Source organism: Stenotrophomonas sp. 116085_Sma, assembly GCF_056479585.1.
Window position 1 is genome coordinate 3,148,140 of the sequence record NZ_CM151057.1, and the last position, 53,687, is coordinate 3,201,826.

Genomic DNA, 53,687 nt, shown 5'->3' on the forward strand with positions numbered 1-53,687 from the left:
TGGAGCGCCACGAGCTGGTCAAGGTGAAAGTCGCTGCCGAGGATCGCGACGCCCGTGACGTGATGATCGGCGAGATCGTCGAGGCCACCGAGAGCGCGCTGGTGCAGCGCATCGGCCACGTCGCCGTGCTGTACCGCCCGAGCAAGGAACAGCGCCAGATCGTGCTTCCGCGCGGCTGATCGCCCGACTGCCATGCAGCTGAACCACGAACCGCCGGATTACGCCTACAGCCTGCGCGCCGCCGATGGCCGCTCGGCCAGGGTCAACGAGCTGGTGCTGGGCAGCAGCTTCTTCCTGACTCCGGACCAGCTGGTCGAGCGCTGGCCGGTGAAGCAGGCCGCCGAACTGCAGCTGGCCGACCTGGAGCCGATCCTGGCGCTGAACCCGGCACTGATCGTGCTTGGCACCGGTGACCGCCAGGTGTTCCCGCCGGCGGTGGTGATGGCAGCCTGCCTGTCGCGCGGGATCGGCCTGGAAGTGATGAACAATCCGGCCGCCGCGCGCACCTTCAACATCCTTGCAGGCGAAGGCCGCAAGGTCGCCGCCGCCTTCATTCTCGAAGGCTGACGTGGTGCCGCCGGGCATGGCCCGGAGCTACCCTGGATCACACTCGACTCTGTAGCGCCCGAGCCCACGCTCGGGCGGCGCCGCATCGCAGCGAAGAGCAGCCGAGCATGGCTCGGCTCTACATGTGGCGCTGCCCGTCTCTGCCTGCGTCAGCGCGCCGGCAGATACTGCTGCGGGTCGACCGGCTTGCCGTTGTAGCGGATCTCGAAGTGGACCATGTCGCGGTTCGCACCGGTACGGCCCATTTCGGCGATCTGCTCGCCGGCCTTCACGCTCTGGCCTTCGTTCACCAGGCGCTTGCGGTTGTGGCCATAGGCCGACAGCCACTGGTCACTGTGCTTGATGATGATCAGCTCGCCATAACCGACCAGGCCGGCACCGGAGTACACCACCACGCCATTGGCGGTGGCCTTCACCGCCTGGCCGCTGGTACCGGCGATGTCCACGCCCTGCTTGGTTGCGTCACCGGCCACGTAGCGCCCGACGATCGCGCCATCTGCCGGCCAGCGCCAGGCGATGTTGCTCTTCACCGGGCCCACCGGGGCGGTGGTCGGCGCGGTGCTGCCCGTGCTGCCACCGCCGGAACGCGACGGCGTCACCACCGTGGTCGGCGCGCGGCCACCGCTGGCACCGGCCGGATACAGCCGGATCACCTGGCCCGGATGAATGGTCGACGGGTTGTCCAGGCTGTTCCAGGCGATCAGGTCGGCCGGGGTGATGTCGTGGATGCGGGCCAGCGCATAGATGGTATCGCCCTTGCGCACGACCACCGTCTGCCCGGGCTTGGGCACCGAAGTCTTCGGCGTGGTCACGCCACCACCGGTGCTGCCGCCGCCCGGACGGACCACGGTGGCGGTGCCGCAGGCGGCCAGGGTGGAAACCAGCAACGCAAGCGCGCCGATGCGCACTCCCTTGCTCAGACGATCAGGACTCATGCGAACTTCGACCTCCATACAAGCCAGGCGATCAGCACCACCACCAACGCGGTGGCGATCCAGCCCAGCGGTTCAATCCAGCGACGCAGTGCCGCTTCAGCACGCGCACCACCGATACGGATGACCGCAGCCAGCACGAACACGCGCTTGCCACGACCGATCAGCATGCTCAACAGGTACTGCGGCATCGGTACACCGACGATACCCGATGCCCACGTGAAGACCTTCATCGGGATGGGCATGAAGCCGCCCAGCACCAGGAAGGTGAACACCGCCCAGGGCGACTCGGCCATCTTCGCCTGCACGGTGGTGATGCCCTGCTCGATGGCCGGCAGCATGCCCAGCGCCTCGAACAGCGGCTTGATCGCCTCGAAGGCGTAATGACCCAGTGCATAGCCGACCAGCGCGCCGACCATCGAGCCGGCCAGGCTGAGCGTGGCGAACCACCAGCCGCGCTTTGGCTGGGCCACGCACATCGGCGCCAGCATTACTTCCGGCATCACCGGGAAGATGATCGCCTCGAAGAAGCTCAACACCGTCAGGTAGGTCGGCGCGCGTTCGTGCGCCGCCCACTTCATCGCCCGCTCGTACAGCGGCCCGAAAATCTTCATGCAACCCTGCTCCGTGGATTAGTCGAGCATGCCGGACAGCAGCGGCACGAAGGTGACCGGCGCCAGCACGCGTTGTTCGATGCTGCCGTCAGCCTTGCGGTCCAGCTGCACCAGCGACTGCCCGCCCGGCCCACCGACCGGCGCCACCAGGCGGCCGCCCTCGGCCAGCTGCCCGACCAGTTCATCGACCAGTGCGGGCGCTGCAGCGGTGACCACGATGGCATCGAACGGGCCATGCTCGGCCCAGCCGGCGCGGCCGTCGTCATGCTTGGTGCGGATGTTCATGCCCAGCGCACGGAAGCGCTTGCGCGCCTGCCGCAGCAGGTCGCCGATGCGCTCGACGGTGTAGATTTCCAGGCCCAGCGCGCCGAGCACGGCGGCCTGGTAGCCGGAACCGGTACCGACTTCCAGCACTTTCTTCGGCGAGACTTGCAGCACGGCTTCGGTCATGCGCGCCACCACCCACGGCTGGGAAATGGTCTGGCCGTGGCCGATCGGCAGGGCGGTGTCTTCGTAGGCGCGTGACGCAAGCGCTTCGTCGATGAACAGATGACGTGGCACCACCCGGATCGCATTCAAGGTCGACTCGTCGACGATGCCGGCCTCGCGCAGGCGATCGACCAGGCGGTCACGCACGCGCTGCGAGGTCATGCCGATACCAACGGCTTCCGGTTGCAGGCGAAGGCGTGGACTCATGCCGGCTGGTCCAGCGCGGCGCTGAGGCCGCCGACCCAGCTGGCCACCTTCTCCAGGGCCTGGTAGCGGGTCAGGTCGACCTGGATGGGGGTGATCGAGATGTGGCCGGTGCGTACCGCGTGGAAATCGGTACCAAGGCCGGAGTCCTGCTCACGACCGGCCGGGCCGATCCAGTAGACCTCGTTGCCGCGCGGGTCCTTCTGCGCGATGCAGCCTTCGGCGCGATGGCGGTTGCCCAGGCGCGTGACCTCGAAGCCCTTGACCTCGTTCCACGGCAGGTCCGGCACGTTGACGTTGAGGATGGTGTCGGCGGGCAGCGGATCGGCCTTGAGCCGGGCAACGATCTCGACCGCGGCGCGCGCTGCGGTCTCGAAATGCTTCGGGTCGTGATTGCGGCTGACCAGTGAAACAGCAACCGCCGGCAAGCCGAGGAAACGACCTTCCATCGCCGCCGAGACGGTGCCGGAATAGATCACGTCATCGCCGAGGTTGGCAGCATTGTTGATGCCGGACACGACAATGTCGGGCTCGAATTCAAGCAGGCCGGTCAGCGCCAGGTGCACGCAGTCGGTGGGCGTACCTGCCACCGAGACGGTGTAATGGTCGATGCGCTTGAGGCGGATCGGCAGGTCCAGGGTCAGCGAGTTGCTGGCACCGGAGCGATCGCGGTCGGGTGCGACCACCGTGACTTCGTGTCCAGCCTCGCGCAGCACCGAGGCCAGCATCCGGATGCCTGCGGCGTCGACACCGTCGTCGTTACTCACCAGGATTCGCATCTTCGATTTAACCGCTTGATTTTCCAAGAATTCGATTCCGTCACCGTGCAGTGTGGGCGGGACCGTCGTGCTCCCTGCGGAAGCCGTCGACCCTGCAAGGGCATCATCTATTGTGCCGCATGCGAGCCGCCGGTCCTACCCTGCCGGCGGTCACGACCGACATTGAACCGTCATAGGCAGACCTGCGCCGGCGGTTTACCCTGTGCGCATGTCGCACCCTGAAGACGAAGATCCGGCCGCATTGTTCCGTGCGGCCATCGGCGAAGTGACGCCGCTGCGCAAGGATGCCGAGCCGGCCCCCGCCGCGCCCCGGCCGAAGCCGCGCGCGCGCATGGCCGAACGCGACGAGGCCGAAGCGGCCGGCGAGTTCGCTCGGCTGCTGCGCGACAGCTCCCCGCTGGAAGCCGGCGACGTGGCCAGCTATCGCCGCGACAACCTGCCGCCGCGCCTGTTCCAGCGCCTGAAGCGTGGCCAGTATTCGGTGCAGGACGAACTGGACCTGCATGGTGCCACTGCCGCGCAGGCACAGACGCTGCTGCGCCAGTTCCTGCTGGAGGCGCATGCACACGAGTACGGCTGCGTGCGCATCATCCATGGCAAGGGATTGCAGTCCGATGGTGGCGCGCCGGTGCTGAAGAACCTGGTCGATCGCCTGCTGCGGCTGCGCAACGACGTGCTGGCCTTCCATTCGGCGCCGACCGGACAAGGCGGCACCGGCGCGGTGCTGGTGCTGCTGGCGCGACGATGAAAAAAGGGGACGCCATGCATCCAGGTAGAGTCGACTGTCAGTCGACTGCTCTTCCAGCGGCACGCGAATACCCCGCGCTGCGCGCGCAAGTCGACTAACAGTCGACTCTACCGCGCGCCCTGCTCAGGCCGAACCGAGTTCGTGCAGCACAGCGGTGTAGAGTCGACCGTCAGTCGACTGCTCTTCCAGCGGCACGCGAAAACCGCGCACTCTGCTCAGACCAGACCGAGCTCGTGCAGCACAGCGGTGTAGAGTCGACTGTCAGTCGACTGCTCTTCCAGCGGCGCGCGAAAACCGCGCGCCCTGGTCAGGCCTGCGAAGCGTCTTCGACGGGGCCGAGCTCGTGCAGCACGGCCGTCGCGTAGCAGCCGGGCGGCAATGCGAACGACAGCTCCAGCACGTCATCGGCCAGCCACTGGTGCTGCAGCAGCGCCGGGCGCAGGCGCAGCGCGCGGCGCTCCTGCTTCAGGCGCGCGTCTTCCAGGCCGGCCCGCAGCGCCTTCGATTCCTCGTCGTCCAGCGCGGCCAGCTCCAGCTCGCGTGCCGCATCGGTGCTGCGCAGCTCGCCTTCGCCCCACAGCGGCGCGCTGGGATGGATGTCGAAACGCGCCAGGCGCTCGGCCAGCACGTCGGTGTACGGCTCGGGGCCGAACACGCTGCGGCTGCCATCGAGCATCCACACTTCGCCGTCCAGCGGCTGATCCCAGCTGCCCTGCTCCACGCGTGCGGCCAGCACGCGGTTGAACAGCGCCGAACGCGCGGCCGAGAGCAGCAGCGAACGCTGATCCTTGCGCATGCGGCGGCCACCGAACATCGCCAGTGCCGCCGGCACGTTGCCGCCGTCGCGGCCAAAGCGCTGTTCGCCGAACCAGTTCGGCAGGCCGCGTCCGGCAATCTGCTGCAGGCGTTCGCTGATCGCTGCGGCATCGCCCTGCACTTCACGCAGCACCAGCTTGAAGCGATTGCCAGCCAGTGCGCCACGCTGCAGTTTGCGGTTGTGCCAGGTGGACTCGATCACTTCGATCTCGTGACCGGCCAACTCGGCCAGGTCCGGCGCAACGCGCTTGGGCAGGTGCACGCTGAAACGCTGGGTAGTGACCGCGTGGCGATCCTTCATGCCCGCGTAGCTCACCGCCATTTCCGGCAGGCCAGCCCACTTGGCCAGCAACTTGGCCACATGCACGGTGTTGGCACCACGCTTGCGGATGTGCAGCAACAGGTGCTCGCCTTCGCCGGTGGCCTCGAAGGCAGGTAGCTCATCGACCTGGAAATCTTCCGGCGTGGTGCGGATGCGCGCCGTCAACAACGGCGCACCGAACGCGAGCGGCAGCGGGATCATGCCGCCACCAGCAACACGACCGCCTGTGCGGCAATGCCTTCACCGCGCCCGGTGAAACCCAGCTTCTCCGACGTGGTTGCCTTCACGCTGACCGTATCCAGCGGCAACTGCAGCAGCTCGCCGATGCGCTCACGCATGGCCAGGGCATGCGGGCCGACCTTGGGCCGCTCGCAGATCACGGTGATGTCGGTGTTGCCGACACGCCAGCCGCGCTCGCGCAGCAGGCTGTCGCAATGGCGGACGAAATCGCTGCTGTCGGCGCCCTTCCAGCGGTCGTCACTGGGCGGGAAATGCTGGCCGATGTCACCCAGCGCCAGCGCACCGAGCATCGCATCGCACAAGGCGTGCAGGATCACGTCGCCGTCGCTGTGCGCAAGCACGCCACAGCTGTGTGGAACGTTCACGCCGCCAAGCATGATGTGATCGCCTTCGCCGAAGGCATGGACGTCATAGCCCTGGCCGATGCGGACGGGCGGGAACGGTGCGGTGCTCATGGATGCAACCCTTGCAGCAGGGCCGCGCGGGCAATCAGCTGGCGCGGCGGGAAAGTACGAATTCGAACCGGTCCAGATCGGCCGGGGTGGTGACCTTGAAGTTGTCCTCGCTGCCTTCCACCAGCAGCGGGCGCTGGCCCTGGCGCTCCATGGCCATCGCCTCGTCGGTGACGTCGACACCGGCGGCCGCGGCTTCGGACAACGCGCGGCTGAGTTGATGGCGACGGAACAACTGCGGGGTCAGCGCGCGCCACAGGCGCTCGCGCGGCTCGGTGCCATCGATGCCGCCGTCGTCACCCGCACGCTTGAGCGTGTCGCGCACCGGGGCAGCCAGGATCGCGCCGACCGGGTCGGCACGGCCGACCTCAAGCAGGCGGCCGAGATCGGCCGGCGACAGGTTCGGCCGCGCGGCATCGTGGACCAGTACGAACTCATCCGCGCGCACCGTTTCCGGCAGCGCCTGCAGGCCTGCCAGCACCGAAGCGGCGCGGGTCGCGCCACCAATGCAGGTCAACACCGGCTTGCCCACCCATTCGTTCCAGCCGGGCCAGTCGGCATCGTCCTGGCCGATCACCACCATCGCCCCGGCCACGGCCGGGTGCGCCAGCAGGGCGTCCAGGGTATGGGCAAGCAGGATCTGCCCACCTGCCTGCAGGTACTGCTTGGGCAACGGCGCGCCGAAGCGGGTGCCACGGCCGGCAGCCGGAACCACGACCCAGATCGCCGCACTCATGGCACGTCCGCCGGGTGTTCGCTGACCTGCGCACTGACACCTGCCGCAGGTTGCGGCGGTTGGACCGGCGCATCCTCGACCACGCGGTAGAACTTTTCGCCAGGCTTGATCATGCCCAGCTCGCTGCGCGCGCGTTCCTCGATGGCGGACTGGCCTTCCTTGAGGTCCTTCACTTCCGCAGCCAGCGCATCATTGCGCTGCTGCAGGCCCTCATTGTCCCGCTCCTGGTTGGCGACCTGGGCTTCGAGCATCATCACTTCGCCCGAATTGCCCGGACCGAACCAGAAGCGGTACTGCAGCCAGCCCAGCAGCAGGGCCAGCACCAGCAGCATCCAGCGCCAGTCGCGCATGGGTTCAGCGCTTCAGCGAAACGAACGCGTCACGACCGGCGTAACGCGCGCCAGCACCGAGGGCTTCCTCGATGCGCAGCAGCTGGTTGTACTTGGCCACGCGATCGCTGCGGCACAGCGAGCCGGTCTTGATCTGGGTGGCGGTGGTGGCCACGGCGATGTCGGCGATGGTGGTGTCTTCGGTTTCGCCCGAACGGTGCGAGACCACGGCAGCATAGCCGGCGCTGTCGGCCATGGCGATCGCTTCCAGGGTTTCGCTCAGGGTGCCGATCTGGTTGACCTTGATCAGGATCGCGTTGGCGGTGCCCGAGTCGATGCCTTCCTGGAAGATCTTCGGGTTGGTCACGAACAGGTCGTCACCGACCAGCTGCACCTTCTTGCCGATGCGGTCGGTCAGCAGCTTCCAGCCGCCCCAGTCGTTCTCGGCCAGACCGTCTTCGATCGTGATGATCGGGTACTGCGCGGCCCAGTCGGCGAGGAAGTCGACGAACTGCTCGGAGGTCAGGCGCTTGTTCTCGCCGACCAGGTTGTACTTGCCGTTCTCGAAGAACTCGCTGGACGCCACGTCCAGGCCCAGCAGCACGTCTTCACCCGCGGTGTAGCCGGCCTTGCCGATCGCTTCGAGGATGGTGTCCAGCGCTTCGACGTTGCTGCGGAAGTCCGGCGCGAAGCCGCCTTCGTCGCCGACCGCCGTGCTCAGGCCGTGGCCCTTCAGCACCGACTTCAGCGAATGGAAGATTTCGGTACCGGCGCGCAGCGCTTCGGAGAACGAGGTGAAGCCGACCGGCAGCACCATGAACTCCTGGAAGTCGACGTTGTTGTCGGCATGCGCACCGCCGTTGATGATGTTCATCATCGGCACCGGCAGCGACGGGGTCACGCCGGTCTTGGCGGCCAGGTACTGCCACAGTGCCTGCTTGCTCGATGCGGCGGCGGCATGCGCGGCGGCCATCGAAACACCCAGCAGTGCGTTGGCGCCCAGGCGGCCCTTGTTCTCGGTGCCGTCGAGGTCGATCAGGCGACGGTCGAGGCCGGCCTGGTCGGTGGCCTCGAAGCCCTTCAGCGCGGCGGCAATGGTGGTGTTGACGTTGTCGACGGCCTTGCGCACGCCCTTGCCCAGGTAACGGGTCTTGTCGCCGTCACGCAGCTCGACCGCTTCCTTGGTGCCGGTCGAGGCGCCGGAGGGAACCGCGGCACGACCGAACGAACCGTCCTCCAGGATGACTTCGGCTTCCAGCGTGGGGTTGCCACGGCTGTCGAGGATTTCACGGGCGTGGATGCTGCGGATCGTACTCATGGTCGGGCCGGTTACCTGTCTGGAGAGGGGGCGACAAAACGAATGCCGCGTGATTATCCCCGGCTGCCCGCCACTTGCCAAATGGCGCAGGCCGCTTCAGCCCCAGCTGGACCCGATCACGATCAGGACCATCGATACCAGCATCACCAGCAATGCACCGGCAATCGCCGCCAGGATGGGGCCACGCTGCCGACGCCAGGCCAGCACCATCGCCACCGGGCAGCCCAGGAAGGACAGCACCATCGTGACCAACGCGCCCAGCATCCACCATTGCGTGGCCTGCACGCCGTTGTTTCCGTCCCCCGGCGGCCGGAAGCCGGCCGTGAAGGCCAGCACGCCCACCACAAGGGCCATCCAGGTCAACAAGGCCAAGCCCAGAGCGATCAGCCCCCAGGGCCAGCCGCGCGCCGACGTGGTCGTATTCATCAAAGCACTCCGTAGAACAGGGCGCCGAACCACAGCGACAGCAGGATGATCGCCAGGCCGGCGGCCACCTTGCCACGGTTCAGGCGCCAGGCCAGTACGGCCGCAGCGGCGCAGCCCATGGCCGCTACCAACTCTGCGACCATCAGCCCGATGAAGTACGCGCGCAGATTGAGCGCGCTGCCACCATCACCCGGCGGCCGCACGGACGCTGCGCCGATCAGCACCAGGCCGAACATGCCGACGGTGAACAGCACGGCAAGGCCCAGTGCAATCAGGCCCCAGGGCCACTGCTTCCAGTGCCGGCGGCGGCGCTGGGCTTCCAGCGCCAGCCACGGGTCGCGACTCACGCGAAGCGCGAGAAGCCGTGCTTCTTGGTCACCGCATCGAGTTCCATCAGGGTCTCGAGCAGCGCTTCCATCTGGTCCAGCGGCCACGCATTGGGGCCATCGGACAGTGCCTTGGACGGATCCGGATGGGTCTCGGCGAACAGGCCGGAGATGCCCACCGCCACGGCGGCACGGGCCAGCACCGGCACGTGCTCGCGCTGGCCGCCGGAACTGGTGCCCTGCCCGCCCGGCAGCTGCACCGAATGGGTGGCGTCGAACACCACCGGGCAACCGGTATCGCGCATCACCGCCAACGAACGCATGTCGCTGACCAGGTTGTTGTAGCCAAAGCTGGCACCCCGCTCGCAGACCATGATCTGCTCATTACCGGTGGCCTTGGCCTTCTCAACGACCGGCTTCATGTCCCACGGCGCCAGGAACTGGCCCTTCTTGATGTTGACCGGCTTGCCGGCCGAGCACACCTTGCGGATGAAGTCGGTCTGGCGGACCAGGAACGCGGGGGTCTGCAGCACATCTACCACCGAGGCCACTTCGTCCATCGGGGTGTATTCGTGGACGTCGGTCAGCACCGGCACGCCGATCTGCTTCTTGACCTCGGCCAGGACCTTCAGGCCCTCTTCCATGCCCGGGCCGCGGAAGGCGGTGCCCGAGGTGCGGTTGGCCTTGTCGAAGCTGGACTTGAAGATGAAGTTGACGCCGAGCTTGTCGGTGACCTCCTTCAGCTTGCCGGCGGTATCGAGCTGCAGCTGCATCGACTCGATCACGCAGGGGCCAGCGATCAGGAACAGGGGCTGGTCCAGCCCGACCTCGAATCCACACAGTTTCATGGCGTTTCCTTGTTGTCCGCAGCACCGGACGGGCCGGTGCGCTGGGGGTTGAAGCATGCAGGATGGGGGCCGAAGCCCCCATTCACAAGTCAGGCACGCGCTTCGGAAAGCAGCTTGCCACCGGCCTTGCGCTCGCGCGCGGCACGGATGAAACCGATGAACAGCGGGTGGCCGTCACGCGGCGTGGACAGGAATTCCGGGTGCGCCTGGCAGGCCAGGAACCACGGGTGCGCATCGCGCGGCAGCTCGACCACTTCCACCAGGGTGTCATCCATCGACTTGCCGGCGATCACCAGGCCGGCATCTTCCAGCTGGGTGCGGTAGCGGTTGTTGAACTCGTAGCGGTGCCGATGACGCTCGGCGACCACGTCCTTGCCGTACAGCTCGCGGGCCAGCGTGCCCGGCTTCAGGCGCTGTTCCTGCAGGCCCAGGCGCATGGTGCCGCCAAGGTCGCTCTTGTCGTCGCGCTTCTCGACATCGCCGGTGGCGGTGCGCCACTCGGTGATCAGGCCGATCACAGGGTTCGGCGACTGGCGATCGTTCTCGGTGCTGTTGGCGCCTTCCAGGCCGACCACGTTGCGGGCGTAGTCCACCACCGCCGCCTGCATGCCGTAGCAGATGCCGAAGTACGGCACCTGCTGCTCGCGGGCGAACTTCGAGGTCAGCACCTTGCCTTCAAAGCCGCGGTCACCGAAGCCACCGGGCACCAGGATGCCGTCGACATCGGCCAGTGCGGCCATGTCGGTGCCTTCCAGATCCTGCGCTTCCAGCCACTTCAGGTTGACCTTGGTGCGCTGGCGCAGGCCGCCGTGCTTGAGGGCTTCGCCGACCGACTTGTAGGCGTCCTGGTGGTCGACGTACTTGCCGACCACGGCGATGGTCACTTCGTCCAGCGGGTGCAGGGTCGCATCGACCGCGTCTTCCCACATCGACAGGTCGACCGGACCGGCCTTGTCAGCCAGCTTCAGCTGGTTGACCACGATCTCGTCCAGGCCCTGCGCATGCAGGCCCGACGGAATGCGGTACAGCACGTCCACGTCCGGCACGCTGATGACGGCACGCTCGGAAACGTTGGTGAACTGGGCGATCTTGCGTCGCTCAGAATCCGGCACCGCCTGCTCGGAGCGGCACAGCAGCACGTCCGGCTGGATGCCGATCGAGCGCAGCTCCTTCACCGAATGCTGGGTCGGCTTGGTCTTCAGCTCACCGGCGGCGCCAATGTACGGCACCAGGGTGAGGTGCATGAACAGCGCCTTCTCCGGGCCACGCTCGGTGCGCACCTGGCGGATCGCTTCCAGGAACGGCAGCGACTCGATGTCGCCGACAGTACCGCCGATCTCGACCAGGGCCACGTCGTAGCCTTCGGTGGCTTCATCGATGCAGCGGCGGATCTCGTCGGTGATGTGCGGAATGACCTGCACGGTCGCGCCCAGATAATCGCCGCGGCGTTCCTTCCGGATCACGTTCTCGTAGATGCGGCCGGTGGTGACCGAGTTCTTGCGGCTCAGGCGAGTGCGCACGAAGCGCTCGTAGTGGCCTAGGTCGAGGTCGGTCTCGGCACCGTCGTCGGTGACGTAGACCTCACCGTGCTGGAACGGGCTCATGGTACCCGGGTCGACGTTGATGTACGGGTCGAGCTTCATCATCGTGACCTTCAGGCCACGGGCTTCGAGAATGGCGGCCAGTGACGCAGCGGCAATGCCTTTGCCGAGCGAGGACACCACGCCGCCGGTTACGAAAATCAAGGGAGTCATGGCTGCAAGCATCCTGTCTGGAAATGGAAAACGGCAGCACCACGCGCACCCGGAGGGCGGGCATGGAGCTTGAAGGGGGTTTTCCGGTTCGCTGGGGCAGCGAGGGAGGTGCTGGGCCGAGCGGCGGCAGGTGCCGGACGGGGACCACCCTGCGAGGTCGGGGCGGCCGTGCCGGTCATATCGACCGTCACCTGCGACCCGCATTGCTGGCGACCACGCATGGTCGTGCCAGCCCATTCGCAAAGGGTGGACACGCACTTACTCCCGGAAAGCCATAGTTTACAGATTGATGGCCGCCAACCCAAGAGGCAGTTGCGGCCATCACCCAAAAGAAACGCCCCGCTGGGCGGGGCGTCGGGGGGCGAATCCCTTGCGGCAAGGGCTTCGGAGGGTGGAAGGATTACTTCTTCTTCCTCGCCTCTTCTTCCTCTTCCTGCTGCGGGGCCGGCTGGCCCTGCGCCTTCATTTCGGCATTGGCCTGGGCGCGGCGCTTGGCCTTGGCATCGGCTTCGGCCTGCGCCTTGTCGGCCTGGTCACCCTGCTGCGGGGCCGGCTGGCCGGCGTTCTGCGCCACCACCAGCGGCACTGCAACGGCGGCAGCGGCCAGGATCGCAATGGTCAGCAACTTCTTCATGAGGTCCTCCTCGCGGTATGGCTTGGATGTTTCGACCCAACGGGGGTCGCCGGCGTTCAGATTCCAGCGACTGCCATTTTACCCCCTCCCCGCCGCCGAGGCTGAACCGCAGGCGTGCAAATTCGGCGCACAGACCGCACACTTGCGCGTCGCTCCGCGCTTTAGAAGATAGATGAACGCCCGCTATAACGCCGCCGATATTGAAGTCCTGTCCGGCCTTGACCCGGTCAAGCGCCGTCCCGGCATGTATACCGACACCGCGCGCCCGAACCACCTGGCGCAGGAAGTGATCGACAACTCGGTGGACGAGGCCCTCGCCGGCCACGCCCGCTCGATCGAGATCACCCTGTACAAGGACGGCAGCGTGGAGGTCAGCGATGACGGCCGCGGCATGCCGGTGGACATCCATCCGGAAGAGAAGATCCCGGGCGTCGAGCTGATCCTCACCCGCCTGCATGCGGGCGGCAAGTTCAGCAACAACAACTACACCTTCTCCGGCGGCCTGCACGGCGTCGGCGTCAGCGTGGTCAACGCGCTGTCGACCCTGGTGGAAGTGCACATCAAGCGCGAAGGCGCCGAACACCGCATCACCTTCCGCAACGGCGACCGCGCCACCCCGCTGGAAGTGGTCGGCACTGTCGGCAAGAAGAACACCGGTACCCGCGTGCGCTTCTGGCCGGACCCGAAGTACTTCGATACGCCGAAGTTCGCGGTGCGCGCGCTCAAGCACCTGCTGCGCGCCAAGGCCGTGCTGTGCCCGGGCCTGACCGTCAAGCTGACCGACGAGGCCACCGGCGAAGTCGACACCTGGTACTACGAGGACGGCCTGCGCGATTACCTGAAGCTGGAACTGGGCGAGCGCGAATCGCTGCCGGCCGACCTGTTCGTCGGCAACCTGAAGAAGGACACCGAGGTGGTGGACTGGGCCGTGGCCTGGCTGCCGGAAGGTGAACTGGTGCAGGAAAGCTACGTCAACCTGATTCCCACCGCCCAGCACGGCACCCACGTCAACGGCCTGCGTACCGGGCTGACCGAGGCGCTGCGCGAGTTCTGCGACTTCCGCAACCTGCTGCCGCGTGGCGTCAAGCTGGCCCCGGAAGACGTGTGGGACCGCGTGTCGTTCGTGCTGTCGCTGAAGATGACCGACCCGCAGTTCAGCGGCCAGACCAAGGAACGCCTGTCCTCGCGCCAGGCAGCCGGTTTCGTTGAAGGCGCCGCCCACGATGCCTTCAGCCTGCTGTTGAACCAGAACGTGGAGCTGGGCGAGAAGATCGCGCAGATCGCCATCGAGCGTGCCAGCGCACGCCTGAAGACCGAGAAGCTGGTCGTCCGCAAGAAGGTCACCCAGGGCCCGGCCCTGCCCGGCAAGCTGGCCGACTGCATCAGCCAGGACCTGTCGCGCACCGAGCTGTTCCTGGTGGAAGGTGACTCGGCAGGCGGCAGCGCCAAGCAGGCCCGCGACAAGGACTTCCAGGCCATCATGCCGTTGCGCGGCAAGATCCTGAACACCTGGGAAGTCTCGTCCAACAGCGTGCTGGCCTCGGAAGAAGTACACAACCTGGCCATCGCCATCGGCTGCGACCCCGGCAAGGATGACATCAGCGGCCTGCGCTACGGCAAGGTCATCATCCTGGCCGACGCGGACTCCGACGGCCTGCACATCGCAACGCTGCTGACCGCACTGTTCCTGAAGCACTTCCCGGCGCTGGTCGATGCCGGCCACGTGTTCGTGGCGATGCCGCCGCTGTTCCGCATCGACGTGGGCAAGCAGGTGTTCTACGCCCTGGACGAAGAGGAAAAGCGCTCGATGCTGGACAAGATCGAACGCGAGAAGATCAAGGGCGCCATCAACGTGACCCGCTTCAAGGGCCTGGGCGAGATGAACCCGCCGCAGCTGCGTGAATCCACCATCCACCCGGATACGCGCCGGCTGGTGCAGCTGACCGTGGACGATCGCGAACAGACAAGTTCGCTGATGGACATGCTGCTGGCCAAGAAGCGCGCCTCCGACCGCAAGGGCTGGCTGGAGTCGAAGGGCGACCTGGCCTCGCTGGAAGTCTGATGCCGCCGCGGGGTCAGATCCGTTTCCTGACAGGAAACGGCTCTGACCCCACTGCCGCCAACCGGGTCGGAGCCCCTTCCTGCGGAAAGGGCTCCGACCCCATCCGCTCCGGAGCCATCCCGCCGCCATCGGCAAACCCTACGGCGCCATAATGCGCGTCCACCCGTGTGGACCATCGTATTGGCCAGCCACTCGTTGCTGTTCCCCGCCCTGCCGCTGCACAGCCCGCGGCTGGTGCTGAGCCCGATCCGCCGTGACGACGCGGCCGCGCTGTTCACGCTGCAGTCCAATCCGGACGTGATGCGCTGGTGGAACCACCCGGCCTGGACGCGTCCGGCCGAAGCCCGCGAACAGATCGACGACGATCTTGCCGCGCACGCCATCGGTACCCAGTTGAAGCTGGCCGTGCGCGAATCGCCCAACGGCCCACTACTGGGCATCTGCGTTGCGTTCGCCATTGATCGCGAGGCCATGCGGGCCGAGATCGGCTATCTGTTGGCGCCGGACCGCCAGGGCCAGGGCTACATGCATGAGGCCCTGCAGCAGATGCTGGGCTATCTGTTCCGCACCCTGCACCTGCACCGTATCGAAGCCGAGATCGATCCACGCAACGTACCCTCGGCACATGTGCTTGACCGCCTGGGCTTCCACCGCGAAGGGGTGCTGCGCCAGCGCTGGCGCATCCAGGGTGAGTTTTCGGACTCGGCCGTCTACGGCCTGTTGGCCAACGACGAAGCGGCAGCAGCCCTGCCCGCTTGACCCAATCTGGCCGCAACCGGCCAGCGCGCCCAGGCATGCCTTTGGACACATCCGGTGCGGCACCCACCGGCCTAGCATCGGAACCCCCTTCCGTTGCCGATACGGTGCCATGAAGTCCCTGCTGCACACTGCCGCGCTCTGCGTCGGCCTGCTCATCGCCCCTGCCAGCGTGCTGGCCGCACCGGCCGACGCCAAACCCGACCAGAAGGATGACAAGAGCGAAGCGCCCGCACTGCCGGCCGATGCCTCGGTCCGCCAGAGCATGCGCCTGGCCGGGCGCAGCCTCGATTACACCGCCACGGTCGGCACCCTGCCGGTGCGCGATGACAAGGGCAAGGTGATCGCCGATGTGGTGTTCACCGCCTACACGATGCCGGGCAAGGACCGGCCGGTGACCTTCGCGCTCAACGGCGGCCCCGGTGCCTCGTCGGTCTACCTCAACATGGGCGCGATCGGGCCCAAGGTGGTCACCTTCGGTTCGGAGGGCGACAGCGCCTCGGCGCCGGCCACCCTGCATGACAACCCGGGTACCTGGCTGGATTTCACCGACCTGGTGTTCATCGATCCGGTCGGCACCGGTTTCAGCCGCGCGCGCATCGGCGATGACGAGGCGAAGAAGCAGCTGTACAACCCCAGTGCCGACATCGAGTACCTGTCGCGCTCGATCTACGACTGGCTGCTGCGCAACCAACGCATGGCGTCACGCAAGTACCTGACCGGCGAGAGCTACGGCGGTTATCGCGGCCCACGCATCACCCACTTCCTGCAGACCCGGCTGGGCGTGGCGATGAACGGCCTGGTGCTGGTATCGCCGTACCTTAGCCCGACGCTGGAAGACAACGCCGACGTCTCGCCGATGGCATGGATGCAGACGCTGCCGTCGATCGCGGCCGCGCACCTGGAGCGCCAGGGCAGGCTGACCGACGCGGCGATGCGCGAGGTGGTCGAGTACACCCGCGGCGACTACGCCACCGCGCTGATGAAGGGCCGCAGCGACCCGCAGGCGACCGAGGCGATGCTGCGCCGGGTGACCGAGCTGACCGGGCTTGACCCGCAGTTCGTGCGCCGTGCTGGCGGCCGCCTGGAAACCCAGGCATACCTGCGCGAAGTGTTCCGCGACAAGGGCACGCTGGGCAGCCGCTACGATTCCAACGTGACCGCGTTCGATCCGTTCCCGAACGATCCGGAGCAGCGTGCCAACGATCCTCTGCTGGACAGCATCATCGCGCCGACCACCACGGCGATGGTCGACTTCGTGACGCGCGTGGTCGGCTGGAAGGTGGATGCGCGCTACCAGGCGCTGAACTACGACGTGAACCGGCTGTGGGACCGCAATGGCGATCTGCGCCAGGGCGCGGTGACCCAGCTGCGCCAGGCGGTGGCGATCGACCCGCATCTGCAGGTGCTGATCGTGCACGGCTGGAATGACCTGTCGTGCCCGTTCATGGGTTCGATCCTGACGGTGGACCAGATGCCGACGATGGGCAGCAACCCGGACCGGGTGCAGGTGCGTAGTTATCCGGGTGGGCACATGTTCTACAGCCGGGCGGACAGCCAGGCGGCGTTCCGGAAGGATGTGCGGGCGCTGTTCCAGCGCAATTGAGGGGGGCGGCCGGGCCTGCGGCCCGGCACCCGCTGACGGCAACGGCAACGGCAAAAGCTGGCTTCCTGAGGGCTGGCGAGGTGGGGTGGATATGCAGGACACGCCGTAAACCCGTCCATGGGGGCTCGATGGCGCCATCCATGGCGCCAACGGTCCTGCATATCCACCCCACCCCGCCGCTGACAGGTTCCTGCTGCTGTTGGTGGGTGCCGACCGTTGGTCGGCACGGGATCGGATCCCTGCTTCTGCTCTGGTAGGTGTCGACCTTGGTCGACACGATGTGTGCGGAAAAATTCTTTGCCCATGAAAAAGCCCGCCGGATATCGGCGGGCTTTTTCGTTTGCAACCTTGGCGTGGCGATCAGGTCCAGCCGAACAGCTCGAACAGCTTCAGGATCAGGTACGCACAGCCGCCTGCCGCCGGGATGGTCAGGATCCAGGCCCAGACGATGCGTTCGATCACGCCGAACTTCAGCGAGCGCGGGTTCTTGGCGAAGCCGACGCCCATGATGGCGGTGGAGATGCTGTGCGTGGTCGAGACCGGCATGCCGAAGTGGGCGGCCAGGGTCAGGATGGTGGCCGAGCTGGTCTCCGCGGCGAAGCCGTGGATCGGGTGCAGCTTGACCATCTTGTGGCCCAGGGTCTTGATGATCTTCCAGCCGCCCGAGGCGGTACCGGCGGCCATCACCACCGCACAGGTCAGCACGATCCACATCGCGATGCCGTCACCGGCATGCGCGTCCGGGTGCATGAAGGCAAGCCAGGACGGCAGGTCGTTCAATGCGCCGGTGGCTTCGGCACCGATCAGGGTCATGGCGATGATGCCCATGGTCTTCTGCGCGTCGTTGTGACCGTGGGCGAAGCCCATGTAGGCCGCCGAGGCGATCTGGGCCTTGCCGAAGAACGCATTGACGATGCGCGGACGGGCCAGGCGACCGATGGCGCCACCGATCTTGGCCAGGCCGGCGATCAGGCCCCACAGCAGCACCATCACCACGATGCCGAGCAGGAAACCGGCGATCGGCGAGGTGATCATCGGCACGAACACCTTCCACAGCAGGCCCTTGTTCTGGGCCCAGCTGCCCAGACGCTCGGACCAGATCAGCGCGTCCCAGTTGTTATGGGCCGCGGCCAGGCCGGCGCCGCAGAGGCCACCGATCAGCGCGTGCGAGGACGAGGACGGCAGGCCCTTCCACCAGGTGATCAGATTCCAGATGATGCCGCCGAGCAGCGCGCACAGGATCACCTGCGGGGTGACATCGACGACGTTGGTGTTGAGCAGGCCGGAGGCGATCGTCAATGCGACGGCCGTACCGGTCAGCGCACCGATCAGGTTCATGAAGGCGGCCAGCATCACCGCCCAGCCGGGCGAGAGCACCTTGGTCGCCACCACGGTGGCAATGGAGTTGGCGGTGTCGTGGAAGCCGTTGATGAACTCGAAGACGAGCGCGGCCAGGATCACCACCAGGACAAGGGTCAACATGCGGCGGCGTCCGTCAGCTGTTCTTCAACACGATCTGGTACGCCACCACGCCGGCCTCGCGGCAACGGTCGATGGCCTTTTCCAGGATCTCGAAGAATTCCTTCAGCAGGAACATCTGCAGGTTGTCCAGGCGACCGGAATAGATGTCGCGGTACAGCTCGAGCATCAGGCGGTCGGCCTCGTTCTCCAGCGAGCGCAGCTTCTCGTTCAGCGCGGTCATCCGGTCCAGGTTCATGTGGCGCAGGTCGGCCACCATCTCCACCACCACGCCGGCAGCCTGTTCCAGCATCGCCGCGCGCGGCGCGAAGTCGATGTGTTCCAGGTGGGTCGTGGCCAGCGAATAGCGATCGGCGAACTTCTCGATCTGCTTCGGAATCTTGTACAGGGCCGAACCCAGCGCTTCGATGTCTTCGCGCTCGATCGGGGTCATGAAGCTGTCCACCAGCGCCTGGCTGATCTTGTCCGAGGCCGCGCGTTCGCGCAGGCGGGCCAGCTTGAAAGCGTCCAGCGCGGGCTGGCGGTCGGCCTCGCGCAGCATGGAATGCAGCGCCTTGGCGGCGTCGGACGCCGCGACGGCGGCCTCATCGAGCAGGGTGTAGAACTGTTTGCCGGAACCGAAAATGGTCTGCAGAGAGAACATTGAGAAACCTGTCAGCCGTCGCGGGAAGGACGGCACCAGACGGAATTATGACGGCTAGATGACCATCTCGGGTATCCCCGCCCCCTTTCAAGGGCGTTGAACCCCCAACCTGAACAGGCGGTTGCCACCCTGCCACGCCCCTTTGCTAAGATGCCAGCGCGCCTTCGGGCGCACCTTATGGACGACGACCCTTATCCCCCAGCGCCGCGCCGGACCCCATTCCTGAGCGCCTGCCGCCATCGCAAGCACCCGCCCTCCCTGCCACCAACCGGGGACGACGCCCGTGTTTGAAATGATCCTGATTGTCTTCGCGCTTGTTCTGTTGAACGGCTTCTTCGCCATGTCCGAGATGTCGGTCATGACCTCGCGCAAGAGCCGCCTGAAGCAGATGGCCGCCACCTCCAAGCGCGCCGCCAAGGCGCTGGAGCTGTCGGAGAAGCCGGAGAGCTTCCTGTCCACCGTGCAGATCGGCATCACCGTGATCGGCGTGCTGACCGGCTACCTCGGTGGTGAAGCACTGGGCGAGGCCTTCGCCGGCTGGATCCAGGGCCTGATGCCGGGCTTCGCCTACGCCGGCAACATCGGCACGGCGCTGGCGGTCAGCCTGATCACCTTCATCACGCTGATCTTCGGCGAACTGGTACCCAAGCGCCTGGCACTGACCCGTTCGGAGGCCATTGCCGGCCTGGTGGCGATGCCGATGAGCTGGCTGGCCAAGCTGGCCCTGCCCTTCGTCTGGCTGCTGTCCAAGACAACCCAGCTGGTCCTGCGACTGTTCGGCCTGGGCAAGGATGAAGTCGCCTCGGTGACCGAAGAAGAGATCCGCATGCTGGTGGCCGAGAGCCACGAAGCGGGCGTGATCGATGCCCACGAGCGCGACATGATGAACCGCGTCATGCGCCTGGGCGACCGCACCGCCGACAGCCTGATGACCCCGCGCAACCGCATTGCGTGGCTGGATACCCAGGCCGGGCTGGAACGCAACCTGGAAATCATGGCCGAGCACGAGTTCTCGCGGTACCCGGTGTACCGCGACAACGACATGGACGTGGTCGGCGTGCTGGAGCTGAAATCGCTGGCCACGCGCATGGCGCGCGGCGACAACGCGCTGTTCCAGACCCTGCGCGAGCCCCTGTACGTCTCCGAATCGACCCATGCGATGAAGCTGCTGGAAATCTTCCGCGAGGAACAGCAGTCGATGGCACTGGTGGTGGACGAGTACGGCGAGATCCAGGGCCTGGTGACCATCAGCGACCTGATGGGCGCGGTGGTCGGCCGCCTGCAGGCGGTGGAGAACGCCGACGAGGATGCGCTGGTGGTGACCCGCGAGGACGGCTCGCTGCTGGTCGACGGCTCGCTGCCGATCGAAGACGTGCGTGAACTGATCGGCAGCAACGACCTGCCCGATGCCGAGGATGGCGACTACTACACGCTGGCCGGCATGTGCATCCACTACTTCGGCCGCATTCCGCACGCGGGCGAGTACTTCGACTGGGCCGGCTGGCGCTTCGAGGTGGTCGACCTGGATGGTGCGCGGGTGGATAAGCTGCTGCTGCGCACGCTGTCCGACGAGCAGGCCGATGAGCTCACCGCCTGAGGCCGGCCAGGGTCCGGGCATCGAGCGCCCGGCCTACCGCAACGAGGGCATCCGCACCCTGCTGGAGATGTTCGCCTCCGGTGATCCGGCCGAACACATGCCGCTTGGCCAGATCCTGTGCAACCTGCAGCAGAGCGCGTTCGGCGTATTCCTGTTCGTAGCGATCCTGCCCTCGTTCATTCCGATTCCGGGCATGGGCGGCGCGGTCAGCGGTCCACTGGTGGTCCTGATCGGGCTGCAGATGCTGTGCTGCCTGCGCCGCCCCTGGTTGCCCGGTTTCATTGCCCGGCGCGGGCCGAAGCGCGGCACCATGCACCGCTTCCTCGACCGTATCGATCGCCCGCTGCGGCGCCTGGACAAGATGCTGAAGCCGCGACTGCCCCAGCTGCTGACACCGCTGCCGGCGCATGCCTTCACCGGCCTGCTGCTGGTGCTGCTGGGCATCCTGCTGTCGCTGCCGATTCCCTTCACCAACTTCCTGTTCGGCTTCCAGTTGCTGCTGTTCTCGCTGGCGCTGCTGGAACGCGATGGTGCGCTGATGCTGTTCAACTGGATCGCGGCGCTGGCGGCGATCGCCTTCTTCGGCTTCAGTTCGGGGCAGCTGGTGGGTTATACCGTCGATCTGTTCCAGCGCTGGTTCTGAAAGCCGGAATTCACCGGGCACACCCCATCCACGCATGGCGTGGATCTACCGGGGGGATGCGGGTATCTGGATTCAGTAGATCCACACCATGCGTGGATGGGGCGCGCCCTCAGCGCAGATCAATGAAACCGTTGTCGGCCAACGCCGCCGGCTCGTCCTGCACCGCCGACAGCACGAAGGTCAGCGCCTTGCCCAGCAGCGTGCCCGGACCATCCCAGTATTCAGCACTGTCGGCGCGCACATGGATCAGGCGCAGGTTGGGGTCATCCTTGCCACCGGGGAAGAACAGCTTCATCGCCGGTGACCACAGCTCCTCGATCTTCGCGCGATCGTCGACCACGCGCGCGCGCCCCGCCACCGACACGTAGGTGTTCTTCGATGGAGAGGCGTAGGCCACGTTGACCCGCGGATCGAGCGCGATCTCGGCCACCTTCGGGCTGTCGCCGGTGATCACGAACCAAAGGTCACCGTCGAAGGCGACCTGCTGGGTGGCCAGCGGCCGGCTGTAGAGTCGCCCGTCGACGCCGGTGGTGGTGAACATCGCCACCTCCACGTCCTTGATCAGTTCGGCCAGCTGGGCAATGTGTTCGGCGCGGGTCTCGGCCATGGTGGGGACTCCAGAAGTAGGAGGCCCCATCAGACGCGGTTCGGCCGCAACAGGCCGTGACGCAATTGTTCAGCCCGCGTGGCGGGCATGCCAGGCGTGCATCGCCAGTTCGAACGAACGCAGGCGAGCGCGGTGGTCGTACAGATTGGCGGTGAGCATCAGTTCGTCGGGCTTGTGCCGTTCGACGAAGGCGGCGATGCCCTCGGCCACCTGCTGCGGATCACCCAGTACGGTGCAGGCCAATGCCCGCTCCACGCCCAGCTTTTCATGCGGTTCCCAGAAGGACTCGATGTCGTCGATCGGTGCCGGAATCTTGCCAGGACGGCCGCGGCGAAGGTTGACGAAACTCTGCTGCTGGCTGGTGAACAAACGCCGCGATTCGGCTTCGCTGTCGCTGGCGACAACGTTCAAGGCCAGCATCGCGTGCGGCTGTTTCAGCGTGGCCGAGGGGCGGAACTCGCGGCGGTACACCGCCAGCGCTTCGTCCATCACGTCGGGCGCGAAGTGCGAGGCGAACGCGTACGGCAGGCCCATCGAGGCGGCCATGCGCGCGCCGAACAGGCTCGAACCGAGGATCCAGGTCGGCACCCGCAGCCCCCCACCCGGAACCGCCTGCACTGCCTGCCCGGGCTCTACCGGTTCGAAGTAGTGCAGCAGTTCGCGAACGTCCTGCGGGAACTGATCGGCGCTGTCGAAGTAGCGGCGCAGTGCACGCGCGGTCGGCTGATCGGTGCCGGGTGCGCGACCCAGGCCGAGGTCGATGCGGTCCGGATACAGCGAGGCCAGCGTGCCGAACTGCTCGGCCACCTGCAGCGGCGCATGGTTGGGCAGCATGATGCCGCCGGCACCGACGCGGATGCGCTTCGTGCCCCCGGCCACATGGCCGATCAGCACGGCGGTGGCCGCACTGGCGATGCCGGGCATGTTGTGGTGTTCGGCCAGCCAGTAGCGGCGATAGCCCAGTGCATCGGCGTGCTGGGCCAGTTCCAGCATGTTGGCGAAGGCGGCGGTGGTGTCACTGCCCTCGCAGACCGGGGCCAGGTCAAGGATCGACAACGGGATCATCAGGCGGTTTTCCGTCACAGGATTCCCCATGCATGGGGTCGGCCGTGCGCAACGGCCAGTGACGGTGGCGGGATGCTGATTCCCGTGTGGCCGGTTCATCGCCCGCCGGATCGTGTAGAGCCGAGCCCGTGCTCGGCTGCCATTCGTCGACCAACAGCAGCCGAGCATGGGCTCGGCTCTACGGAAGCACGGTCAGAACGCGCTCGGGCGCGGCTCCGGCAGCGGCTGATCGACCATGGGCTTCAATTCTGCATCCAGCGCCACGCGCTCATCGAACACGAAGCAACGCCCCTCGTAGCCTTCGCCGCCCACTGCCTCGAAGTAACCGAGGATGCCGCCGTCGAGCTGCAGCACATTGTCCATGCCGTCGTTGACCATCCACAGCGCGGCCTTCTCGCAGCGGATGCCACCGGTGCAGAAACTGACCACGGTGCTGTCCTTCAGCGCCTCGCGGTGCGGCGCCAGCGCCCCGGGCAGGTCGGTGAACTTGTGGATGGGCAGCACCAGCGCGTCCTTGAAGGTGCCGTACTCCACCTCCTGCAGATTGCGCGTGTCGAGCATCACCACCGGCTTGCCGGCGTCGTCATGCCCCTGGCGCAGCCACCGCTGCACCGTGGCCGGATCGACCGCCGGCGCACGCGGATAGTCCAGCGGCTGGCCATCATCGCGGCGGAAGCTGATGATCTCGTCCTTCACCTTGGCCTTCAGCCGCGCGAACGGCTGGTGCTCGCTGAGACTGGTCTTGACCCGCAGATCAGCAAAACGCGCATCTTCACGCAGCGCCGCATAGAAGCCCTCGATGGCCCCCGGCGCGCCGGCCAGGAACAGGTTCAACCCCTCGCCCGCCACCAGGATCGTGCCGCGCAGCTCCGCCGCCTCGGCACGCGCCAGCAGCTGGTCGCACAGGGCCTGGGGGGCGTCGATGACGGCGAAATGGTAGGCAGCGGTATTGGCGATCATCCCGCCATTTTAGCGCCAGACAGCCAAAGGGTCAGATTTTCACGTTCATCCACGCATGGCGTGGATCTGCTGTGTCGACCAAGGTCGACACCTACCAACAGCCGCGGGGAACTGTCAGAGGCGTGGCGGTGTGGGCAGGCGGGACCGTTGGCGCCATGGATGGCGCCATCGAGCCCCCACGGACGGGTTCACGGCGTGTCCCGCCTGTCCACACCGCCACGCCATCCCACGGAAACCAGCTTTTGACGTTGCGGTTGCGTCTGCGGGTGCCGGGTGCAACCCGGCCGAAACCCCTTACCCCCGCAACAGCACGAACGGCAGCAGCACCAGCGCCGCTGCACCCACCATCCCCAGCAGCACCAGCACCACATAGACCGGCCGTCGCCGGAACAGGCTGCCGAAGGTCTCGGCGGTGCCATCACGCAATGCCTGCTCACGCTCAGCGCGGATACGAGGACCGCGCTCGGCCTGGTACTCGGCCATCAGCGCCTTCGCGCGCGGATGATCAGCGTCCTCGCGCAGCCACAGGCCGCCATTGGAAATGCCCCACGGGCTGGGTTCGGTGCGATACCAGGCGATGCCGTGCTGGTCGAGCAGCGTGCAGACATCGGCATATTCGTCGTCACCGACATTGCGCAGATTGAGCAGGAGTTTTGCCATGTACCCATGATACCCGGCGCCGATGCGCTACCCTTGCCGCCCTCGCCCTGCGCCCTTCCGGAGACGCCTGATGCGCCGCCTGCTGCTTCCCCTGCTGCTGTCCCTCGCCGCCGCTGGCTGCACGACCGAACCGTCCGGCCCGCCGCCCGGGGGCACTCTGACCACCTTCGAGCGCATCGATACTGTGCCCGGCACCGGCGCCGAAGCCGTCTCCGGCAGCAAGGTGACCGTGCACTACACCGGCTGGATCTACGACAACCGCACCGAAACCAAGCACGGCAAGACCTTCGACAGCTCGGTCAGCCGTGGCGAACCGTTCACGTTCGCGCTGGGCGCAGGTCAGGTCATCCGCGGCTGGGATGAGGGCGTGGCCGGCATGAAGGTAGGCGGCAAGCGCACCCTGATGATCCCGCCGGACTACGGCTACGGCGACCGCCGCGTCGGCCCGATCCCGGCCGGCTCGTCGCTGGTGTTCGACGTCGAGCTGCTCGATGTCAAACCGTAATACCGCACTGCCCCAGCGGGTCGCCGTCATCGGCGGCGGCCCGGCCGGCCTGTTCGCCGCCGAGCGCCTGCGCACCGCTGGGCTGGAGGTCGACCTGTACGAGGCCAAGGGGTCACCCGGCCGCAAGTTCCTGATCGCCGGCAAGGGCGGGCTCAACCTCACCCATTCCGATCCGCGGCCGTTGTTCGACAGCCGCTACCGCGAGCAGGCCGCCGTGGTCGGCAGCTGGCTGGATGGCTTCGACGCGCAGGCATTGCGCGACTGGGCCGCCGGCTTCGGCGTGGAGACCTACGTGGGCAGCTCTGGCCGGGTGTTCCCGGTCGACCGCAAGGCAGCGCCGCTGCTGCGCGGCTGGGTGCGCCGGTTGAAGGATCAGGGTGTGCGCCTGCATGCCAACCACCGTTGGATCGGCTGGAGCGACGACGGCGCCCTGCGCTTTGCCACCGAGGCGGGGGAAATCGATGTGCACCCCGATGCCACGGTACTGGCGATGGGCGGCGGCAGTTGGCCGCAGCTGGGCAGCGACGGCGCCTGGGTTGCGCCACTGCAGGCGTGTGGCGTGGACATCGCGCCACTGCAGTCAGCCAACTGCGGCTTCGACGTGGACTGGACCCCGTTCTTCGCCCAGCGCAATGCCGGTGCACCGTTGAAGCCGGTAGTTGCACACTGGATCGACCTGGCCGGACAGCCACAGTCGCTGCAGGGCGAATGCGTGGTCAGCGAGTACGGCATCGAAGGCAGCCTGGTCTATGCGCTGGCAGCGGACCTGCGCGAGACCATCAACCGCGATGGCCACGCCATGCTGTGGCTGGACCTGGTGCCCGGCCGCGACGAAGCGCGCCTGCTGGCCGACCTGTCGCGTCCGCGCAAGGGCCGCAGCTTCGGCGAACACCTGCGCCGCCAGGCGGGCCTGGATGCGGTGAAGGCCGCACTGGTGTTCGAGAGTCTTGGCAAGGAGGCCGGCAACGATCTACCGGCCGTGGCTGCCACGCTCAAGCACCTGCCGCTGCGCCTGCTGCGGCCAAGGCCGATGGCCGAAGTGATCAGCACCGCCGGTGGCGTGCGCCTGGATGCGATGGATGACGGCCTGATGCTGCGGGCAGTGCCCGGCGTGTTCTGCGCCGGCGAGATGCTGGACTGGGAAGCCCCCACCGGCGGCTACCTGTTGACCGCGTGCTACGCCAGTGGCCTGCGTGCTGCTGAAGGCGTGATCGGGTGGCTGGCGGAGCGGTGACGCCTGCCTTGTAGCGTCGAGCCATGCTCGACTGCGCTACCTGTAGAGCCGAGCCCACGCTCGGCTTGAATCAAAAGCAGCCGAGCGTGGGCTCGGCTCTACAGAACGCAGAAAACGGGCACTCACCACGGCCGGCGCATGCTCACCGACGCCAGCGCCACGCCGCTGGGATGTGGGTAGGCCTTTTCGCTCACGCTGATGAACCCCTGCCGCTGATAGAACGGCACGGCATTGAGCGAGGCCGACAGCACCACCTCACGCTCACGATCGGCCATTGCCAGCAACCGCTGCATCAGCGCCTGGCCGATGCCCTGGCCGCCACGATCGGGATCAACGAACAACGCATCGACTTCATTGGCATCGACATCGAACACGCCAAAGCCGAGCAGACCGCCCTGCTCGTCCTCGGCCACCACGCAGCCACCCTGCGACAACAGCCGCGCGTACTGCGACGGTGGCGGCGAGGCAGACCAGGGCGCAATGACCTCAGGCGGGTAATGACTGCTGCAGGTCTCCCGCACGCACCGCGTGCGCAGCGCCCACAACATGGCCACGTCATCCATGGTGCCGGTCCTGAACTGCATGACATCTCCTTGTGGAGCCGAGCCCATGCTCGGCTGTTCTTCGTTGCAACATCGCGATGCGTGATCGAGAAGCAGCCGAGCATGGGCTCGGCTCTACAACATCACGTTATCGCGACTTGCTGGCGCGCAGCGCCTGGATCTTCGGCGGCGGCTGGAAGGAATCGCTGCGCGCATCGGCCCAGAACGCATGGAACACGGCGTGGTCCGGCACCTTGTGCAGCAGCTCGCCCGGTTCCAGGTAACGGTACAGCGAGGCCAGCGAGCGGATCTCAACAGGCGAAACCCGACGCAGGATATGTTCCGGGCCCAGTTCCGCCGGGTCATTCAGGCCTGCAGCACACAGCAGCTCCTTCAGCGCATGCAGTGTGTGCTCATGGAAGCTGTACACACGGGTGGCCTTGTCCGGTGCGTCCAGATGCTTCCAGCGCGCCGGGTCCTGGGTGGCGATGCCGGTGGGGCACTTGTCGGTGTGGCAGCTCAGCGACTGGATGCAGCCCAGCGCGAACATGAAGCCACGCCCGGCATTGCACCAGTCGGCACCCAGCGCGATGGTGCGCGCGATGTCGAACGCACTGGTGATCTTGCCGGCCGCACCGATGCGGATGCGCTCGCGCAGGTCGAGGCCCACCAGGGTGTTGTGCACCAGCAGCAGCGCCTCGTGCATCGGCACGCCGACATGGTCGACGAACTCAGCCGGTGCCGCGCCGGTGCCGCCTTCGGCGCCGTCCACCACGATGAAGTCCGGCAGCAGCCCGGTTTCCTGCATGGCCTTGGCGATGCCGAACCACTCCCACGGGTGGCCGATGGCCAGCTTGAAACCAACCGGCTTGCCACCGGACAGCTCGCGCAGGCGGGCGACGAACTGCAACAGCTCCACGGGCGTGGAGAACGCAGAATGACGCGACGGCGACACACAGTCCACGCCCATCGGTACACCGCGCGTCACCGAGATCTCGGCGGTCACCTTCGGCGCTGGCAGCACGCCGCCATGGCCTGGCTTGGCACCCTGCGAGAGCTTGATCTCGATCATCTTGACCTGGTCATGGGTGGCATTGGCAACGAAGCGCTCCTCGCTGAAACCGCCCTTCTCGTCGCGGCAACCGAAGTAGCCCGAGCCGATTTCCCACACCAGGTCACCGCCCATCTCGCGGTGGTAGGGCGAGATCGAACCTTCGCCGGTGTCGTGGTAGAAACCACCGCGCCGCGCGCCTTCGTTCAGTGCGCGGATCGCATTCGCCGACAGTGAACCGAAGCTCATCGCCGAGATGTTGAACACGCTGGCCGAATAGGGCTTGGCACAGTTCGGACCGATCAGCACGCGGAAGTCATGCTTGGCGATGGCGGTCGGTGCCAAGGAATGGTTGATCCACTCGTAGTCCACCGCATAGGTGCTGCGCAGGGTGCCGAACGGTACCGTGTCCATCTCGTTCTTGGAGCGCTGGTAGATCAGCGCGCGCTGCTGGCGCGAGAACGGCACGTCCTCCAGGTCGCTCTGCACGAAGTATTGGCGGATTTCCGGTCCGATCGATTCGAGCCCGTAGCGGAAGTGCGCCATCACCGGATAGTTGCGGCGCAGCGTGCTGCGCTTCTGCAGCAGATCCCAGGTCCCCAATGCCACCATCGCGGCAGTCAGGCCGACGCCCCAATACCAGGCCGGCCATATCGTGGCCAGCCACAGGCATATCGGGAACATCAGGATGGCGAGCAGGTAGACGATATACCGGTGCATGGCTTTCCTCGGTTGCAACTGCTCCCGAGTCTACCGCGCTGCCCGCCGCCCAGGCTTACAGGCGACCGTCAACCACGTTGCGCGGCCAGGCCGATTTCACGTCGTAGACCAGCCCACCCGGTGCCAGCAGGCCCCGGATGGCCGCTTCATCCATGGCCTTGAAGCGGGCATGGGCCACCGCCAGCACCACCGCGTCATAGCCGCCTGGAACCGGCTCGGGCAGCCACTGCACGCCGGCCTCGGCCAGCGCCGCCGGCCCCACCCACGGGTCACTGACTTCCACCTCGGCACCGGCATCGCGCAGTCGCTGGGCCAGTTCCAGCGCGCGACTGTTGCGCAGGTCCGGGCAGTCCTCCTTGAAGGTCACGCCCAGCACCAGGACACGCGACTGCGCGGGTGCGCGGCCACGCTCGGCCAGCATGGCCAGCACCCGCGCGGCGACGTGCTCGCCGACGCGGTTGTTGACCTGGCGTGCGGTGTGGATCAGGTCCGGGTGGTAGCCCACGCTTTCGGATTTGTGCAGCAGGTAATACGGATCCACGCCGATGCAATGGCCCCCTACCAGGCCGGGCCGGAATGGCAGGAAGTTCCACTTGCTGCCCGCCGCATCGAGCACGTCCTGGGTATCGATGCCGAGCCGGTCGAAGATCAGCGCCAGCTCGTTGACCAGCGCGATGTTGACGTCGCGCTGGATGTTCTCGACCACCTTGGCTGCTTCGGCCACGCGCATCGACGGCGCCGGGAAGGTCCCGGCGTCGATGATGCGCTGGTACAGGCCATCAATCACCGCCGCGACCTCGGGCGTCGAGCCGGAGGTGATCTTGCGGATGTCGGCCAGGCGCCGCTGGCGATCGCCAGGGCTGACCCGCTCCGGGCTGTAGCCGCAGTAGAAATCCTCGTTGAAGCGCAGGCCCGAGCCCTGCTCGAGCAGCGGCACGCAGACCTCTTCGGTGGTGCCGGGATACACCGTGGATTCGTAGATCACCAGATCGCCCGTGCGCAGATGGCGGGCGATCAGGCGGCTGGCCGAACGCAATGGCTCCAGGTCGGGCTGCTCGTAGGCATCGATCGGGGTCGGCACGGTGACGATATAGACGTTGCAGGCATCGAGCAGCGAAGGATCGCTGCCGTACTGCAGATGCGTGCCTTCGGCCAGCTCGTCAGCCTCCATCTCCAGCGTGTGATCGCGGCCACCGCGCAGCTCGGCGATGCGGCCGGCATCAATGTCAAAGCCCAGTGTCGGCCAGTGCCGGCCAAACGCCACCGCCAACGGCAGGCCGACGTAACCCAGGCCGATCACAGCGAAACGCGGCGTCACCGCCGCGGCAACGGGCACGCTCATCGGCACATCCCGTGCACCGGGTGAAACCTGATGCGTGCTGCCATGGCTTCGGCCAACCCACTCATTCGCTGTACCACTCCGGAAAACCCGCACCAGGAAGGCTACAGCCTAACGGCCCTGGTACCCCGCCGCCAAGGCGGGCTCAGGAGCCCAGCGCGACCGCAGCGGGTTCCAGCTCGCCATCGGCACCGGTCCAGGCCTGCAGCAGGCGCTCGAAACCTCCACTACCCAGCAGGAAACCCGGCCATGGCGCGTCAACGATCTGGGTCAGCAGGTCCGCATCGATCCGCCGCGTGCCCATCGACCAGCGCGGGAACGCACGCTGCAGTACCGGCGCGCGGCACAACACCCTCATCTGCGCATGGCTGCGTGCATTGGCGATGCGCTGGAACACCGAATCGATGCCATCTTCGGGGCCTTCCAGATACTGCAGGAAGCGGCTGCCGTCGAACATCAGCACACCGGTGACGCCGGCTACACGATTGAAGGCCGTGGCATCGGCCAGCAGGCGATCAAGATCGGTTGTCCGCAGATCGGCGCGGGCCTCACTGGCATAGGCAATCGCGTGCAGCGACATCGGGCGGCTCCCCCCCCGGGAACGATGGTTGCGACTATGACATGAACAGGGAAAACAGTTAAGCACGTCAGCGGCGCGACGCGATCCGGTCGCCGCGCTGCAGGTGGGCTACAATCGGCGCCGCGCTGCAGGCCCGGATGGCGAAACTGGTAGACGCATCGGACTTAAAATCCGTTTTGTCAAGCCCTTTCTGTTTGAGCGACCGGGCCAGACGGTCAACAGTGACAATGGTTTGCAGGCATCCTAGCTATAGCTTCGCAACATGGCTTGGCGGTCAGGAGCCAGCTAGGGGCCAGTAGATGGAGGTAGATTTTTTCGGTGCATTGGGCACTGCGCCCGAGTGGTGAAATCGGTAGACACAAGGGACTTAAACAATTTGAGCCTTCGGGGGGAAACGCCCGAAGTGACGCCCGTCAAAGTCGGCGAAAGCCCTGGATGCTTCGGCACCCGAGCCAACGCCGAGCCAAGCCCAAGCCTACAGTTTGGGAAGGTGTAGAGAGCAGACGGCGGGCACCTACGGCCGCAAGGCTATGGTGAAGGCGTGCTCCAGACCACGAACAGCGCTTGCGCTGGCGGCGAAAGTCGAAGTGGTAAGAAAATCCCTCGACCTAACAGTCGTGCCGGTTCGATTCCGGCCTCGGGCACCATTTGAAGCCACCTCCGCCTACCGCGGAGGTGGCTTTTCTGTATGCGGGCACCACGGTCATTCGCGTGGTGTAATTACTTGTAAAAATCACCTAACGGGGGCTATGTGAAGGTACTGAGTGCAATCACCGGAGGCAACTGGCTGGAACCTCAGATTCCCGCACCCCCTGTTGCGAACGAAGAAACGAGGCCGGACGCAGCAACCCAGGAAGCACGACGTATCGTCTCGGATCTATTCCGATGCAACAACCTCGTTGTGCTTTCGGGGCTTGGAACGTCAATGTGCGTTAGGCCACATCCTGGCGGCGGTGCGCCACCGACGATGAAAGATCTCTGGGATCGAGTCTCCGCCCGAATAGACGGAGGCGCGATTGCAGGAGTGGCCAATTTTCAGCAAGTCTTAACACTAGTCGGATACGCCGGTAGGCCCAATGATATTGAGGCCCTCCTATCTCGCTGCCGACTGGCCGAGAGCTTCCTCATTGATCCTCAGCGCGCACTTGTCAGCTCATTTATTAAGTTGTCGGAACAAGAAATAGCGCAAGCAACAAACTTCATTTGGCCGAACCATGCTTTGCCAGTGCATACCGAATTCCTTCGTCGCGCGGCCAGGCGCACGAATCGCAAGTCCCGCGCGAAGGTATTTACAACGAACTACGATCGATGCTTTGAAGAAGCGGGCAGACAAGGTCGATACGTTGTTATAGATGGTTTCTCGCACACGTCACCGCCGACATTCGACGCGGTTCATTTCACCTACGATATTGTTCGTCGATCGAAAGAAAGTGACACGCAGGACTTTATACCGAATGTATTCCATCTCTATAAATTGCACGGATCTATCGACTGGACGCGCGACGAGACGACGGGCGAAATCTACAAATGGCACGGGACCGACAGGCCGCTGCTGATCTATCCGAGGAATTCGAAGTACGAGCTTGCATTTGAGCAGCCGTACTTAGAGATGATTGCGGCGTTTCAAGCGGCGCTACGTGAGCCGAATACCGGACTGGTGGTGGTTGGCTTTGGATTCAATGACAACCACCTCGCAGAACCGATCATGTCGGCCCTGCGGTCAAATCTGAGCCTAAAGGCCGTGGCTGTGGGGCCTTGGCTTGCGCCCTGGGAACAAGGCGCGCAGAACGGTCCTGGCGAAGCCGAGACGAACAGGTATCTGAAGCGGATAAAGGATTTGGCAAATGCCGGCGACGCGCGTCTCGCGCTAATAAACTGCGGTTTCGAGGACTTCATCTCATATGTTCCAGACTTGGCTGCGGAGTCCGATATGGAGCAACACATTGAACGTCTGCGCCGTACGGAACGTCCATGAGCAAGCTGACAATTGCGCCATTCGATCAGAGCCGCTATGTCGGCACCGTATGTCATGTACGGCCCACCAATGCAGAGGTGAACCTACCGCTGGCCTCTACTCCTACTAGCTCACATTTCGCCGGATTTCCGGTGCCTGGCGGCCAAGTTGGTGAGTTCGTCGTAATAGAAGGCGAGCAACACGCCGTGCTGGGGAGAGTCATTGAAGTTCGGCTGCCTGAACGCGATCGCCTTAGTGTCGAGCCAACTGCGGAACAGATCATTTCGCCGCATCCACTCGGAGTCGTTCAGTTGCTCACGGCGGTCGACCTGGAGACAGGCAGGTCATTGAAGGGAGTGCCGATACATCCGCGTATCGGGCAACATGTATTTTCGGCGCACCCATTGCTTGTGAAGCAAGCGGTGGAGGGAACCGGTCTTGCCGAAGCAAGCAAGGTGCACCTCGCGGTGTTCCCCCATGCGCAGAATACAAGTGTGTCGATCCCACCTGCCCATATCTTTGGCCGTCATTGCGCAGTTCTAGGGACGACAGGCGGCGGGAAAAGCTGGACCTTGGCTCATCTTGTCGAAGAAATCGCTCGACTTGGAGGAAAGGCCATACTCTTCGATGCGACGGGTGAATACGAGGGACAAGCGGCCGGAATAGATCATGTCCATCTTGGCGGACTTCGGGAAGACGCAAGAGATCCGCGCAGATTCGTTAGCTTCCCATATAGTCAGTTCTCTGAAACCGACTTATTTGCGATGTTTCGCCCGAGCGCGAGCGCTCAAGTGCCAAAGCTAAGGGAAGCAATGCGCAGCCTGAAGTTGGCACACCTTTCCCCTGCCATTGCGGTTGATGGGCTGATCAGGAAGGTGGATCAGTCGAAAGTGCCCTTTGAAAACGCTTTACTTCAACATGGTGCGGAACTGGCAAGTATCGGCGCAGACTTCAACATCCAACTGCTTGCTCGCCAAATAGAGGAAGAATGTGTATGGCCCACGAGCAATAGGGGGCAGCGCATGTGGGGTGGCGCCAATGCAAATGAGCTAGGCTTCTGCACCACCTTGATCTCACGAATTTCTTCAGATGTGGACTCCCAGCACCTCGCGTGCGTTTTTCAGCCGCATCGCTTAGACGAACCGCTCACCACTTCAATTGATAGATTCCTCCAGGATGCGACCAAGCGCGTCCTGAGGATCAGCATGGAATTCTTACCATTCGAGCACAATACGAGAGAACTGGTTGCCAACGCAGTCGGTCGTTATCTTCTCCGCTTGGCGCGACAAGGCCGCTTTAGTCGAAATCCTCTCGTTGTTTTGCTCGATGAGGCGCATCAGTTCTTAGATAAAAATATAGGTGATGAATTCTCAAAGACGCCACTTGATGCATTCGGTCTAATCGCCAAAGAGGGGCGAAAATATAGTTTGACCTGCGTTCTCGCAACGCAACGTCCTCGTGATATTCCCGACGATGTGCTTAGTCAGATGGGCATGTTCATCGTGCATAGATTGATAAATGATCGCGACAGAAATGTGGTCGAGAAGGCGTGCGGCAACTTAGACGCTTCGGCAGCCGCCTTCCTGCCGACACTGGGGCAAGGAGAAGCTATTGTTGTCGGGGTCGATTCACCGATGCCCTTGCCCGTGCTCATTCGACGACCGGCAATGCCGCCTCAGTCTAGAGGTGCGGACTACGAGCGGCTTTGGGGCGCGCAGCCAAGGGAGGTATGACGGACATGAACGTGTGCGTGATAGGCAGTGCTAGGGCTTTCCGCGCTTGAACACGCGGTCTCGTGCTATGAACGCTTCCAGCATGTGCGGGATCAGGGTCGTGGCATCGACCGCTTCGCCATAGGTCTGCGCGTGTAGCGCCGCGTAGCGGTCGAGGTCGGCCTTGAGGCTGACCGGGCACGCGAAGGTCAGCTTGATGCTTTCGGTCTTGGGCAGCGGCCCCAGCCGCAGCTTCTTAGTCGTGCTCATCGTGAAGTCCCTCGGTTGAAAAACAGCGGCTGGTACGGCCGCAGCACCAGGTCGCGGTTGACGATGATGCGCACCGGCAGGCCCGGACGCTCGGTCAGCGTCGGCTGGATGTTGAGGTTGCGCCGGGTCATCTCCTGCCCGGCCTGGTTCACGCTGTCCTGCAAGCTGTCGCGTCCGGCGATGATGACGCGATCACCGTTGCGGTTCTCCGGCGCGGCCAGCTCGGCGCCGACGCCCAGCAGCGTCGTCAGCGCCGCGCCGGCAACGATGCGATCCCAATGCCAATCAACGCCATCCTCCAGGCCGGCGTAGCCGGCCGGGTCGGTGCCAGCAAGGTTGTCCAGCGTCAGGGAAGACGTGTCCGGCAGGATGATGCGATTCCACACCACCTGCACGCGGCTTTGCCCGTAGGCGACCTGGCTGTTGTATTTGCCAAAGATGCGCGACCCCTGCGGGATCAGCAGATAGCGGCCGGTCGCGGTGTCGTACACCGGCTCCGTCACTGTGCCAATCACGTCGCCCGGCAAGTCCGACTTGATGCCTGTCACCAGCGCCGCCGCGATCACCGTCCCCGCCATCACCTGATACGGCGAGGTCGGCATTTGCAGGTTGCCGGAATTACGGGTTTGCGTGGTTCCGGCTTTCTGGAACGCCTCTTTCTGGTCTTGCCGGTTCTGCACGGCGGTTGGGTCAGCAGGCTGCGCCGCTGTCGAGGCCGGCCCCACGGCCTGCGGATCGAAGCCCGCCAAGCCAGATGTCGGGCCGGCAGCAGCCACCTGCGCCGGCGCGGTTGCGGCGTGCTGGTTGCTGGAGCGGAAGAACACTGTCGATCCCGCAGCCGCTTCCGCCTCCTTGCGCCGTGCGTCACGCTCGGCCGCGCCGGGGTCTTGGCCGGGCGGCGTGTAGCTGGCCACCGCCGGTTGTGACTTCACGATTGCCGGCCCCAAGTCGCCGGGCAACGGCGGCCCCAGCTCTGGCACCTTGGGCGGTAGCTTGGAGTAATCGGAGGGAAGCTGGTCCAGTCCTTCGGAGCGCGAGACGCGATCGACGTTGTAAAGCTCGGCCGGCTCGTTGCCGCCGCGCCGATGCGCCGGCTGCAGCGACCACATGGTTGCGCTCAGCACGGCGACGCCGAGGCCGCCGGTCAGCAGCGCCAGCGTGCGTCGATTGAGGCGCGTCACCGGGCGCGGCTGCGCACGCAGCGCCACGTTCTCAGGCGCGACCTTTGGCGCAGCGTCGGTGATGGGCACGTCCGGGGTGTCGTCCTGGCTCATGGTCATTTCCCCTTCGTACCGTCCGTGCGCTCGATGCGCACCACGTCGCCCTTGTCGCCGCCCAGGCGCAGTTCGGCTGCGCCGAACAGCCGGTCCACGATGTAGTACGGGGCGCGGAAGCGATAGTTCACCAGTTGCCCATCACCCTGCGCGCCGATGACGAACAGCGGAGGCAGCTCGCCTTGCGCAATGCCAGGAGGGAACTGGATATAGACCTTCTCGCCGTCATCGAAAGCGCGCAGCGGCTTCCAAGGCGGATTGCTGCCGCTGACCGCGTAGCGAAAGCGGATCTTCTCCAGTGATAGGCCAGTATCGACCGGCGCTGCCGCTTGCGCGGCCTGATCCTGACGCTGCAAGGCAAGCATCTGGTCTTTCGGATACTCCCATGACACTGACGCCATCCACGCCTTGTCAGTCGATGTCAGCTCGATCAGGTAGGTGCGCCGGCTGGTGGTGATGACCAGATTCGTCTTGAGGCCCGAGCGGATCGGCTTGACCAACACGCTGACACGCAGCGAGTTGCCGGCGCCGCTGGACGTGTCGCCGACAATCCAGCGCACCGTATCGCCGGCGGCGACCGTCACCAACTCCTCGCCGGGTTGGAGCGAAATCACCGTGACGCGTCCCAGCGCCGCATAGACCTGGTACAGCGCGCCATCGGTGAAGGGCCAGACCTGGATCGCATTGACATAGCCCTCGCGCGTGGGTGCCATGCGCGCTTCGGCGTTCGCACGCGATACGCGCAAGGTTTCGTCGGCAGGTTCCGGCGCTGGCTTGGCCTCATCCGCTTCCGGCAGCGGCTTCATCTGCGCCGGCATCGGCAACACCTTCGGCACCGCCACCACTTCAACAGGCTTCGGCGGTTCGGGCAGCGGTTGTGCCTGCACCGGCTCGTCGAGAGAAATGCGCGGTGGTGGCTTGCCCTGCGAGGCGCAGCCCGACAGGGCCGCCAAGGTCAGCACGAAAGCGTAAAAGCGGAAAGACTGGTTCATGGCTTGGCTCCTTCGGACGCATCGAGTTCACGGCTCCACGACAGGCCGTTGACGTAGATACCCAGCGGGTTCTTGCGCAGGCGTTGCTCGGTGCGCGGGGTTTGCAGGACGATGGAGACCACGGCGTTCCAGCGTTCGGCACCGGCCGGCGCGCCGTTGACGAATCGCTGCTCGGTCCAGCGCACGTTGAACGACGAGTCGCTGGCACGAACGACGCTGGTGATCTGCACCGTCACCGACTCCTTGCCGACGCGCGCGAACGGATCGTTCGTGCGCGCGTAGTCGTTGAGCACGGCCGCGCCTCGGTCGGTGGTGTAGTCGTAGGCGTCGAGCCAGTTCTGCCGCACCACGATCGGGTCGATGGACAGCGAGCGAACCAGCGTGATGAAGTGCGCGAGGTGGTAGGCGATCTGCGCATCGGCCGGCCGGTACGGCGTGGCGGCTTCGCCGACCGCGCGCACCTGACCGGACTTGTCCACCTCTACCACATAGGGCGTCACGATGGATTGCGCCGAACGCCACACTAGGCCGCCGGCCATCAGCAGCGCGAGCACGAGGCAACCGAAGGCCATCAGCCGCCAGTTCTTCGCCTGCACGCGGGCTGAGCCGATGCGCTCGTCCCACGCCTGCGCGGCGGATTGATACGGAGTGGCAGGCTGCGGCGTATCGGCATAGCGCACCTGCGGTCGCTTGAATCGCATAGGTCGTTCTCCTCAAGAATCGGAATCGCCCAGGCTTGGGCCTTGCGCCGAGCCACCGCCGTCTCCGCCGCGCAGCGTGTGCGCGGCGGTGGTCGCGGCATGGGCGATCTGCTGGCGACGATGCAGGCGCTTGGCCCAAGCAGGTTGCTTTTGATCGGCAGCAGCCGAGGACGGGCCGGTTTCGGATGCGCTCGCTTTGGCAGACCCGCCAGCAGCCGTGCCGCCCTCGCCACGGAATGCACCGGCAACTCGCTCGCCGAATGCGCGTGCGCCGGCGGCGACTTTCTGCCCGGCAGCCTGTGCGCCAGTCCTTGCGACGTTGCCTACACCGGCGGCAGCGCCCTTTAAGCCACCGCCCGCAGCAGCGGAACCGGCCTGGAACGCCGACCGCGCGCTGCTGGCAGTTGAGGCGGCGGCACGCGCGCCGCTACCAATCGCGCCAGCGGCGGCGGGTGCCATGCGCGCCCCGGCCGCGACCGCACCACCGACGCCGGTGGCCGCTGCACCGATGGCAACGGCGGTTCCCGCCGCGCCCAAGGCCGCACCAGCCATCGCACCAGCGCCGAGTTGTGGGCCGCCAGAAATCAACCCTGTGGCGATGCCCGGCCCGAAGATGCCGAGCGCCAGCATGGCGAGCGAGGCCAGCATCACGACCAGCGCGTGGTCGATAGAAGGTTCGTCGGGCGTAACCTGGAACTCGGCGAACAAGCCCGTGCCAATGCCGACAATGACCGCCAGCACCAATACCTTGATGCCCGACGACACGACGTTGCCCAAGACCTTCTCCGCGAGGAACGCAGTCTTGTTCCAGAGCGCGAACGGCACCAGCACGAAGCCGGCGAGCGTGGTCAACTTGAACTCGATCAGCGTGATGAAAAGCTGCACCGCCAGCACGAAGAAGCAGACGATGACGGTGAACCACGCGAGGAACATCACGACGATGGGCGTGATGTTGATGAACACCTCGGGGAAGCCGGCCATTTCGCTGATCTGGTCGAGGATCGGCGCCGCCGCGTCGATGCCGGTCTTGGCGAGATGCCCCGGTTGCAGGAACGTCTCCATGCTCACGGCCGAGCCAGTGGCCGTCAGGCCCAGGCCGGCGAACGAGCGGAACACGATGCCGGCCAGCATGTTGAAGTTGCCGATGATGTAGGCGAAGGCGCCGACGTAGAGCACCTTGCGGATGAGCTTCGCCATCACGTCTTCGCCCTGGCCGGTGGCGTGACCGAGCGCCCAATACAGCCCGGCAAGCGTCATGTCGATCGCCACCAACGTTGCGGTCAGGAACGCAACCTCGCCACGCAGCAGGCCGAAGCCGGAGTCGATGTAGTTGGAAAAGACGTTGAGGAAATGGTCGATGATTGAGACGTCGTTCATGGCTCTACCTCCAACGGCGCGTCTGGCCCGTCGAAGCTGGCCGGGATCGGCGGCAGGTCGGCCAGCGTTTGGTATTCATCGGGCCCGGCGCGCCCGGAGAGGAAGCGGCGCAGGTCGGCTTGTGCGACCTGCGCGCAGAACGCGCCGTCATGCTCGCCACGCCGGCACTGCGCAAGCAGCGTGTGCAGCCGTGTTGGGTCGGTGGCCAGCGCATCGACCGACAGCGCGTATGGCCGGTCGCAGCCAGCTAGCAGGCACGTGATGGCGAACAGGACGGACGCGCGTTTCATGGCTATGCCCGTCAGTTGCCGTAGAAGGTCACGGGCTGCGGCGTGTACGCCGTGCCGGTGCCGAGGAAGCGCCGCGTCACCTCGCGGCCGCGCTCGACGGCGGCGGCCTGACGTGCCAGTTCCAGCGACGTGGCGCGCCCCTGCGTAAGCTGAAGCTGCTGCGTCTGGATGGACTGCTTGGCCTGCAAGGCGAGAAGCTGATTCGTCGCTTGCATGGCCTGCAAGGCGCCCGTGGCCGACTGGCTCTGACCGACCAGATCGGTCAACGTGCTCTCGTCTGCGATCACGTTCTGCGACACCTGCGCCTGCATCCGCATCGAGGTCTGCAAGCCTTCGAGCGTGTTCTGCCAACGCTGATGCGCGTCCTGGTACATCTGGTTGCCGCTGACGGTGGCGGCGTACTGCTCCGGGTACAGGCGCGCGAACTGTTGATCCATGCTCTGCACCTGGAACGCCAACCCTTGCGCCTGCGCGATGAGCTGCTGGGTGGTCGCCAGGTTCGTGCGCAACTGGCTGACCACGTTGAACGGCAGACTCTCCAGGTTGCGCGCTTGATTTATCAGCGACTGCGCTTGATTCTGGAGTTGCCTGACCTGGTTGTTGATCTGCTCCAGCGTGCGCGCGGCGGTCATCGTGTTCTGCACGAGGTTGGTCGCGTCGATGACGGCCCATTGCGCGTGCGCAGCAGGCATGACGCCGACGAACGCAGCGACAGCGAGGGCGAGAAGGCGAATCTTCATGGCGAAATCTCCTGTGGTTGTGAAGCAAGGAAGGTCGCGGCGGATGGCGCGGACGGCAGCAGGTTGGCCGCCCAATCGAGGCCGCGGTGGCGCAGCCAGGCGCCGGCGAAGCCCGGTGCTCCGGCGTCGTTCAGCACGCGGTCGATGGCGCGTTGGTCTTGGGGTGTCGAAGCGCCCGCGAACGCGAGCGCAACCGGCCCCAGGTCGAGGTCGAACAGGCGATTGCCTGCGCGGGATTGGTAGTAGTAGTCGCGCTTGGGCTGCGCGGTGGCGACGATCTCGATCTGTCGGCTGTTGAGGCCGAAGCCTTCGTAGATCGTGCGAATCTGCGGCTCGGTGGCCTGCGGGTTAGGGAGGAAGATGCGGCTGGCGCAACTCTCGATGATCGCGGGCGCGATGCTCGAATCCTTGATGTCGGCGAGCGACTGCGTGGCGAAGATGACGCTGACGTTCTTCTTGCGCAGCGTCTTGAGCCACTGGCGGATGCGCGCTGCAAACACCGGGTCATCCAGGAACAGCCAGGACTCGTCGAGGATCAGCAGCGTCGGTGCGCCGTCGAAACGCTCCTCGAAGCGCGCGAACAGATAGCCCAGCACGGCCAGCACTGCGGCCTTGCTGTGCATCAGTTCTTCCATCTCGAAGCACTGCACGTCGGCCGCACCCAGCCGGTCGTGATCGGCGTCGAGCAGCTTGCCGTGCGCACCGCCGAGCACATACGGCGCAAGCGCCTGGCGAAGCGCGTTCGACTGCAACAGTACCGACAGGCCCGTGAGCGTGCGCTGTTCGACCGGCGCGCCGGCAAGGCTGCCGAGCGCCGACCAAATGGCCGCCTTCTCGTCGGGGCCGACGGCGACGCCTTCATGTTGCAGGCGACCTTCAACCCATTCGGCGGCCCAGGTACGGTAGCTCTCTTGGTCGATACGCGCGAGTGGCTGGAACGCGATCGCGCCATCGGCACCCAGGTCATAGTGTTCGCCGCCCAGGCCCAGCGCGGTCGCCCGCATCGAGCGTCCCATGTCGAAGGCGAAGATGCGCGAGCCGGGGTAGCGCCGGAACTGCATCGCCAGCGTGGCGAGCAGGACGGACTTGCCCATGCCGGTCGGGCCGGCGATCAGCGTGTGTCCCACGTCGCCGATGTGCGTCACCAGCCGAAACGGCGTGGCGCCTTCGGTGCGCGTGACGATCAGCGGCGGGCCGTCGAGGTGGTCGTTCTTCTCCGGTCCGGCCCACACCGCCGATACCGGCATCAGGTGCGCGAGGTTCAGCGTCGAGACAATGGGCTGGCGCACGTTGGCGTAGGTATTGCCCGGCACCGACGACAGCCACGCCTCCACGGAATTGAGGGTTTCGGGAATGGTTACGAAGCCCCGACCCTGAATCACGCGCTCCACCATGCGCAGTTTCTCGTCGGCCGTGTCGGCATCGGCATCGAGCACCGTCACGGTCGCCGTGACGTAGCCGAAGGCGACTTGATCGCTGCCCAGCTCCTGCAGGGCCGCATCGGCGTCGGCCGCCTTGTTGCTCGCATCGGTATCGACCAGCGGGCTCTCTTGCTGGAAGATCGTCTCGCGCAGCAGCGCCAGGACGTTCTTGCGCTTGGCGAACCACTGGCGCCGCAGGCGGGCCAGTTCCTTCTCGGCCTCTGCCTTATCCATGCAGAGAAAGCGCGTGCTCCCGCGATACGCGAAACCGAGCCGGTTGAGGTCGTCCAGAATCCCCGGCCAGGTCGAGGTCGGAAAGCCGCGCACCGTCACGACACGCAGGTGCGCATCTCCAAGCATCGGCGCGAGGCCGCCGATCAGCGGCGCGTCCGCCAGCAATGCGTCGAGGTGGAACGGCACGTCCGGCACGCCGATGCGGTAGCGCCGCGTCGAGACAGTCGCGTGCAGGTAAGTGAGTGTTTCGGCGTCGTCGAGCCAGTCGATTTCGGGCATCACGCCATCGACCAGGTCGAAGATGCGCCCGGTTTCCGCGACGAATGCAGTCAGGCGTTCGCGCCAATCCACACCCGCGCTTGGCGTGTTCTCGTACAGCAGCTTGGCAGCACGAGCCCGAGATTCCTCTGGCGGCAGGTATTGCAGCGTGAGGTGGTAGCCGCTCTCGAAGTGGTGGCCGGATTCCTCGAAGGTTGCGCGCCGTTCCTCGTCCACCAGCCATGACAGCGGCTCGGGGAAATCCGAATGCGGATAGTCCGCTGCCGGCCGGCGCTCGGCTTCGACGAAGAGCGCCCATCCGACACCGAGACGGCGCAGCGCATTGTTCAAGCGCGCGGTCGTGGCGACCAGCTCGCCTTGTGTCGCGCTATCGAGGTCAGGCCCGCGAAAACGTGCAGTGCGCTGAAAGCTGCCATCCTTGTTCAGCACGACGCCGGGCGCGACCAGCCCGGCCCACGGCAGCCAATCGGCGAGCAAAGCCGGACGCTGGCGGTATTCGGCGAGGTTGAGCATCGTGGCGTCCTCCGTCACACGTCCAGCAGTGGCTTGTGCTTGAGGTGCTTGGCGAACACCTGCATGAACTGCGGATCGGCGCGCGCGCCCCACACCGCCAGCGAATGACCGACGATCCAGAGCACGACGCCGGGAATCCAGAGTTGCAGGCCCAGGCCCACGGCGGCGGCCAGCGTGCCGTTGGCGATTGCCACGGTGCGCGGTGCGCCGCCCAGCAGGATCGGTTCTGTCAGCGAGCGGTGCAGCGGCACCTCGAAGCCCGGCAAGTCGCTGGCCGTGCTCATACGACGGCCCCGCCGGAGAAGCTGAAGAACGACAGGAAGAACGAGGATGCGGCGAAGGCGATCGACAGGCCGAAGACGATCTGGATCAGCTTGCGGAAGCCGCCGCTGGTGTCGCCGAATGCGAGGGCCAGGCCCGTGGCGATGATGATGATGACCGCGACGATGCGCGCAACCGGCCCCTGGATGGATTCGAGGATGGATTGCAACGGTGCCTCCCAGGGCATCGAGGAACCGGCGGCCTTCGCCGTGCCCGCCGTCATCAGCGAGACGGCGGCCAGCAGCAGCCCGTGATGCGCCGGGCCGGCGAGGCGACGCAGGCGCGCGAGGTACGAAGTCGGATTTACGGAAAAGCGGAAAGCAGGGACGTGCATCTGCGTCATGGCAGTTCTCCAGAGGGGTTGAGGGATGAGGAAGACAGCGGCAGTTCTGGAAGCGGCGCCTCCAGCGCATCTGCCAAGCGGTAGCCCACGCCGTCGAATCCGACGACGCGGGCGATGCTTTCGATACGACGGCGCCGGCCGCGGCCGGCGATGTGGATGACGACATTGACCGCCTCGGCGACCAGCGCCCGCGGCGGATTCACGGCGACTTCGAGAATCAATTGCTCCAGGCGCAGCAGTGCGCCGAGCGCGGAACCGGCGTGGATGGTGGCGATGCCGCCCGGATGGCCTGTGCCCCACACCTTGATGAGATCCAGGGCCTCGCCACCGCGCACCTCGCCGACGATCACGCGGTCGGGGCGCAGGCGCATCGTGGCGCGCACCAGCTCGGTCATCGACACGACGCCGGCGCGGGTGCGCAGCGGCACGTGATCGCGCGCCGTGCATTGCAGTTCGATGGTGTCTTCGAGCACCAACACGCGGTCGCCCGTTGCGGCGATTTCCGCGAGCAAGGCATTGGCGAGCGTTGTCTTGCCGGTGCTGGTGCCGCCGGCGATCAGGATGTTCTGCCGCTCGCGCACTGCGCGGCGCAGGAACTCGGCCTGCTCGGCGGTCATCATCCCGTCGGTGACGTAGCGATCCAGCGGGATCACGCCAACCGCGCGCTTGCGCAGTGCGAAGGCCGGCCCCGGCGCCGCAGGCGGCAGGATGCCCTCGAAGCGTTCGCCCGTTTCCGGCAGTTCGGCGGTGAGCAGCGGCTGGCCGCGATGCACCTCTGCGCCAACATGCGCCGCGACCAGACGGATGATGCGCTCGCCGTCTTCCTCGGACAGCTCCGCGCCCATTGGTGCACGGCCCGACGACAGGCGATCGATCCAGAGCGTGTGGTCTGGATTGAGCATGATTTCCACCACGTCCGGGTCTTCGAGCGCGGCGGCGATCAGCGGCCCCATCGCCGTGCGCAACATGCGAATGCGCCGTTCGAGCGACGTGGTGGCGAAGGACTGCGGTTGCGCGCTCATGAGTCGCGCTCCTGGTCCTCACCCAGCGCCGCCGCGCCATCCAGCCGTGCGGCATCGGGGTTCAGTTCCTCCACCACTTCACGCACAAGGCTGCGTCCGCGCATCAGGTGGCGGCCGAGCTGTTCGACGAACTGCTCGAACCGCGCTTTGCCTTGCGCGCGTGCGGCCTCCTGATGGGCTTCGGGAATCGGCGTACTGACGGTCAGGAAGTAGCGCACGAACAGCGCCAGCGTCTCGATCTCGATGTTCTGGTCGCGCTCCAGCCGCTCGAACTGGCGCGTCAGCCGATCGAGCCGCTTGGCGATGGCGGCCTCGCGCTGGTCGCCCGCGTCGGGCGACAGCCAGGACGCCAGCGCTGCCGCGACGATGGATGACTTGGACACGCCTTTCTTGGCGGCCAGCTCGTCGAGGCGCTTTGCGTGCTCGTGCGGAATGAACAGGTTGAGGCGGTACTGGCTCATAGCTCGATCCCGTCGTGTTGGTCGAGGGAAGCCAGCCGGGCCGTGCGCTGCATGGCCGGCTCGAGCTGGCGAGGAAGCGGCAACGGCGCGTCGTCGTCATCGAGCAGCGCCAAGTCGTTGGCCACCAGCTCCTGTTCGGGGCGGTATTCGGCGACCTCGGACAGCTCCGGCTGACGGCGCGGGCCGCCGTCGTCCGTGGTGCCGGCGTCGCCGCCGGCCAAGCCGACGGCTGAGGGAGCAACCGGAACAACAGGGATAGCCAGCCCGCTCCAGTCGTCAGGACGAACCGGCGGCGCATCGACGTAGCGGCCGTTCGCAAGTGCCGGCGGCGATAGCACGCGGCGCTTGAAGTTGGCGTCGGCGTAGTAGCGGAGCTTCTTGGCCCTGATCGGCGCGACGCTGGACACCATCACCACGGCATCGTCCGGTGGAAGCTGCATCACCTCGCCGGGCGTCAGCAGCGGGCGCGCCGTCTCTTGGCGCGACACCATCAGGTGCCCCAACCACGGCGCGAGCCGATGGCCGGCATAGTTGCGCTGTGCGCGCAGCTCGGTCGCCGTGCCGAGCGTTTCGGAGATGCGCTTGGCGGTGCGTTCGTCGTTGGTGGCGAACGTCACGCGCACATGGCAGTTGTCGAGGATCGAATGGTTCTGGCCGTAGGCTTTGTCGATCTGGTTTAGCGACTGCGCGATGAGGAAGCTGCGGATGCCGTAGCCGGCCATGAACGCCAGCGCCGTCTCGAAAAAGTCGAGCCGACCCAGCGCCGGGAACTCGTCGAGCATCAGCAGCAACTTGTGGCGACGTGCGATGCCGTCGCTGCCGTCGAGCGACTCGGTCAGGCGTCGGCCGATCTGGTTGAGGATCAGGCGCACCAGCGGCTTGGTGCGGCTGATGTCCGAAGGCGGCACGACCAGGTAAAGCGAAACGGGATGGTCGGCGGCGATCAGATCGGCGATGCGCCAGTCGCAGCGAGAGGTGACTTCGGCCACCGTAGGATCGCGGTACAGGCCGAGGAACGACATGGCGGTGGACAGCACGCCCGACCGCTCGTTGTCCGACTTGTTCAGTACCTCGCGCGCGGCGGATGCGACAACGGGATGCGGCACGTTGCCCAGGTGGCACGTCGTCATCATTCGATGCAGCGTCAGCTCGAACGGGCAAGCCGGGTCGGAGAGGAAGTTGGCGACGCCGCGCAGCGTCTTGTCCTCGCCGGCGTAGAGCACATGCAGGATGGCGCCGACCAGCAGCGCGTGCGAAGTCTTCTCCCAATGGTTGCGGCGTTCGAGTGCGCCTTCGGGATCGACCAGGATGTCCGCGATGTTCTGCACATCGCGCACCTCATGCGCGCCGCGCCGGACTTCCAGCAGCGGGTTGTACGCGGCCGATTTCGGATCGGTCGGGTTGAACAACAGGCAGTGCGAGAAGCGCGAGCGCCAGCCGGCCGTGATGTGCCAGTTCTCGCCCTTGATGTCGTGAATGACGGCTGACGCCGGCCAGCTCAACAGCGTCGGCACCACCAGGCCGACACCCTTGCCGGAGCGTGTCGGCGCGAAAGTCAGGACGTGTTCCGGGCCTTCATGCCGTAGGTATTGGCCGCGATGCAGGCCGAGGAAGACACCGGCCGGCTTGTCGAGGCCGGCTTTGCGAATGTCGGCAACTTCGGCCCAACGTGCCGAGCCGTAAGTCGTGACCAGCTTCGACTGTCGCGAGCGCCACACCGACATAGCGATGGCGACCACGACGGCGACCAGGCCGCTGCCGCCCGCGATCGCGCCACCAGTGTCGAAGATGCGCGGCGCATAGGCATCGTAGGAGAACCACCACTCGAACAACCGCCAAGGGTGATAGACCGGCATGCCGAAGAAATCGAACCAGGGCGAGCCCAGGCGTAGCTGACAGCCCAGGGCGGCGGCTGTCCACTGCGTGGCCGTCCACACGCCGGCAATCACGATGCCGAACACGACACCGACTTGCCCGAACAGCACGCCTTGACCTTGCATCCTGGCCTCCGCTTTCTCCTCGTTGACACGCAGCACAAAGGTGTGCTGCACACGTGAGGATCGGAGTCAGGTCAGGGGCGGTCAAAGACCGTTATCGGAAGAAATGTCGAGAAAAAAGCAAGATTTCGCGTCGCGGCGAATCGAGGAAAAATGCCGCGAGCAACGGCGTGTTGCGACGTATCTCGTTAGGAAAGCGGAATTTCGTGCGAATCCGTGGCAATCAGAACTGGGGGGCTTCCTTCGGCGGGTTGTAGGGCGTCTTGCCATCCCCCAGGAAGCGGCGGCTCGTCGCTTCAGCCACGCGATTGCATAGTTCGTCGCCTAGCTTGGCACGATCCGTTTTGCACTGCGCGCGCAGCTCCTTGAGTCTTTCGGGATTGGCTACCAGCGAATCCACTGTTTCGGTTGGCTCGGGCTTGCCGCAGGAGGCCAGCACCACGGCGAGTATCAACAGCATGCTCTTGTTCATATCTCTGGTTCCTCCGAAGGATCAGATTGGGGTGGTGTGGAAGGCTTCTGTCCACCGGACGATTCGACAGTGCTGACTCTCTCGATGAAACGAGCCAGCGGCTGCGAAGGCTCGCCGTCCAGACGCAGCAGATATGTGGTGAGCATAGGTGTGCGGCCGGCCAGCGGACGTGCCACTACGCCCGGCTCGCGGCTGGCCGCGATCTGCGAGGCGCCAGCTAATCCCAAGGCAAAGCCCGCCGATACCAACGCCATCATTAGGTCGATAGTTGTGACTCGCTCGGCAATCAGTGGCTCCTGCTCCACTCGTCGCAGCACGCGATCTACCTGGCGTGCATGACCCTCGCAGGCCAGAGGATCGCCGAGTACCAGCGGATAGTGCAGCACCTCTTCCAACGGAATACGTTTGTACTTCAAGAGTGGATGTCGAGCAGGCACCGCCACCATCAGAGGATCTTCCCAAACGGGTTCCGCGATGACTCCATCGCCAACCTCGTCCGATTGTGCGAACCCTACGTCGTACAGATCGTCGTGAAGGCCCTTGATTTGCTGCGTAAGCGGAACCTCGGACAAGCGAATCTCGATTTCGGGCTCTTCCTGCCTGCACAACGCCAGGAATGTAGAAAACCGCGACGGCGTGATGCCGTCCGACAGCGCGACACGCAACTGGCCATGAAAGCCGTTGGCGGCGGCTTTCACACTCTCGCGGGCCTGCTGTAAAGCGGTGAACACTCGCGGCACATGTTCTTGAAACAGCTTTCCTGCACGAGTGAGCCGTGTGCTGCGCGTCGTGCGAACAAACAACTTGATGCCCAGGTCTTCTTCCAACTCCTTAATCGCCCTCGAAAGAGGCGATTGTTCGATATGCAGTCGTTCCGCGGCGCGAGCGAAATGGAGTTCTTCGGCTACCGCGAGGAAGCAACGTAGGTGTCGAATCTCCATCTATCGCCTCCCTGTCATTGGCGCCTAGATCACTTCATCGGCTACATCGATCAAGTGGTGGCTTTCGTTGATGCGTTGGATGGTGAAAGTCTCTCCATCAATGGAAATTTCATTGATGCAGCATGGCTCCTGCTTGATCCGCCAATAGCGGGACAAGGGCAAGCCAAGGACGTGCGTCAGGATCACCCGGTTGATGCTGTCGTGACCGACCAGAACCACGGTCTGGCCCTTGTGCTTCTTCAACACCCGTTGCAGCACGCTGATGCCGCGCGCCAGAACCTGAGCGAGCGTTTCGCCGCCGGGGATGGCGGCGAGGTCCGGCGCCTCGAACCAGATCCGATGTTCCTCCGGCCAGCGGGTGCGCACTTCGTCGTGCGTGAGACCCTGCCATTCGCCATAGTGCGTGTCGGCCAGGTCATCGAGAACTTCAGTCTTGGTGCCCGTTGCTTCGCCTATCTCCGCGCCAGTCCGCACGCAACGGCCCAGCGGACTGGTGTAGATCACATCAGGCTTCCATGTTTGGGCTACGCGCTGGCCGAGAGCCTTGGCCTGTCGCTGTCCCAGCTCGGACAATGGAATTTCGGCTCGTCCGCGAAAACGTTCGGGGGCTATCCAATCCACGTGGCCGTGGCGTGTCAGGATGATGGTGGTCATAAGGTCTGCTCCATGTAGCTAAAGAATCATTCAGCGCACGAACGCGGCATGTCCGGCATATACGGCGGCTTGGCCTAGCACTTCTTCGATACGCATGAGCTGGTTGTACTTTTCGACCCGCTCGCCACGACATGGCGCGCCCGTTTTGAGATGGCCTGTGCCCATCGCTACGGTGAGGTCGGCAATGAAACTGTCCACGGTTTCGCCGCTGCGGTGCGACACCATTGCACCCCAGCCAGCCAGATAGGCCGTATCCACAGCGGAACGGGTTTCGGTGAGCGTGCCGATCTGGTTGGGCTTGATGAGCACCGCATTGGCTACGTCCTCGCGGATGCCGCGCTCGATGCGTTCTACGTTGGTGACGAAAAGATCATCACCAACCAGTTCGATCCTGTTTCCCAGTGCCTGATTCAGCAGCTTCCAGCCAGTCCAGTCGTCTTCCGCCAATCCGTCTTCAAGTACAGCGATGGGATACCTAGCGATCCAGTCGGCATACAGCTCCACCATCTGCTCCGCCGTGACACGGCGGTCTTCGCTGCGCAGGTGGTAAAGGCCGTTCTCGTAGAAGCCACTGGATGCAGGATCGAGCGCGATCACCACATCATCGCCGGGCGTGTAGCCGGCACTCTCGATGGCCGTGAGGATCAGTTCCACCGCGTCGCTGTTGTGCTTCAAGGCGGGAGCAAAGCCGCCTTCGTCGCCGACCGCCGTGGAGTAGCCACGTTCTTTCAACGTGGCGCGCAGGCGATGGTAAATCTCCGCACCCCAGCGCACGCCTTCGGCGAAGGTTGCCGCGCCAACCGGAGCGATCATGAATTCCTGGAAGTCCGTGCCCTGCCAGTTGGCATGCACGCCGCCGTTGAGGATATTGAACATGGGCACCGGCATACGGCAGGCTTGCGCGCCACCCAGGTACTGGAACAGCGGCAGTCCGGCCGCCTGTGCCGCGGCCCGCGCGACGGCCAGGCTGACGCCTAGGATGGCGTTGGCCCCGAGCCGGGCCTTGTTCGGCGTGCCATCGAACTCGATCAGGGTGTGGTCGATGCCGGCTTGATCTTGCGCATCCAAGCCGTGCAAGACAGCCGCGATAGCCTTATTGACATGGGCGACGGCCCTACATACGCCTTTGCCAGCAAAGCGGTGCGGATCGCCGTCGCGCAGTTCGGTAGCTTCGTGGATGCCGGTCGAAGCGCCCGAGGGTACGGCCGCCCGGCCGGTCGCCCCGCCAGCGAGCCGTACATCGACCTCGATGGTGGGATTGCCACGAGAATCCAAGATTTCGCGGGCGTGTATCGTCTGAACGGTAGATGCCATATGTGGCTCCGATGCCAAAAAAAGGGGGAAGAGCGTTGTGCAGGGCGACACCGTGGGCCCTGCACAACACTGTTAAGCAGTCTCAATTGCTGGGCTGGCTACCGCCCAGCTCTGCACCCGAGAGACAGGCTGCGGTGTCGTCCACCACACGGACCTGGCACGTCGCTTCGTCTGGCATGCGGTCGTAGATCAAGCCGCCTTCCACGAAGCTGACGGTGTACCAAGCGGACTCGATCAAACGTGGGCCTGTACCGGCAAGCCATAGCAACGCCGCTGCCCATACGGTCAACGCGGCGAGCAAACGCGCGTTGTCGTGGAGCCAGTCATGCAAGGTGGGTTCAGGTGGAAGGTTGCGAACGGTCAACATGGTGGGTCTCCTTGTGGTTGGGGTAAAAGCGCTTCCGGCATGGCATGCCGGTTACCTCTCAGCCTTGCCCACGCGCCCGTATTCGACAGGCACCTTCACGTAGGTCAGGTTGATCTCTTCCTGTGCGAGCGCATCCATCAGGCGCTGGCATGCCGCTTCATCGACCGATACGGTTATTGCAAGCGGCTGGTCGGCCAGCTCGAAGAAGTGCACCGAATGGAAACGGCCGGCGTGATCGAATCCTTCCGCACCACCAACCAGCGTTCCGCCAGCGGCACCGTTATCTTTGGCGAACTTCAGCAGCCATTCGCCGATGGGGGTATGCCGATGCCGGCGGTCTTGCTCCGTGAAGAACGTGAGTTGATAGCCTTTCATTGCAGCTCCTTGGATCATGGTTGGCGGGTTAGGGAAATCGTGGCGATGCCAAGCGCGGTCATCGCGAGTGAACCGCCCACATGCAAGGCCAGCATGCCGGCTGACCATCCCAGGCGCCCATCGCGCAGCAGCGTCAGCAGTTCGGCCGAGAACGTGGAGAAAGTGGACAGTCCACCGGCCAGGCCGGTGATAACGAACAGTCGCCATGCCGGTGACACGTTCGGCGTCGAGCCGAAATAGGCGATGGCAACGCCGACGATGTAGGCCGCAATCAGGTTGGACGCCAAAGTGCCCATCGGGATATGCGGCACAAACGCATTCATGCTTACGCTCAAGCCATAGCGCATGAGGGCACCGATGACCGAGCCGATGCTGATGGCGATGATTGCGTAGGCGCCGGCCATCATTAGCTCGCCTTGCTGGCATGGGTCGCATGCACGGCTCGGTTGTGACCCAGCGGCAATTCGCACAGAAACAGAACCGCGTGTACCTTTCGCAGTTCTTCGGCATGTTCAAGCATGAAATCGCGCAAGCGCTGCTCGGTGTCCAATAGCTCCAGGCATTGCGGATGCCGCATGCCGGTCAATTCGGGGTGGTGATGCGACAGCCGTTCGCCGGGCAGGTAGCCGGAGCTAACCTGGTGCAGCATGGCTTGCACGATGTTGGCCTTTTTGGCCACCGTTAGCAGATGGTGCGCCAGCGCTGGCGCGCTCAAGTGATGCCAAAAGCGCGTGACCTTGGCTTTGGTGGCGATCGGGAAATACAGCCGCAAGGCGGCAATGTGCTGCTGGCTGGTTTTCGAGGTCATTGGAGGTTTTCCTTGCTCATGACTGGTGTTTCGGCCTTGCCCTCCGGGATCAGTGGCTCTTCTTTCGCCTGCCCGTTCTTTTGCTTGCGGAAGTGCGCCAGATCGGCGATGCGCAGTTCTTCGGGAACGGTGCTCCGGTGTTTGCTGTGCTTGCTGTGGCCCACGCGCTGGGCGTGGTAGATGCCGGTGTGGCCTGAGAACAAATAAGCCGTGATGCAGCCGATCGCGGCGAGAGGGCCGATCTCCGCACCGAACAGCTCCATCGCCATGAGGGTCGTAGCGATGGGTGTGTTGGCGGCCCCGGAAAACACAGCGACGAAGCCGATGCCGGCTAGCATGGGGAACGGGAGGTGCAGCAGTGGCGCCAAGGCGTTGCCCAGCGTTGCGCCGATGTAAAACAGTGGCGTGACTTCCCCGCCCTTGAAGCCTGTCCCCAGCGAAACGACTGTGAACACGAGTTTGCCCAGGAAGTCCCAGGGCGCCATCGGCTCCTGGAAGGAGCGCACAATGTCAGGGATGCCCAAACCAATGTAGTGGTAGGCATCAAGCGCCCACACCGCCGTGGCGACGACGATGCCACCTGCAGCGGGGCGCAGCGGCGCGTAGTTTATGAAGCGCTTGACCAACGCGCTGAGCTTGTGGGTGGCGGTGGCGAACACCATGCCAACGAGGCCGAACACAATACCGGCGGCAACCACAGCCATCACGCTCCAGAAGCCGATGGGCACGATTTCGCCCATCGTGTAATGCGTGTGGTGAACGCCCCAGGCCAGACATACTTGGTCGGCGACGATGCCGGCAACGACGCACGGGAACAGCGCGTCATAACGCATTCGTCCGATGGCGAGGACTTCGAGGCCGAACACAGCGCCTGCCAACGGCGTACCGAACACGGATGCAAAGCCGGCGCTGATGCCGGCCATCAACAGGATGCGGCGATCGTCATGCTTCATGCGAAACACGTGAGTAAGCTGGTCGGCCAGTGCACCGCCCATCTGCACGGCGGTTCCTTCGCGGCCGACCGATGCGCCGAACAGGTGAGAAACGACCGTGCCACCCAGCACCAGCGGCACCATGCGCAAGGGCACGACTTTCTTAGGGTCGTGGATCTCGTCAATGATGAGGTTGTTGCCGCCATCGACGGTCTTGCCCAGTAGGTGGTAAATCCACCCGACGCCGAAACCAGCGACCGGCAGCAGCCAGATGACCCAGTGGTGTGCTTCGCGCCAAGCTGTGGCGTGATCGAGGGAGACTAGAAAGAAGGCCGAGGCGGTGCCGGCTAGGAAGGCAACAACGCTGGCGATGACGAGCCACTTGCCGATGTAGGGCAATAGCTCAAGTTGTTCGGGTCGGCGAAATCTGCGCATTGGTCATGTCTGCTCGAATGAATCGGGCTGACCAACGGCAAGGGATGTGAACGCGAGCGCCTACAGCCCCGACCGAGGTCAGGTGTCTGTAGGCGTCATCAGCAGCTATGAATGCTGCGGTTAAAGGAGGAACGCCATCTCCTGTCACAACTTTACCGTATTGCCCGCAGCTCGTCCAGACTGATTTCAATGAGACTGTCTAACCTGAACAGCAGTCTTTTCCCGAAAACACATTTGATTTGTTACGGTGGTTTCATTATGATTGTTCGCATGAAAATTCAAAACTGGCTGCTGCTCACCTACAAGGTGCCTGCCGAACCTGCCAAGAAGCGCATTGCCCTGTGGCGCAAGCTCAAGGGCATGGGCGCCATCTACTTGCAGAACGGCGTCTGCCTGCTGCCCAAGACCGATGACCACACCCGTCGGCTCAAGATCATCGAGAACGAGATTCATGAGATAGCGGGGGAGTCGGTGCTTCTTGAGACCGTCGCACTGGACAAATCCCAAGAGGAAAAAGTGGTGGCGCGCTTCAAGGCAGACCGCGATGAGGAGTACACGGAGTTCATCGACAAGTGCAACGACTTCGATGCCGAGATTGCCAAGGAGACGGCGGCCAGCCACTTCACCTACGCGGAACTCGAAGAAAACGATGTAGACCTCAAGAAGCTCCAGACGTGGCTGGAGAAGATTCGCAAGCTCGATTTCTACGGCGCGACCCGTGCGGCTGAGGCGCAGCAGCGCCTGCAGGGTTGTGAGGCGCTGCTCGACGCCTACGCCCAGCGCGTCTTCGAATCGCACGACGAGAACCGCTGATCCCAAGGAGCCGCGAAATGCAACTCACTGTTCTGACCTACAACACTCTGTTCGCCGGCCGCGATGGCGCGAAAGACGAACGTGCCCAGGCG

At 65.0% G+C, this 53,687-nt stretch carries 60 protein-coding genes, 1 tRNA gene and 1 riboswitch (2 of these 62 cut by a window edge); of the genes, 15 read left to right on the forward strand and 46 right to left on the reverse strand.

Annotated features, from left to right (window positions below; all coding sequences use genetic code 11):
• Together yhbY and ACZK0Z_RS14705 are read left to right on the forward strand one after the other, a co-directional pair.
• On the forward strand, positions 1-179 hold the 3' portion of the coding sequence (gene yhbY / locus ACZK0Z_RS14700; RefSeq protein WP_004152868.1) for a ribosome assembly RNA-binding protein YhbY. It extends 127 nt beyond the left edge of the window; 179 of the gene's 306 nt are visible here — the last part of the coding sequence; its start codon lies beyond the left edge, outside the window; the stop codon is at positions 177-179.
• 13 nt (positions 180-192) lie between these two features.
• A complete protein-coding gene (locus ACZK0Z_RS14705) occupies positions 193-567 on the forward strand; it encodes an Mth938-like domain-containing protein (RefSeq protein ID WP_106548949.1) in 375 nt (124 codons plus the stop codon).
• Between the two features lie 149 nt (positions 568-716).
• Here ACZK0Z_RS14705 and ACZK0Z_RS14710 read toward each other — a convergent pair whose 3' ends face one another.
• The 4 genes from ACZK0Z_RS14710 to surE are packed head-to-tail and all read right to left on the reverse strand — an operon-like array spanning position 717 to position 3,585.
• Positions 717-1,502 (reverse strand): peptidoglycan DD-metalloendopeptidase family protein, encoded by a 786-nt coding sequence (locus ACZK0Z_RS14710; protein WP_197632711.1) that lies wholly within the window; start codon positions 1,500-1,502, stop codon positions 717-719.
• On the reverse strand, positions 1,499-2,113 hold the full coding sequence (locus tag ACZK0Z_RS14715; RefSeq protein WP_014036746.1) for a YqaA family protein: 615 nt from the start codon (positions 2,111-2,113) through the stop codon (positions 1,499-1,501). The genes ACZK0Z_RS14710 and ACZK0Z_RS14715 overlap by 4 nt, the downstream gene beginning before the upstream one ends.
• Before the next feature lie 18 nt (positions 2,114-2,131).
• Complete coding sequence (locus ACZK0Z_RS14720; protein WP_049429575.1) at positions 2,132-2,809, reverse strand: protein-L-isoaspartate(D-aspartate) O-methyltransferase; 678 nt, start codon at positions 2,807-2,809, stop codon at positions 2,132-2,134.
• The gene (gene surE, locus ACZK0Z_RS14725) at positions 2,806-3,585 is read right to left on the reverse strand and encodes a 5'/3'-nucleotidase SurE (protein WP_197632712.1); all 780 of its coding nucleotides are present in this window, start codon (positions 3,583-3,585) and stop codon (positions 2,806-2,808) included. Before surE ends, ACZK0Z_RS14720 begins: the two co-directional genes overlap by 4 nt.
• Positions 3,586-3,793: 208 nt before the next feature.
• Between surE and ACZK0Z_RS14730 the strand changes: the two genes are divergently transcribed.
• Positions 3,794-4,333, forward strand: coding sequence for a Smr/MutS family protein (locus ACZK0Z_RS14730; protein ID WP_049429576.1), 540 nt, complete (start codon positions 3,794-3,796; stop codon positions 4,331-4,333).
• A 307-nt stretch (positions 4,334-4,640) separates the two neighbouring features.
• Here the strand turns inward: ACZK0Z_RS14730 and truD are convergent, their stop codons facing one another.
• From truD to ACZK0Z_RS14780, 10 genes are all read right to left on the reverse strand, one after another.
• Complete coding sequence (truD, locus tag ACZK0Z_RS14735; protein WP_197632713.1) at positions 4,641-5,672, reverse strand: tRNA pseudouridine(13) synthase TruD; 1,032 nt, start codon at positions 5,670-5,672, stop codon at positions 4,641-4,643.
• A complete protein-coding gene (ispF, locus tag ACZK0Z_RS14740) occupies positions 5,669-6,166 on the reverse strand; it encodes a 2-C-methyl-D-erythritol 2,4-cyclodiphosphate synthase (protein WP_111203487.1) in 498 nt (165 codons plus the stop codon). The genes truD and ispF overlap by 4 nt, the downstream gene beginning before the upstream one ends.
• 34 nt (positions 6,167-6,200) lie before the next feature.
• A complete protein-coding gene (ispD, locus tag ACZK0Z_RS14745; protein WP_049429579.1) occupies positions 6,201-6,899 on the reverse strand; it encodes a 2-C-methyl-D-erythritol 4-phosphate cytidylyltransferase in 699 nt (232 codons plus the stop codon).
• A complete protein-coding gene (ftsB, locus tag ACZK0Z_RS14750) occupies positions 6,896-7,249 on the reverse strand; it encodes a cell division protein FtsB (protein ID WP_197632714.1) in 354 nt (117 codons plus the stop codon). The genes ispD and ftsB overlap by 4 nt, the downstream gene beginning before the upstream one ends.
• A gap of 4 nt (positions 7,250-7,253) precedes the next feature.
• Positions 7,254-8,546 carry a phosphopyruvate hydratase gene (gene eno, locus ACZK0Z_RS14755; protein WP_197632715.1) on the reverse strand — a complete coding sequence of 431 codons (1,293 nt, stop codon included), beginning with the start codon at positions 8,544-8,546 and terminating at the stop codon, positions 7,254-7,256.
• 96 nt (positions 8,547-8,642) lie between these two features.
• Positions 8,643-8,972, reverse strand: a complete 330-nt coding sequence (locus ACZK0Z_RS14760; RefSeq protein ID WP_197620673.1) for a hypothetical protein — start codon at positions 8,970-8,972, stop codon at positions 8,643-8,645.
• The gene (locus ACZK0Z_RS14765) at positions 8,972-9,319 is read right to left on the reverse strand and encodes a hypothetical protein (RefSeq protein WP_049429548.1); all 348 of its coding nucleotides are present in this window, start codon (positions 9,317-9,319) and stop codon (positions 8,972-8,974) included. Before ACZK0Z_RS14765 ends, ACZK0Z_RS14760 begins: the two co-directional genes overlap by 1 nt.
• Positions 9,316-10,146, reverse strand: a complete 831-nt coding sequence (gene kdsA, locus ACZK0Z_RS14770) for a 3-deoxy-8-phosphooctulonate synthase (RefSeq protein ID WP_014036736.1) — start codon at positions 10,144-10,146, stop codon at positions 9,316-9,318. Before kdsA ends, ACZK0Z_RS14765 begins: the two co-directional genes overlap by 4 nt.
• Positions 10,147-10,235: 89 nt before the next feature.
• Positions 10,236-11,900 (reverse strand): CTP synthase, encoded by a 1,665-nt coding sequence (locus ACZK0Z_RS14775; RefSeq protein ID WP_005408998.1) that lies wholly within the window; start codon positions 11,898-11,900, stop codon positions 10,236-10,238.
• A 400-nt stretch (positions 11,901-12,300) separates the two neighbouring features.
• The gene (locus ACZK0Z_RS14780) at positions 12,301-12,534 is read right to left on the reverse strand and encodes a hypothetical protein (RefSeq protein ID WP_049429546.1); all 234 of its coding nucleotides are present in this window, start codon (positions 12,532-12,534) and stop codon (positions 12,301-12,303) included.
• A gap of 172 nt (positions 12,535-12,706) precedes the next feature.
• Between ACZK0Z_RS14780 and parE the strand changes: the two genes are divergently transcribed.
• The 3 genes from parE to ACZK0Z_RS14795 all read left to right on the forward strand — a co-directional run bounded on the left by parE (position 12,707) and on the right by ACZK0Z_RS14795 (position 16,958).
• On the forward strand, positions 12,707-14,596 hold the full coding sequence (gene parE / locus ACZK0Z_RS14785) for a DNA topoisomerase IV subunit B (protein ID WP_049429545.1): 1,890 nt from the start codon (positions 12,707-12,709) through the stop codon (positions 14,594-14,596).
• Positions 14,597-14,776: 180 nt separating this feature from the next.
• Positions 14,777-15,355 carry a GNAT family N-acetyltransferase gene (locus ACZK0Z_RS14790; RefSeq protein WP_197620675.1) on the forward strand — a complete coding sequence of 193 codons (579 nt, stop codon included), beginning with the start codon at positions 14,777-14,779 and terminating at the stop codon, positions 15,353-15,355.
• A 109-nt stretch (positions 15,356-15,464) separates the two neighbouring features.
• Positions 15,465-16,958 (forward strand): S10 family peptidase, encoded by a 1,494-nt coding sequence (locus tag ACZK0Z_RS14795; RefSeq protein ID WP_049426669.1) that lies wholly within the window; start codon positions 15,465-15,467, stop codon positions 16,956-16,958.
• A 360-nt stretch (positions 16,959-17,318) separates the two neighbouring features.
• Here the strand turns inward: ACZK0Z_RS14795 and ACZK0Z_RS14800 are convergent, their stop codons facing one another.
• Together ACZK0Z_RS14800 and ACZK0Z_RS14805 are read right to left on the reverse strand one after the other, a co-directional pair.
• Positions 17,319-18,440 carry an inorganic phosphate transporter gene (locus tag ACZK0Z_RS14800; RefSeq protein WP_006431323.1) on the reverse strand — a complete coding sequence of 374 codons (1,122 nt, stop codon included), beginning with the start codon at positions 18,438-18,440 and terminating at the stop codon, positions 17,319-17,321.
• Positions 18,441-18,453: 13 nt separating this feature from the next.
• Positions 18,454-19,080, reverse strand: a complete 627-nt coding sequence (locus tag ACZK0Z_RS14805; protein WP_004152833.1) for a DUF47 domain-containing protein — start codon at positions 19,078-19,080, stop codon at positions 18,454-18,456.
• A 292-nt stretch (positions 19,081-19,372) separates the two neighbouring features.
• Between ACZK0Z_RS14805 and ACZK0Z_RS14810 the strand changes: the two genes are divergently transcribed.
• A complete protein-coding gene (locus ACZK0Z_RS14810) occupies positions 19,373-20,677 on the forward strand; it encodes a hemolysin family protein (RefSeq protein ID WP_005408992.1) in 1,305 nt (434 codons plus the stop codon).
• Positions 20,661-21,320: an exopolysaccharide biosynthesis protein gene (locus tag ACZK0Z_RS14815; protein WP_049428963.1), complete on the forward strand. Its 660-nt coding sequence runs from the start codon at positions 20,661-20,663 to the stop codon at positions 21,318-21,320. The genes ACZK0Z_RS14810 and ACZK0Z_RS14815 overlap by 17 nt, the downstream gene beginning before the upstream one ends.
• A gap of 109 nt (positions 21,321-21,429) precedes the next feature.
• Here ACZK0Z_RS14815 and ACZK0Z_RS14820 read toward each other — a convergent pair whose 3' ends face one another.
• The 4 genes from ACZK0Z_RS14820 to ACZK0Z_RS14835 form a co-directional block, all read right to left on the reverse strand.
• The gene (locus ACZK0Z_RS14820; RefSeq protein WP_049428962.1) at positions 21,430-21,927 is read right to left on the reverse strand and encodes a pyridoxamine 5'-phosphate oxidase family protein; all 498 of its coding nucleotides are present in this window, start codon (positions 21,925-21,927) and stop codon (positions 21,430-21,432) included.
• Positions 21,928-21,996: 69 nt separating this feature from the next.
• Positions 21,997-22,992, reverse strand: a complete 996-nt coding sequence (locus ACZK0Z_RS14825; RefSeq protein ID WP_049428961.1) for an LLM class flavin-dependent oxidoreductase — start codon at positions 22,990-22,992, stop codon at positions 21,997-21,999.
• A gap of 192 nt (positions 22,993-23,184) precedes the next feature.
• The gene (locus ACZK0Z_RS14830) at positions 23,185-23,952 is read right to left on the reverse strand and encodes a sulfurtransferase (protein WP_197633723.1); all 768 of its coding nucleotides are present in this window, start codon (positions 23,950-23,952) and stop codon (positions 23,185-23,187) included.
• A gap of 294 nt (positions 23,953-24,246) precedes the next feature.
• Positions 24,247-24,612 carry a DUF6164 family protein gene (locus ACZK0Z_RS14835; RefSeq protein ID WP_049430657.1) on the reverse strand — a complete coding sequence of 122 codons (366 nt, stop codon included), beginning with the start codon at positions 24,610-24,612 and terminating at the stop codon, positions 24,247-24,249.
• 70 nt (positions 24,613-24,682) lie between these two features.
• Between ACZK0Z_RS14835 and ACZK0Z_RS14840 the strand changes: the two genes are divergently transcribed.
• Together ACZK0Z_RS14840 and ACZK0Z_RS14845 are read left to right on the forward strand one after the other, a co-directional pair.
• Positions 24,683-25,117, forward strand: a complete 435-nt coding sequence (locus tag ACZK0Z_RS14840) for an FKBP-type peptidyl-prolyl cis-trans isomerase (RefSeq protein ID WP_049430655.1) — start codon at positions 24,683-24,685, stop codon at positions 25,115-25,117.
• Positions 25,104-26,351, forward strand: coding sequence for a TIGR03862 family flavoprotein (locus ACZK0Z_RS14845; protein WP_197633724.1), 1,248 nt, complete (start codon positions 25,104-25,106; stop codon positions 26,349-26,351). The genes ACZK0Z_RS14840 and ACZK0Z_RS14845 overlap by 14 nt, the downstream gene beginning before the upstream one ends.
• Positions 26,352-26,473: 122 nt before the next feature.
• Here ACZK0Z_RS14845 and ACZK0Z_RS14850 read toward each other — a convergent pair whose 3' ends face one another.
• The 4 genes from ACZK0Z_RS14850 to ACZK0Z_RS14865 form a co-directional block, all read right to left on the reverse strand.
• Positions 26,474-26,935, reverse strand: a complete 462-nt coding sequence (locus tag ACZK0Z_RS14850; RefSeq protein ID WP_049430650.1) for a GNAT family N-acetyltransferase — start codon at positions 26,933-26,935, stop codon at positions 26,474-26,476.
• Between the two features lie 106 nt (positions 26,936-27,041).
• On the reverse strand, positions 27,042-28,664 hold the full coding sequence (locus tag ACZK0Z_RS14855; RefSeq protein WP_106548966.1) for an FMN-binding glutamate synthase family protein: 1,623 nt from the start codon (positions 28,662-28,664) through the stop codon (positions 27,042-27,044).
• A gap of 55 nt (positions 28,665-28,719) precedes the next feature.
• Complete coding sequence (locus tag ACZK0Z_RS14860; protein WP_197633439.1) at positions 28,720-30,006, reverse strand: nucleotide sugar dehydrogenase; 1,287 nt, start codon at positions 30,004-30,006, stop codon at positions 28,720-28,722.
• Positions 30,007-30,148: 142 nt separating this feature from the next.
• A complete protein-coding gene (locus ACZK0Z_RS14865) occupies positions 30,149-30,583 on the reverse strand; it encodes a BLUF domain-containing protein (RefSeq protein WP_049430643.1) in 435 nt (144 codons plus the stop codon).
• A 130-nt stretch (positions 30,584-30,713) separates the two neighbouring features.
• Here ACZK0Z_RS14865 and ACZK0Z_RS14870 point away from each other — a divergent pair.
• The 3 genes from ACZK0Z_RS14870 (at position 30,714) to ACZK0Z_RS14880 (ending at position 34,270) form a co-directional block, all read left to right on the forward strand.
• Positions 30,714-30,793, forward strand: a tRNA-Leu gene (locus tag ACZK0Z_RS14870).
• Positions 30,794-31,550: 757 nt separating this feature from the next.
• A complete protein-coding gene (locus ACZK0Z_RS14875; protein ID WP_232246121.1) occupies positions 31,551-32,558 on the forward strand; it encodes an SIR2 family protein in 1,008 nt (335 codons plus the stop codon).
• The gene (locus ACZK0Z_RS14880) at positions 32,555-34,270 is read left to right on the forward strand and encodes a helicase HerA-like domain-containing protein (protein WP_197633436.1); all 1,716 of its coding nucleotides are present in this window, start codon (positions 32,555-32,557) and stop codon (positions 34,268-34,270) included. Before ACZK0Z_RS14875 ends, ACZK0Z_RS14880 begins: the two co-directional genes overlap by 4 nt.
• 30 nt (positions 34,271-34,300) lie before the next feature.
• On the opposite strand, the gene ACZK0Z_RS14885 is transcribed toward ACZK0Z_RS14880, so the two are convergent.
• The 22 genes from ACZK0Z_RS14885 to ACZK0Z_RS14990 all read right to left on the reverse strand — a co-directional run bounded on the left by ACZK0Z_RS14885 (position 34,301) and on the right by ACZK0Z_RS14990 (position 52,782).
• Positions 34,301-34,519 carry a DUF2274 domain-containing protein gene (locus tag ACZK0Z_RS14885; protein WP_197633434.1) on the reverse strand — a complete coding sequence of 73 codons (219 nt, stop codon included), beginning with the start codon at positions 34,517-34,519 and terminating at the stop codon, positions 34,301-34,303.
• On the reverse strand, positions 34,516-35,793 hold the full coding sequence (locus ACZK0Z_RS14890) for a TraB/TrbI/VirB10 family type IV secretion system protein (RefSeq protein ID WP_197633432.1): 1,278 nt from the start codon (positions 35,791-35,793) through the stop codon (positions 34,516-34,518). The genes ACZK0Z_RS14885 and ACZK0Z_RS14890 overlap by 4 nt, the downstream gene beginning before the upstream one ends.
• A gap of 2 nt (positions 35,794-35,795) precedes the next feature.
• A complete protein-coding gene (gene trbG, locus ACZK0Z_RS14895; protein WP_197633430.1) occupies positions 35,796-36,785 on the reverse strand; it encodes a P-type conjugative transfer protein TrbG in 990 nt (329 codons plus the stop codon).
• Positions 36,782-37,486 (reverse strand): conjugal transfer protein TrbF, encoded by a 705-nt coding sequence (gene trbF, locus ACZK0Z_RS14900; protein ID WP_005413072.1) that lies wholly within the window; start codon positions 37,484-37,486, stop codon positions 36,782-36,784. The genes trbG and trbF overlap by 4 nt, the downstream gene beginning before the upstream one ends.
• A 12-nt stretch (positions 37,487-37,498) precedes the next feature.
• Complete coding sequence (trbL, locus tag ACZK0Z_RS14905; RefSeq protein ID WP_458998365.1) at positions 37,499-38,863, reverse strand: P-type conjugative transfer protein TrbL; 1,365 nt, start codon at positions 38,861-38,863, stop codon at positions 37,499-37,501.
• Positions 38,860-39,153: a hypothetical protein gene (locus ACZK0Z_RS14910; protein ID WP_197633427.1), complete on the reverse strand. Its 294-nt coding sequence runs from the start codon at positions 39,151-39,153 to the stop codon at positions 38,860-38,862. Before ACZK0Z_RS14910 ends, trbL begins: the two co-directional genes overlap by 4 nt.
• Before the next feature lie 11 nt (positions 39,154-39,164).
• Complete coding sequence (gene trbJ, locus ACZK0Z_RS14915; protein WP_060121223.1) at positions 39,165-39,893, reverse strand: P-type conjugative transfer protein TrbJ; 729 nt, start codon at positions 39,891-39,893, stop codon at positions 39,165-39,167.
• A complete protein-coding gene (trbE, locus tag ACZK0Z_RS14920) occupies positions 39,890-42,340 on the reverse strand; it encodes a conjugal transfer protein TrbE (RefSeq protein ID WP_197633425.1) in 2,451 nt (816 codons plus the stop codon). Before trbE ends, trbJ begins: the two co-directional genes overlap by 4 nt.
• 14 nt (positions 42,341-42,354) lie before the next feature.
• On the reverse strand, positions 42,355-42,624 hold the full coding sequence (locus tag ACZK0Z_RS14925) for a VirB3 family type IV secretion system protein (protein ID WP_060121221.1): 270 nt from the start codon (positions 42,622-42,624) through the stop codon (positions 42,355-42,357).
• Positions 42,621-43,004 carry a TrbC/VirB2 family type IV secretion system protein gene (locus tag ACZK0Z_RS14930; protein ID WP_197633423.1) on the reverse strand — a complete coding sequence of 128 codons (384 nt, stop codon included), beginning with the start codon at positions 43,002-43,004 and terminating at the stop codon, positions 42,621-42,623. Before ACZK0Z_RS14930 ends, ACZK0Z_RS14925 begins: the two co-directional genes overlap by 4 nt.
• On the reverse strand, positions 43,001-43,972 hold the full coding sequence (trbB, locus tag ACZK0Z_RS14935; RefSeq protein WP_425530573.1) for a P-type conjugative transfer ATPase TrbB: 972 nt from the start codon (positions 43,970-43,972) through the stop codon (positions 43,001-43,003). Before trbB ends, ACZK0Z_RS14930 begins: the two co-directional genes overlap by 4 nt.
• Positions 43,973-44,022: 50 nt before the next feature.
• Positions 44,023-44,487: a ribbon-helix-helix protein, CopG family gene (locus ACZK0Z_RS14940; RefSeq protein ID WP_197633419.1), complete on the reverse strand. Its 465-nt coding sequence runs from the start codon at positions 44,485-44,487 to the stop codon at positions 44,023-44,025.
• Positions 44,484-46,487, reverse strand: coding sequence for a conjugal transfer protein TraG (locus ACZK0Z_RS14945; RefSeq protein ID WP_197633443.1), 2,004 nt, complete (start codon positions 46,485-46,487; stop codon positions 44,484-44,486). Before ACZK0Z_RS14945 ends, ACZK0Z_RS14940 begins: the two co-directional genes overlap by 4 nt.
• Before the next feature lie 220 nt (positions 46,488-46,707).
• Positions 46,708-46,956: an EexN family lipoprotein gene (locus ACZK0Z_RS14950; protein ID WP_197633417.1), complete on the reverse strand. Its 249-nt coding sequence runs from the start codon at positions 46,954-46,956 to the stop codon at positions 46,708-46,710.
• Positions 46,953-47,897, reverse strand: a complete 945-nt coding sequence (locus tag ACZK0Z_RS14955) for a LysR family transcriptional regulator (RefSeq protein ID WP_197633415.1) — start codon at positions 47,895-47,897, stop codon at positions 46,953-46,955. Before ACZK0Z_RS14955 ends, ACZK0Z_RS14950 begins: the two co-directional genes overlap by 4 nt.
• A gap of 24 nt (positions 47,898-47,921) precedes the next feature.
• Positions 47,922-48,551 (reverse strand): histidine phosphatase family protein, encoded by a 630-nt coding sequence (locus tag ACZK0Z_RS14960; protein ID WP_197633413.1) that lies wholly within the window; start codon positions 48,549-48,551, stop codon positions 47,922-47,924.
• Between the two features lie 30 nt (positions 48,552-48,581).
• Complete coding sequence (eno, locus tag ACZK0Z_RS14965) at positions 48,582-49,865, reverse strand: phosphopyruvate hydratase (protein WP_197633411.1); 1,284 nt, start codon at positions 49,863-49,865, stop codon at positions 48,582-48,584.
• Between the two features lie 82 nt (positions 49,866-49,947).
• The gene (locus ACZK0Z_RS14970; RefSeq protein ID WP_197633409.1) at positions 49,948-50,232 is read right to left on the reverse strand and encodes a hypothetical protein; all 285 of its coding nucleotides are present in this window, start codon (positions 50,230-50,232) and stop codon (positions 49,948-49,950) included.
• Positions 50,233-50,283: 51 nt separating this feature from the next.
• Complete coding sequence (locus tag ACZK0Z_RS14975; protein WP_197633407.1) at positions 50,284-50,607, reverse strand: DUF190 domain-containing protein; 324 nt, start codon at positions 50,605-50,607, stop codon at positions 50,284-50,286.
• Positions 50,608-50,621: 14 nt separating this feature from the next.
• Positions 50,622-51,011, reverse strand: a complete 390-nt coding sequence (gene crcB, locus ACZK0Z_RS14980) for a fluoride efflux transporter CrcB (protein ID WP_197633405.1) — start codon at positions 51,009-51,011, stop codon at positions 50,622-50,624.
• 2 nt (positions 51,012-51,013) lie between these two features.
• Entirely contained in the window at positions 51,014-51,415 is a 402-nt protein-coding gene (locus ACZK0Z_RS14985) for a hypothetical protein (protein WP_197633403.1), read from the reverse strand.
• A complete protein-coding gene (locus ACZK0Z_RS14990) occupies positions 51,412-52,782 on the reverse strand; it encodes a voltage-gated chloride channel family protein (protein WP_197633401.1) in 1,371 nt (456 codons plus the stop codon). Before ACZK0Z_RS14990 ends, ACZK0Z_RS14985 begins: the two co-directional genes overlap by 4 nt.
• Before the next feature lie 82 nt (positions 52,783-52,864).
• Positions 52,865-52,933, reverse strand: a riboswitch (Fluoride riboswitch).
• A gap of 119 nt (positions 52,934-53,052) precedes the next feature.
• On the opposite strand from ACZK0Z_RS14990, the gene ACZK0Z_RS14995 reads away from it, so the two are divergent.
• Positions 53,053-53,595 (forward strand): Chromate resistance protein ChrB, encoded by a 543-nt coding sequence (locus tag ACZK0Z_RS14995; RefSeq protein ID WP_197633399.1) that lies wholly within the window; start codon positions 53,053-53,055, stop codon positions 53,593-53,595.
• 17 nt (positions 53,596-53,612) lie between these two features.
• Positions 53,613-53,687: the 5' portion of an endonuclease/exonuclease/phosphatase family protein gene (locus ACZK0Z_RS15000; RefSeq protein WP_197633397.1), read on the forward strand. Its footprint extends 735 nt past the window's final position; the window shows 75 of its 810 coding nt (coding positions 1-75); it begins with the start codon at positions 53,613-53,615; the stop codon falls past the right edge of the window.

Coding starts and splice junctions, on each gene's coding strand:
- ACZK0Z_RS14705 (WP_106548949.1), top strand. CDS start 193: ATGCAGCTGAACCACGAACCGCCGGATTACGCCTACAGCCTGCGCGCC.
- ACZK0Z_RS14710 (WP_197632711.1), bottom strand. CDS start 1,502: ATGAGTCCTGATCGTCTGAGCAAGGGAGTGCGCATCGGCGCGCTTGCG.
- ACZK0Z_RS14715 (WP_014036746.1), bottom strand. CDS start 2,113: ATGAAGATTTTCGGGCCGCTGTACGAGCGGGCGATGAAGTGGGCGGCG.
- ACZK0Z_RS14720 (WP_049429575.1), bottom strand. CDS start 2,809: ATGAGTCCACGCCTTCGCCTGCAACCGGAAGCCGTTGGTATCGGCATG.
- surE (WP_197632712.1), bottom strand. CDS start 3,585: ATGCGAATCCTGGTGAGTAACGACGACGGTGTCGACGCCGCAGGCATC.
- ACZK0Z_RS14730 (WP_049429576.1), top strand. CDS start 3,794: ATGTCGCACCCTGAAGACGAAGATCCGGCCGCATTGTTCCGTGCGGCC.
- truD (WP_197632713.1), bottom strand. CDS start 5,672: ATGATCCCGCTGCCGCTCGCGTTCGGTGCGCCGTTGTTGACGGCGCGC.
- ispF (WP_111203487.1), bottom strand. CDS start 6,166: ATGAGCACCGCACCGTTCCCGCCCGTCCGCATCGGCCAGGGCTATGAC.
- ispD (WP_049429579.1), bottom strand. CDS start 6,899: ATGAGTGCGGCGATCTGGGTCGTGGTTCCGGCTGCCGGCCGTGGCACC.
- ftsB (WP_197632714.1), bottom strand. CDS start 7,249: ATGCGCGACTGGCGCTGGATGCTGCTGGTGCTGGCCCTGCTGCTGGGC.
- eno (WP_197632715.1), bottom strand. CDS start 8,546: ATGAGTACGATCCGCAGCATCCACGCCCGTGAAATCCTCGACAGCCGT.
- ACZK0Z_RS14760 (WP_197620673.1), bottom strand. CDS start 8,972: ATGAATACGACCACGTCGGCGCGCGGCTGGCCCTGGGGGCTGATCGCT.
- kdsA (WP_014036736.1), bottom strand. CDS start 10,146: ATGAAACTGTGTGGATTCGAGGTCGGGCTGGACCAGCCCCTGTTCCTG.
- ACZK0Z_RS14775 (WP_005408998.1), bottom strand. CDS start 11,900: ATGACTCCCTTGATTTTCGTAACCGGCGGCGTGGTGTCCTCGCTCGGC.
- ACZK0Z_RS14780 (WP_049429546.1), bottom strand. CDS start 12,534: ATGAAGAAGTTGCTGACCATTGCGATCCTGGCCGCTGCCGCCGTTGCA.
- parE (WP_049429545.1), top strand. CDS start 12,707: ATGAACGCCCGCTATAACGCCGCCGATATTGAAGTCCTGTCCGGCCTT.
- ACZK0Z_RS14795 (WP_049426669.1), top strand. CDS start 15,465: ATGAAGTCCCTGCTGCACACTGCCGCGCTCTGCGTCGGCCTGCTCATC.
- ACZK0Z_RS14800 (WP_006431323.1), bottom strand. CDS start 18,440: ATGTTGACCCTTGTCCTGGTGGTGATCCTGGCCGCGCTCGTCTTCGAG.
- ACZK0Z_RS14805 (WP_004152833.1), bottom strand. CDS start 19,080: ATGTTCTCTCTGCAGACCATTTTCGGTTCCGGCAAACAGTTCTACACC.
- ACZK0Z_RS14810 (WP_005408992.1), top strand. CDS start 19,373: ATGATCCTGATTGTCTTCGCGCTTGTTCTGTTGAACGGCTTCTTCGCC.
- ACZK0Z_RS14815 (WP_049428963.1), top strand. CDS start 20,661: ATGAGCTCACCGCCTGAGGCCGGCCAGGGTCCGGGCATCGAGCGCCCG.
- ACZK0Z_RS14820 (WP_049428962.1), bottom strand. CDS start 21,927: ATGGCCGAGACCCGCGCCGAACACATTGCCCAGCTGGCCGAACTGATC.
- ACZK0Z_RS14825 (WP_049428961.1), bottom strand. CDS start 22,992: ATGATCCCGTTGTCGATCCTTGACCTGGCCCCGGTCTGCGAGGGCAGT.
- ACZK0Z_RS14830 (WP_197633723.1), bottom strand. CDS start 23,952: ATGATCGCCAATACCGCTGCCTACCATTTCGCCGTCATCGACGCCCCC.
- ACZK0Z_RS14835 (WP_049430657.1), bottom strand. CDS start 24,612: ATGGCAAAACTCCTGCTCAATCTGCGCAATGTCGGTGACGACGAATAT.
- ACZK0Z_RS14840 (WP_049430655.1), top strand. CDS start 24,683: ATGCGCCGCCTGCTGCTTCCCCTGCTGCTGTCCCTCGCCGCCGCTGGC.
- ACZK0Z_RS14845 (WP_197633724.1), top strand. CDS start 25,104: ATGTCAAACCGTAATACCGCACTGCCCCAGCGGGTCGCCGTCATCGGC.
- ACZK0Z_RS14850 (WP_049430650.1), bottom strand. CDS start 26,935: ATGCAGTTCAGGACCGGCACCATGGATGACGTGGCCATGTTGTGGGCG.
- ACZK0Z_RS14855 (WP_106548966.1), bottom strand. CDS start 28,664: ATGCACCGGTATATCGTCTACCTGCTCGCCATCCTGATGTTCCCGATA.
- ACZK0Z_RS14860 (WP_197633439.1), bottom strand. CDS start 30,006: ATGAGCGTGCCCGTTGCCGCGGCGGTGACGCCGCGTTTCGCTGTGATC.
- ACZK0Z_RS14865 (WP_049430643.1), bottom strand. CDS start 30,583: ATGTCGCTGCACGCGATTGCCTATGCCAGTGAGGCCCGCGCCGATCTG.
- ACZK0Z_RS14875 (WP_232246121.1), top strand. CDS start 31,551: ATGAAAGATCTCTGGGATCGAGTCTCCGCCCGAATAGACGGAGGCGCG.
- ACZK0Z_RS14880 (WP_197633436.1), top strand. CDS start 32,555: ATGAGCAAGCTGACAATTGCGCCATTCGATCAGAGCCGCTATGTCGGC.
- ACZK0Z_RS14885 (WP_197633434.1), bottom strand. CDS start 34,519: ATGAGCACGACTAAGAAGCTGCGGCTGGGGCCGCTGCCCAAGACCGAA.
- ACZK0Z_RS14890 (WP_197633432.1), bottom strand. CDS start 35,793: ATGAGCCAGGACGACACCCCGGACGTGCCCATCACCGACGCTGCGCCA.
- trbG (WP_197633430.1), bottom strand. CDS start 36,785: ATGAACCAGTCTTTCCGCTTTTACGCTTTCGTGCTGACCTTGGCGGCC.
- trbF (WP_005413072.1), bottom strand. CDS start 37,486: ATGCGATTCAAGCGACCGCAGGTGCGCTATGCCGATACGCCGCAGCCT.
- trbL (WP_458998365.1), bottom strand. CDS start 38,863: ATGAACGACGTCTCAATCATCGACCATTTCCTCAACGTCTTTTCCAAC.
- ACZK0Z_RS14910 (WP_197633427.1), bottom strand. CDS start 39,153: ATGAAACGCGCGTCCGTCCTGTTCGCCATCACGTGCCTGCTAGCTGGC.
- trbJ (WP_060121223.1), bottom strand. CDS start 39,893: ATGAAGATTCGCCTTCTCGCCCTCGCTGTCGCTGCGTTCGTCGGCGTC.
- trbE (WP_197633425.1), bottom strand. CDS start 42,340: ATGCTCAACCTCGCCGAATACCGCCAGCGTCCGGCTTTGCTCGCCGAT.
- ACZK0Z_RS14925 (WP_060121221.1), bottom strand. CDS start 42,624: ATGAGCACGGCCAGCGACTTGCCGGGCTTCGAGGTGCCGCTGCACCGC.
- ACZK0Z_RS14930 (WP_197633423.1), bottom strand. CDS start 43,004: ATGACGCAGATGCACGTCCCTGCTTTCCGCTTTTCCGTAAATCCGACT.
- trbB (WP_425530573.1), bottom strand. CDS start 43,972: ATGTTGCGCACGGCGATGGGGCCGCTGATCGCCGCCGCGCTCGAAGAC.
- ACZK0Z_RS14940 (WP_197633419.1), bottom strand. CDS start 44,487: ATGAGCCAGTACCGCCTCAACCTGTTCATTCCGCACGAGCACGCAAAG.
- ACZK0Z_RS14945 (WP_197633443.1), bottom strand. CDS start 46,487: ATGCAAGGTCAAGGCGTGCTGTTCGGGCAAGTCGGTGTCGTGTTCGGC.
- ACZK0Z_RS14950 (WP_197633417.1), bottom strand. CDS start 46,956: ATGAACAAGAGCATGCTGTTGATACTCGCCGTGGTGCTGGCCTCCTGC.
- ACZK0Z_RS14955 (WP_197633415.1), bottom strand. CDS start 47,897: ATGGAGATTCGACACCTACGTTGCTTCCTCGCGGTAGCCGAAGAACTC.
- ACZK0Z_RS14960 (WP_197633413.1), bottom strand. CDS start 48,551: ATGACCACCATCATCCTGACACGCCACGGCCACGTGGATTGGATAGCC.
- eno (WP_197633411.1), bottom strand. CDS start 49,865: ATGGCATCTACCGTTCAGACGATACACGCCCGCGAAATCTTGGATTCT.
- ACZK0Z_RS14970 (WP_197633409.1), bottom strand. CDS start 50,232: ATGTTGACCGTTCGCAACCTTCCACCTGAACCCACCTTGCATGACTGG.
- ACZK0Z_RS14975 (WP_197633407.1), bottom strand. CDS start 50,607: ATGAAAGGCTATCAACTCACGTTCTTCACGGAGCAAGACCGCCGGCAT.
- crcB (WP_197633405.1), bottom strand. CDS start 51,011: ATGGCCGGCGCCTACGCAATCATCGCCATCAGCATCGGCTCGGTCATC.
- ACZK0Z_RS14985 (WP_197633403.1), bottom strand. CDS start 51,415: ATGACCTCGAAAACCAGCCAGCAGCACATTGCCGCCTTGCGGCTGTAT.
- ACZK0Z_RS14990 (WP_197633401.1), bottom strand. CDS start 52,782: ATGCGCAGATTTCGCCGACCCGAACAACTTGAGCTATTGCCCTACATC.
- ACZK0Z_RS14995 (WP_197633399.1), top strand. CDS start 53,053: ATGAAAATTCAAAACTGGCTGCTGCTCACCTACAAGGTGCCTGCCGAA.